The organism is Collimonas sp. (assembly GCF_039923675.1).
GTDB lineage: Bacteria > Pseudomonadota > Gammaproteobacteria > Burkholderiales > Burkholderiaceae_D > Collimonas.
This window is the reverse complement of the sequence record NZ_JBDTCG010000108.1, coordinates 1-40,725: the sequence shown is the minus strand read 5'-3', so window position 1 is coordinate 40,725 and position 40,725 is coordinate 1. Positions and strand designations below refer to the sequence as shown.

The following is a 40,725-nucleotide window of genomic DNA, read 5'->3' as shown; positions in this document are numbered from 1 at the left end:
CGCCACCCAGCGGCGCAGCGGTTTCACGCATCTTGGCCTTGACCAGCGAATGGCCGGTTTTCCACATCAACGGTTTGCCGCCATGTTCTGCGATCCACGGCGCCAGATGACGCGTGCATTTGACGTCGTACAGGATCTCTTTGCCCGGATTGCGCGTCAACACATCTGCTGCAAACAGCATCAATTGACGATCCGGATAGATGATTTGGCCATCCTTGGTGACGACGCCCAGACGATCGCCGTCACCATCGAACGCCAATCCGATTTCAGCATCGGAATGCTGCAAGGCGCGAATCACATCTTGCAGATTTTCGGGATGTGCGGGATCGGGGTGATGGTTAGGGAAAGTGCCATCCACTTCGCAAAACAGCTCCTCCACTTCACAACCGAGCGCACGATACAGTTCACCCGCAAATGCACCGGCAACACCGTTGCCGCAGTCGACCACGATCTTCATCGGCCGCGCCAGCTTGGTGTCACTGACGATACGCTGCAAGTAGGCTTCCTGGATGTCGTGCTGGCGATAACTACCGCTTGACGCTGCCACGATAGCCTTGGTACTGCCATTGGCAATTGCTTGATAAAGTTGCTGGATGGTCTCGCCATAAATCGCCTCCCCGGCCAGAACCATCTTGAAACCGTTATAGTCAGGCGGATTGTGGCTGCCAGTGACCATGATTCCGGATTGTGCGTCGAGTACGTGAGTCGCAAAATACACCATGGGTGTCACCACTACACCAAGATCAATTACCTCTACGCCGGCATTTTGCAAACCGATTGCCAAAGCTGCGGACAGTTCAGATCCGGAAAGTCTCCCGTCGCGGCCAATAATTACGGTGTTTTCGCCTTTGGTACGAACAGCAACGCCAAACGCTTGGCCAATTTTCCGAGCAATACCAGCGTCTAGGGTGACGCCCACTACACCGCGGATGTCATAGGCCTTGAAAATGGAACTTGAAAGTGGGAGCATAATTTAGGAGAGAAAATAACGCGACTTGCGGCGGCAAGTTGTAACAGAGAAGATGCACATACTACATTGGCATACATTAATGAGGCATGTTATGGCAAGAGATATATACCCAAATTTGAGCATATATCTCCAGCTACCCATGTCAATTCTTTAGCCAGATAAAGTCTGCACAAACAATCAAGAGCAATAAAGTTTTCGCTTATACATGTATTGCATCCAAGGATTGGCCTGACGCAACCCACTCTTGAACCCACTTCGGTTGGCGACCACGACCAGTCCATTGCAATGCAGTATCTATCGGGTGCCGATAACGGACAGCAACTTTCGTCTTGGTCGCTGAATTTTTGTCACGAATTTGTGCGCCAAGCAAATCCTGCAGTGAAATGCCTGCACTTTGAGCGATAGCCAGGATTTGCTCGCGTGCTTTGACTTGCTCTTGTTGCTCGCGATCTTTTAACATCTGCGTAATTTGATCTTTCAATATGCGCAATTCGCTTATTGACAATTCAGATAAATTCATACCACCTCCGATAAGTAAAAATTCAACAATAATTTTTCGATAGTAATAATCATCACATATGAGTCAGATAAAAAATATCTGTGAAAATATAAATTTTTCGATTTACGCCATTTATATAAAATCCACGCATAAAACGGTAGCGTCGCATACAATCATATCCATATAGCCAATTATTATTTTAATACGTAATATCAATGAACATTAACTGAATATATAGAATATAAAAATATCTATCAATAAAAAGAAAATTATTTCTTTTTTCGTAAAATCATCCAACGAGGCACATTAAAACGAACAATTTGGACATATAGCCAAATATAAGTTATGATAAATATTAAACAAAAAGTGACCAAAATCCATTTATGCCCCCAGAACAATGTTGCTGGGATTACAGCCAAAAGCGATAATAGCCATAAATAAGGTGAGGTCATTGAATTTCGCCGCGTTAATGCTTTTGCATCTCGCCGCCCTATTGTCCGACGCACCAAACGTTTAAATACTAGCATATGTAAATGAATTCCATCCGGTAAGCCTGGTGAAACACCACGTACAAATTTTCTACGGTAAATTGAAAAGACCGTCTCAAATACAGGATAAATCAATAATAAAGCTGCATACCAGGCTGAAACGTGGGGGTTTCTAGCTATAAGCAATACAGTTAGTTCCCCTAACATAAATCCGATAAAATAAGCTCCACCGTCTCCTAAAAATATCAGACCATGAGGATAATTCCAAAGAAAGAAACCTGCAATTGCACCTATCATAATGAGGGCTGCTGTCATCACATAAACGTCACCAACTTGAAATGCAACATAAGCGAGAGAAAGAAGCATAAATATGGACACAACGCTTGCCAAACCATTAAAACCATCAATAATATTAATCGCGTTCACAATACCAGCGACAGCCAAGACAGTTACCGGCAAAGATATCCAGACATATTTCAGCCAGTTATCAAATAGATGAAAATCAACTCGTATTATTCCGGCATCCAATAGAAAATAACCAATGATAGCCGAAATCATCGTCAAGATCAGACGGCGTAATGGACTAACTCGTTTAGTAATATCCTCAACAATACCGCACCCAAAAGCTACGGATGCGGATATTATCAGTGTAAATACCCATGTACCCACTACAGGCACACGCCAATATACTATAGTGGCCCCTACTATAGCCGCAAAAAATATTGCCAATCCACCTATACGTGGCACTGGATGAGCATGTATCTTCTGCACGCCGCACAAATCGTAGTCCATCATTTTTTCATTATGATTGGAAAATTTTATAACAAGCAGTGTTGCGATTAATGCCGCGATAAAACTAACTATTATAGATAACATTGGCGGCCAATCAAAATCAGAGAGATATCGTTACGCAGGTGTAAATACATATCCAATGCTATTCCATTTTAAAATAACATTTAACATTAAATATATTGTCGAATTATATATTAAGAAAAAATTTCGGCTAACCATTCACGAAGGCTATACTTCTTATAAATTTCTTCATCAATGGAATGAAAAGGAGAAAATATGAAATCTTCAGGAATAATTGGCGAAAATCTATCAATTATAAGAATATTTTCCCTATGATAGAAATCATATACAGCGACATCAGAATTTGTTGTTATTAATTTCTTCTTCGCACCAAGGCATTCTATGGTTCGCATTGTCAATCCCGTTTGGCCAGGATGATGTATATCGACTATTGCCTTACTACGAGCGATCAGTTTCAGAGTGTCTTTTATACACAGGGAATCCCATTTAATATCGTGCCAAGGAATTTCTCTAAACTGTTTATTGAAAATTTTTTGTACTAGAAAAACCCATTTGCTCTGATAAAAAAAATGTGCATAGAGCCGAATATTGGCAATTTTAGCCATGACCGATATCCAGATTCTTTTCACTACTGCATATCGATCTGAATGTATTGATCCTAAAAATAGCAGATCAATATCAGTCATTTCTCTCAACTCGTCAGGCTTTACAAGGACCTCATATGCTCGAGAATAGAATAATGGTAAATGCCTGATATTTTTATTATTAATGCAGTCAAATCTGTCAAAACTATATATTTTATCGAAATATTGTAATTTTTCATGGCTGTTTTTAAAATTCTGCAAAGAGTCCCAAGTGTAATATAAAAATCTGGCATTTGGTAACACCTTCGTCAAGGCAATAATTTTTATACTTGGGAATGCCTCTCCCTTGATAACAAAAACAGTGTCGTATTTCACTATTTTTGCCTGCTCGACAATGCTATCAAAATAATCATTGATTATTCTCGTCACCAACTCAGGGCGAAAGCGGATCATTGCCTTCATCAACGCACTGGAAGACGGTCTATCGTCATACCAGGTTACCTTGCAACCGGCAGTTTCCAACTCGTACTGAATCTCTTTTTCATAACCAAAAAAACGGGGTGCTATGAACAGCACGCGCTGATCTGTTTGTATCATCTGCTTAAACCTGTTTGACTATGCGCGCCGGAATACCGACCACGGTGACCCCAGGAGGAACATCCTCGACAACAACGGCATTTGCTCCCACGCGGGCATTGTTTCCAATCGTCACGGCGCCGAGGACTTTTGCTCCCGCTCCCACAATTACATTGTCGCCAATATTAGGACGCGACAAGGCCGAATAATCGAGATCGATCTCACGCGCACCAAAAGTCACATTATGATAAATCGTCGCATTTTCTCCGATTTTATTCGCGCCGATGACTGTACCTTGCGTATGCGGAAAATACAGGCCTGGGCCGATTTCACAGCGGGCAGCGATCTCCAGGCCAAACAAAATGAAATTCGTGAGGGCGAATATCTTGGCTATTGGTGAAAGCTTATGCTGCAAGAGCCAATGGGAGAGACGGAACAAGACTACCGGCATGAATCTCGGCGAAAAGGAAGTTTTCAGCAAGCCAAACATGGTCAGCGGCTTGTCTACCTGGCCTGCCACATTATATTGACGCCGCAAGTCGGCAAACAAAAGTGCTTTCAAATTCATGACATCATCTTACGTTTCTTGAGTTCCGCATTGGCTTTGTCCAGTCCATCTTCCGGCAATGGTTGAGACAATACCCAGCTAGCGAATTCTTCCATTCCGCTCGTCAGGGAGATTTTCGGCTCGAATTTCAGTTTCGCCTTAATCTGAGTCAAATCCGCATAGCAATGGCGAATATCACCTAGACGATACTGCCCGGTAACCTCAGGCCGCACTTTCCCGTCGAAGGCATCAACCAGCATATTGGCGATTTCCAGTACGGAAGTGGGCTCGCCGGCACCAACGTTAAAGGTCCCGCCGTTAGCCTCCTCCATCAATAACGCCAATTCAATTGCCTGGACAATGTCTTTGACATGCACAAAGTCGCGGCTCTCCAAGCCATCTTCGAAAATCGGCAACGACATGCCCCGACGTATGCGCGTGGAAAAGATCGAAAGTATCCCGGTATATGGATTATTAAGGGATTGCCCTGCTCCGTATACATTCTGGAAACGCAAGATGGCCGTGCCGATACCCAGCGAATCCCCAGCTATGCGAATCAAGTCCTCTTGCGCATATTTGGTTGCTGCATAAATGGAAGCCGGGCTCGGCCGCGCCAGTTCTGGAGTAGGCACCGTAGAAATCGCATTCCCGCAATGCGGACAGACGGGGTTCCATTGATGGCTTTTCAGCTGGGTCGCGCTACGAGCACCTGGATAGACAAGCCCATGCGCTTTGCAATTATATGCCCCTTCCCCATAGATGGACCTGGACGATGCCAGAACGATTTTTTTAATCGAATGGAGAGTGTTCGCCAATATATCAAGCAGCTGGGCAGTGGCCTGGCTATTGATATTATTATAATGAGCAATCTGATACATGGACTGAGCAGTGCCGGTTTCAGCCGCAAGATGGACGACTGCATCCATGCCGTCCAATGCTGCTGTCAAGCCATTGCGATCACTAACGTCGCCACGGACGATTTCGACATTTCCCATATCCATCATACGATGATCGATGACGGGAATGACCCCATGGATCTGGGGACTTAAATTGTCAAATATGCGGATTTTATGCTGCTTCCCATTATTGAGTGAAAGCGCCAGATTGGTTCCAATAAATCCTAATCCGCCGGTGATAAGTATGTTCATATTAAGGCAATCAATTTAAAATCTCAACTACGACAGAAATGGCTTGTTTTCATATCCGGGCTATTTTTTTGATTTAAAAATATCCGTTTGATTTCTCAGCGAAGATACATGCGCAAGATATCTCATCAGGTTGAAATATCTTTCCGGTCCAATCACATAAAGCACAAAGCGCAACATTTTGAAAATAATCTTGATCTGCAACCCATAAAATTTCACATCATGAAAATTGTGTCTTTTTGCTGGAATATTACTGTTAACTAATAACCCATTCCTTTTTGCAAAATCTTTGACCGGTCCATTTTTTTCAAATGGATTCACAACGTCAGAAAACCGTTCCTGTCGTAATGCTGCATAAAACCGCCTTAATGCTGGGGTGATATAGGTACCATCATCGAAATAATCAAAACCATATTTTTGCTTGCTATACTTGTCCGATTCAGCTGCAATAAGTTTAGCAGCATATGCTTTGGCTACAAGCTCAAAGTCAGGACGGCTTCCCGCTGCAAACCGGTTTTGTTTTTGCGCAATGGTTTCGGGCTTCGATGTATTGAATGAGCTGAAATGAATAAAGCACAGCGGTACCTTGCCATTTACCAGCCATTGACTGTCTTCCAGGGAAAGATATCTTTCATGCAAATTCCAAAATGCAAGATTTAAACCTTCGTGATGCAATATTTTCAGATTCGGGAAATACGATGGTGCCAGGCTAACCCATTTCTGGTCTACTGCCAGGCCTGCCTGTGGTTCGTAAAATCCGTGTTCAAGGCAACGAGCTGACCACCAATCAAGAAATGCAAAAGCCTCATCGCATTTTGAAACCGCAGCGAAGCCCAGATTGAATGTACCAAATTTGAGGAACTCCAGATCATCCGGCTTGCACCCGTCCAGAATTGGCGTATTTGAATGCGGCGTCAAGACAATTGATGCATTTTTCAATCCATCAAATACGGGAGTCAATGGCGCAAATACCTCGATGTCTGGATCCAGGTAGATCACCGAATCATACTTCTCGAGCAGTACCTTCATAGCAGTGGGTTTAACGTTTGTATTGAATTCAATAACATCAAACGAAAAAGCTGCCTGGTGAAAATTCAATATTGGCAAATCCTCTGCCCAGATCATCTTCATTTCCGGGCGGCCTATGACGAAGTCGTCATTTTTCCTGTCGACAATAACAACATAGAATGCATGGTCTGGATGATGGCGTGAAAATGATTCATGCAGCACAAGTGCTTTTGCAAGATAATTAATCGAGCATATAGTTACAACGGCATTTTTTTGCATTGTTCAATCTCTTAAATTACATATCAGATCAAATAAGAACGATATCTTATAGACATGTTAAAAGGTGGTTTATTTACTAGAAAATTCACCGCAGAAATTATTATCATACTGCGAAAAATTCTCACATATCACATCTTTTCGCACATCAACATTATCCAAATGCATATCAAATATTAAACTGACAAATACATTTTGATAATTCAAAACCCAGATCTGATGCTCTGGATTCAAAGCTATTCTAATAAAGAATGTCGCGGAAAATAAAATTGTTATTAATGTTCTTTGTGCTATTTGTTTCACATTTTGGTCAGCTGAACTGGAATACACGCAAACAGCAAACGGGATGAATATTATCAAATAGTGCTCAAACCTGGTGAAAATTGCGAATATACGGAGCCATGGACCCAGAAAACACCAAAGAATTGCCATCGACCAAGCAAAAGAAAGCCATGCAACCCTTTGTCTTAAAACCGTTTTCCGATACCAGAGAAGAATACAGAACCCTAGCAAATAGGCAATCATTCCAACATTAATCAGCGATGAGCCGGACAATTGATCTGTTTCATAATATTCAAATTTCTCCTGCAGCCTAGATAATCCTATTAGGTTGAGAACCCCCAATTTCATCGCTACAACGACAATTCCGACCGAGCTTACAATTGCCAGCGATGTTAGAATAATTTCGTGCAATGACAGCGGTGCATTTTTCCTGCGCAAAACACGATTTATCACATAAAAAAACAACAGAGAAAAAAAAGCCGAGCTATGAAAGCCTGTAGAAAACACAATCAGGAAATAGGCCAGCCGCTTTCGATTATTTAGAAAATGAACCGCGGCCACCAAGCATATGCTAAGCGCGATAGCTTGCCGCAATTGTTCATGATACAACGTCCAGCCTTCAATCAGAAACAGGGTTATTAAGCATAAGCCGATCGATTCAATGCGTACTTTTTTTATCACCCACAGAAGACATAATATATTCACCAAGGCAATGGAAGCTACGAATCCTTCATATGGAATCCCGGCTCTAGAGAAAATCCACATCCAAATGGAAAATAACCATTCAAATCGCCCTAGGTAAATTACATTCAAGATACTGTTTTCGTCATTAAATCCACGGTAGACATTAATATAATTTATCCAGTCAGCACCGTTAAAGCGATTACCTCCCCAAATAACGAGCAATATCAAAAAGAAAAAAATATATCGATATTTTTTTAGTTTTTCTGAAAAATCAGAAAGACCAAGCAGCAATATCGAAATTACATAAAATATACCGGCGTTAATCATCAGTCACTATCAATCAAATCACATTTGCATTTTTATCAGATATTATTTCATCGACTTCAGCTACAATATATCAATCAAAATCTTCTTATTCTATGTCAAATTCTCGTATTTTCTCCATATTTTCCAGCCCGCCCAATTAATCCGTCCTTAATTCCAAACATCATCCATTTAAGATGTTCAAACTTGTTTTCAGAGAAAATTATATACGATAAAAATCTCTTAAAGAACTTAATACCGTCGGCAATTTTCCAACCTAATGGAATATAATTTGCTCGGTACATTAATATCGAATTTCGCATAATATAATAGTGCCGCAGTGGACTATGCAAAGACAATGTTTTTTTTCCAATTTTCACATAGCTATCACCAAAATTATGATTCATATGTGCATTGAAAACACCAAAGCTTTTATAGCCTTTCGCTCCCGCTCTCAGTCCCCATTCAATATCAACAAAATCAATGAAAAGATCCTCTCGCATCGCGCCAACTTTGTGGATGACAGCACACCGAATTAGTTGACCTGACGAAATCAGGCAAAGGGCTTCAGTATAGTTTTCAAAGTCGGGAGAAAATTTGTTCCTGATATGCCAACCTTCGAGCGATGTAAACGGGCTGATTTCTCCTGATTTGACATCAATATAACTGGGGCCAACCGCTGCAACTTCGTGGCCCAATTCAATCAAACGCGATTCCGCAAGCAGCAATTTCTCCAGCATGTCGTGTTCTGGTTCGCTATCTTGGTCAAATATGAGCACATGGGTCGCATCGTTTTTTATTGCCCATTCAATTCCGCGATTTTGCCCGCCTGCTATCCCTTCATTTTTCGGACTTGGAAGATAAAGCACATCTGCATCTTCAACGATATCGGCGACCGAGTTATTGCTTGCGTTATCTATAACGACTATCCATTTAACCTGTCGTTTGATTGCTGCAATTAGACGATTCAAAGCATCTTTTTCCGGATTATATGTAACTATTACCGCGCATACAGACTGGCCAGAATCAAATTTCTCGGGTCTCATCATAATTGGTTTTTACAAATCACTTGTATCTAGAAGGGAAAATCTGGAATGAAAAATATGCCAAGCATCGGAATGCCAACATGGCATTTAATCCGCCCATTTATTGTTATTGACAAATATGAACAATGCCAATGCATCCGATGCCGAGCGCAAACACCAAGCAATAGCTGCACCATTGATTCCGTACAACTTAATCAATATGAAGAGCAACGGCAAGTAAACGATCAATTCAGCTACATGAAACTTTGCAGTGATGTCTGATCTTCCCGCACCCTGTATAAACGCGAATGGAATGGCAGCAAGCCCATTTGCCAGTACTCCGACTGCCAATATTTGAAATACCCCAGTGCTTTCACTTGAAAATTTTTCTCCTAGCCACAAATGGAGTATCCAGCCCGCAAAAAGAATAACGAAAATTACTACTGGCAATATTGTATAAAGCACGTATTTGCAACTTTTCCAATACAGCACCATCGCGTCTTTGACATTTTTCTGCGCATTCAATGTTGCAAATTGCGGAAAACATACTCCGGCAATGGCAGCGGGCACTACTAATAGTTTAGTCACCATTTCATATGGCGTGGCATAATAAGCTACCGCAGCCATTGACAACATCATCCCGATAACGAAACGGTCCATCTGCACCATGATAGGACTGACAATATTACTGACTGTCATCCAGCCGCCGAATCGTAATAATTCAGGTATCACTTTTTTCGATAAGGTGAATTGTGTAAAGTTACCCAAGGAGCGATAACACAGGAGCAAAAATGCAACCACGGTAAAGGCGCGCACCAGCAGCAGAGAAAAGAAAATCGTGACAAGACTATTGGAAAACGGCAATACACAAAGGGGCGCAATAAACATCATCACGCCTAGCGGAATGCGGACCAGGTTTACCGACTTGAATTCGTGCTTGGCCTCCAGTACCCCGCGCAAGCCGGTTGCTATTAAAACCAAAGGGATCGATGGCGCCAGCATACTTAGGCTGCGCTGCGCTTCCGCCTGCAAATATACGGGTATCTTGAGGCCTGAATAGATTATCCAGTCGCTCAAGCCGACTATTAGCAAGCTCGCAATCATTCCGAGCACGAACATGACCGTCAAGCCAGTCCACATCAATGGCGGAACATCCTTCTCATTATTCGTCGCCAGCTTTTCGGAAATGATTTGCGTCAGCGCCCGTCCGATGCCTAGGTCAAAAAGGCTGAAATACCCGATCAGCATCCATGCAATCGTCAATATTCCGAAACGGTCGACTCCCAATCCCTTGATCAATAATGGGATAGATACAAGCGCTGCAATCAAAGGTGCAACCTGCCCTACCAAATTCCATCCAATATTATGAATAAATGTTCGATAAGATTTTATGTTGGATTTAGAATCTATTAGAACCAAGTTATCACCTTATTTTTTTCCTGAAATTGCATTATGTTTCTTCGGGGGGATTTTTATACACAATATCTACCCAGACCAGCAAGACACGATGGCCGACGCAATACCATCGGCCAATATCACGTCATTCCTGGCAGAGTCTCAAACCAGCTTCCCAAGATGGTAAGCCGCAAAAAGCTTCGATCAGCTTCTCACACGAGATAACTGAATACCCTGGCCGCTTTGCCGGTAATGGATATTCCTGAGTAGTTATCGCAGTGACGATGGGCTTCTTCGGCATGGTAGCGTTTGCCAATATCGCTTCAGTAAAACCAGCCCAGGTGGTCTGACCTTGCGCCGTCAGATGATATAAACCGCTCTTCTCCTGCCACCAGGCATTCTGATCCTGAGCGCTAAATGCTTGAGCCACAATATGTGCCGTGGTGTCGGCAATAGTCCGGCACCAGGTTGGCGCTCCGTGCTGGTCACCGACGATGCGCAATTCGCTACGGTCTTGCGCTAGCCGCAGCACCGTAAGCAAAAAATTCTTCCCGCGCGCGCCGTAGACCCAGCTGGTCCGCAAAATCAGATGCGGAATGCCTGCCACCTGGATTGCCTGCTCTCCCGCGAGCTTGCTTGCACCATATACATTGATCGGGCAGGTAGAATCACTCTCCGTGTAGGGAGTATTTTTGCTGCCGTCGAAGACATAGTCCGTGGAGTAATGGATCATCGCGGCACCCAGCTTGCGCGCTTCTTCCGCCATGACACCCGGCGCCTCGCCATTGACACGCATGGCCAGCTCGGAGTCCGTTTCGGCTTTGTCCACCGCCGTATAGGCAGCCGGATTGACGATCAGATTGGGCTTGATCGCGCGAATGACGTCCCTGACCTGGACCAGATCCGACAAATCCATCTGATTGCGATCCACAGCAATGACCTCGCCCAAGCCTTGCAAGCTGCGCTCCAATTCATAACCGACCTGGCCGGTTTTACCGGTGACGAGGATTTTCACCCGAAGACCTCTGCATCCGCCAGTAACTTCCCAACCTGGTCTTTCCCGGACAACAACGGTGTTCCAGCAATTGGCCAATCGATGCCAATGGCGGGATCGTTCCAGAGAATACTGCGTTCAAATTCGGGGGCCCAATAATCCGTGGTCTTGTACAAAAACTCTGCCGATTCGCTGGTGACCACAAAACCGTGGGCGAATCCCTCAGGAATCCATAATTGGCGCTTGTTTTCGGCCGAAAGCGTTACCCCGACCCATTGACCGAAAGTAGGTGAGCTTTTGCGTACATCGACAGCTACGTCAAACACTTCACCAGCCACTACACGTACGAGCTTGCCTTGAGGCTGGCGAATTTGATAATGCAATCCACGCAGCACGTTTTTGGCGGATTTTGAATGATTGTCTTGAACGAAACTCACGTTAAGGCCAGTTAACTCATTGAAACTGCGCTCGTTGAAACTCTCGTAAAAAAAACCACGATCATCGCCAAAAACCTTAGGTTCAAAAATCAACACTTCAGGAATATTTGTAGTTTGTACTTGCATGCTTAAAATACCTTATCTTTTAGTAAGCCCAGCAGATATTGGCCATACCCATTTTTCTTCAACGGTTGCGCCAGCAGTTCCAGTTGCACAGCGTCGATGTAGCCTTTGCGATAGGCAATCTCTTCCGGACAGGCGACTTTAAGACCTTGACGATTTTCAATAGTGGCAATGAATTGCCCGGCTTCCAGCAACGATTCGTGGGTGCCGGTATCCAGCCACGCCATACCGCGTCCCATCAATTCGACATTCAACCGATGGCGTTCGAGGTAGACACGGTTGACATCGGTAATCTCAAGCTCGCCGCGAGGAGATGGCTTGATATCGGCCGCGATATCACACACTTCGCTGTCATAAAAATACAACCCGGTTACCGCATAATGGGATTTCGGTTGCAAAGGCTTTTCCTCGATACTTATCGCGCGCCGCTGGTCATCAAATTCGACGACGCCGTAGCGTTCTGGATCATGAACGTGATAAGCAAATACGGTGGAACCCGCCGTGCGCGCCGAAGCTGCGCGTAGTTGATTTTCAAAATCGTGACCATAGTAGATGTTATCGCCCAAAATTAAAGCGGAGGGTGCATCACCGATAAATTCACGACCGATAATAAATGCTTGCGCCAGACCGTCCGGGGTTGGCTGCACGGCGTAGCTCAGTTCTATCCCCCATTGCCGTCCATCGCCCAGCAATTCTTTAAAACGCGGTGTGTCCTGCGGCGTCGAAATAATCAATATCTCGCGTATCCCTGCCAGCATCAATGTGGTCAGCGGATAATAGATCATCGGCTTGTCATATACCGGCAACAGCTGTTTGGAGACCGCCATCGTGACCGGATACAAACGGGTGCCGGAGCCCCCGGCAAGAATAATTCCTTTACGGTTTTGGGAGGGTGAGGCGCTCATTAAACACCTCCTGCTGCGTTCTCACGCAGCTCATAATTTTGCTCCACCCATTTTAGATAATCGCCCGACTGAACATTTTTTACCCAATCCTGATTATCCAGATACCACCTCACGGTCTTGCGAATCCCGGTATCAAAGGTTTCAACCGGCTTCCAGCCTAATTCACGTTCGATCTTGCGTGCATCAATGGCATAGCGGCGATCATGGCCCGGGCGGTCCGTGACGTAAGTAATCTGATCGCGGTAGCTGCCCGCTACTTTCGGATCCAATTCGTCGAGAATGTCGCACAACGTATGCACAACGTCGAGATTGGCCTTCTCATTCCAGCCGCCAACGTTATAAACTTCGCCCAATTTACCGGCTTCCAATACACGACGAATTGCCGCGCAATGATCGTTCACGTAAAGCCAGTCGCGCACTTGCTGTCCATCGCCATAAATTGGCAACGGCTTGCCGGCGCGGGCATTGGTGATAATCAATGGAATCAATTTTTCCGGGAAATGATAGGAGCCGTAATTGTTGGAGCAATTAGTAGTCAGCGTCGGCAATCCGTAGGTATGATGATATGAACGGACCAGATGATCCGATGCCGCCTTCGATGCCGAATAAGGGCTGTTGGGTGCGTATTGAGTTGTTTCAGTAAATGGCGCATCGTCCGGGCCGAGGGTGCCGTACACTTCATCGGTTGAAACGTGAAGAAAACGAAATGCTGCTTTCTCAACGTCAGGCAAAGCATTCCAGTAAGCGCGAGTTGCCTCAAGAAGGCCGAAGGTACCGTTGACATTTGTTTCCACAAAAGCGGCGGGTCCGTGAATCGAACGATCGACGTGACTTTCCGCTGCAAAATGAATAATTGCACGCGGCTTATGCTGGGCTAGCAAAGCGGCAACCTGAGCGGTATCGCCGATATCGCCTTGCACGAAAATATGGCGCGGATCCTGGCGAACGCTCGACAGATTATTTATGTTTCCCGCATAAGTCAGCTTATCGAAATTAATCACCGGCTCGTCATTCTGCGCCAGCCAGTCCAGTACGAAATTGGAACCGATAAAACCGGCCCCGCCAGTAACAAAGATCATGAGATTATCCTAAATACAATACAAAAAATTAAAAGCCACATTCTATATTAATTGCATTTTTGCAATACACAAAACTTCAAGCAAGTTGAGATTATCCCCCATTATTTGGCGAAATCAGACCTCCATGGCACATTTCGGACCAGTCCCTATGGAAACTTGGTAAAAATACCCATGTATTCATACGAACAATTCTCGTCAAGCAACAGCAAATGAATGCGATGGCTAAATAGGACCATCATCACGATAAAAAGTGCCAAAAATCAACTTTTAATTCATGCGTTGCCATTAATAATTCACGCGCTTCTATTGGCCTATAACTTGCAACGCCGGAATCCGTGTCCCCGCTACAATAGCAAACGTCGCCACCGCCAATCCATACTTACATCCATGCCAATCGATAGTTCAGCAACATATGCCATCGGCGACCTCCAGGGCTGCTATCAAAGTCTGGTAACGCTGATAGACAAGATCGAAGCCATAACACCCGACGCCCGGTTTATTTTCGTCGGCGACCTGGTCAATCGCGGGCCGCAATCCCTGCAGACATTGCGCCTGATACGTTCTCTAGGCGAGCGCGCCCAGGTAGTACTAGGCAACCACGACTTGCATTTACTGGCCGCTGCCCACGGCATCCGCAAACTCCATCGCAGCGATACCTTGGATGAAATTCTGAATGCGCCGGACCGTGAAGAGTTGCTGGATTGGCTCAGACACCGGCCTCTGGCACTGCTCCTGCAAGATCATCTGTTCTTGCACGCCGGCGTGCTGCCTCAGTGGTCTGCAACAAAAACCATGGCGTTAGCGCAAGAGGTAACGGACATGCTGCAAGGCCCCCGCTGGGTCGATTTTTTGCGCGAAATGTACGGCAACCAGCCACTACGCTGGGACGACGCGCTCAAAGGCAACGAGCGCTTGCGCTGTATCGTCAATGCCCTGACGCGCCTGCGCTTTTGCAACAAGGATGGCACGATGGAGCTGGCGGCAAAGGAAAGCGCGGGCATTTCCCTGCCCGGCTACTTGCCCTGGTTCGATGCGCCGCAGCGGCAAACGGCGGATGTCACCGTGGTGTTCGGGCATTGGTCCACGCTGGGGCTGGTGCTGCGGCCCAATCTGATCGGGCTGGATACCGGCTGCGTCTGGGGTGGAAAACTGACGGCAGTGCGCCTGGCTGACCGGGCGCTGCTGCAGGTCAGCTGTCCGCAAGCGCAGCGCCCCGGCTAGGCAAGGCGCAACACGAGATCACGCCGCGGCGTCGATCTTCTCGGCTTGAGGCAGCGCTAATGCTTCTGCTATCAAGGCCTGCGCTGTCGCCGCCAGTTCGCGCCGGTGTCGTCCGCTGGTGTCGATCGGCGCCAACTGGATCAACTCGGCTTTCATCGGCACCCCTTGCAAGATCGAGATCATGCTTTGTGCAAAAGTCATGTCGCCGATAAAATCCGCCGCCGGATGCAGTGCGCCTTGTGCATCCAGGTAGCGCAAGGCATAGGGTTGCACCGGTACCTGCGCGTCCAGCGCTGCCTCGAACAGGTTGGCATGGAACGGCAGCAATGTGCCTTGCGCAGCGGTGGTCCCTTCGGGGAAGAAGGCAACCCGCTCGCCGGCCTGGATGCTGGTCACCAGCCCCTGGAATATGCGCCGCACGTCGCGCTGCTTGCCACGCGCGATGAAGATGGTGCCGCCCTTTTCGCATAGCCAGCCGAGCAGCGGCCAGTCGCGGATATCCGATTTGCCGACGAAACTGCAGGTCTGGAATGAATTGATGACGAAGATATCCAGCCACGATACATGGTTGGCGACGATGAGCGCGCGCGTTGGGGCGACGTTGTTGTCGGGATTGTGCAAGCTGACTTGCACCTGGCAAATCGCCAGCAGCTCGGTCGACCATTGACGGATACGCCAGCGCCGGCCGGTGGCGTCGGCGAACGGGAACACGACCGCGCAAGTCCACAGGCCGATAACCAAGTGCAGTAGCACACGCGCCAGACGCAGCGCAAACCACAGCCGGCTCATGCGCGTTCGAAGGTAATATGCCCGGCCACAATCGTGGTCTTGACGCGGCCACTGAGTTCGTAGCCGAGGAATGGCGTGTGCTTGCCCTGGCTGGCCAGCTCTTTGGCGGCGACGGTCCAGCGCACTGCTGGATCGAACAGGCAGATATCGGCGGCGCTGCCGACTGCCAACTGACCGGCTGGCAAGCCGGCCACGCGCGCGGCATCGGTGGTGATCTTGGCCAAGGCGCGGCTCAGGCGTTGCGGCACAAGGTCGACAGATTCCTCAGCCCATTTCAAGGCCAGCGACAACAGCAACTCCAAGCCTGTGGCGCCTGGCGTCGCTTCGCCGAACGGCAGCAGTTTTTCATCGTCGTCGACCGGCGTGTGATCGGAACAGATGGCATCAATCGTGCCGTCCAGCAGCGCCTGACGGATCGCATCGCGGTCGCGTTGCGAGCGGAACGGTGGCGTCATTCTGGCATTGGAGTCGAAGAAGCCGATGTCAACGTCAGTCATGTGGATGTGATGGGCGCCGACGTCGCAGCTGATCGGCAAGCCTTCTTTCTTGGCGTTGCGTATCAGCTCAAGGCCTTCTGCGGAGGAAATCCGGCACAGATGCACGCGCGCGCCGGTGGCGCGCACCAGCTCGAAAATGGTGTGCAGCCGTATGGTTTCCGCCATCGTCGGCACGCCGGACAGACCGAGCCGTGAAGCGATCGGGCCGCTGTGAGCAATGCCGCCGTGGCCCAGGTAGGGATCTTGCGGACGCAGCCAGACGGTGTAGGAGAAAGTGCGCGCGTATTGCAGGGCGCGCAGCAACACCGTGGTATCCAGTATCGGCTCTTCGGCCTGGGCGAAACCGATACAGCCGGCGTCGGTCAGTTCAGCCATCTCGGTCAGTTCCTTACCCTTGAGTCCGACCGTCAATGCGCCGAGCGGGTAGACATGGGCCTGATTCAAGTTCTTGGCGCGATGCTTCAGCATTTCCACCAGGCCGGGTTCGTCCAGCACCGGATCGGTATCGGGCGGACACACCAGGCTGGTGACGCCGCCCTGCATGGCGGCTTGCATTTCGGATTCCAGCGTCGCCTTGTATTCATACCCCGGTTCGCGCAAGCGCGCACTGAGATCGACCAGGCCCGGCGCTACTACCAGGCCGGCGGCGTCTATGGTTTTATTGGCGGAGAAATCGGCGGGCGGCGTGCCGACGCCGACGATCTTGCCGGCGGCAATAAACAGATCCTGCTGGGCATCGATGTTGTTTGCGGGGTCGATCAGACGGCCGTTTTTGATGTGAAGTTTCATCTGTAAAGTTATTTGGCGATTCTATAAATAATTACTGTCAGCCCGAAAACGAGATTCAAGTTGCTGCGTAAAATGGATTCCCGCGTTCGCGCGAATGACTCGGTCGGAAATGACCCGGTCAGGAATGACGCAACCAGCTTTGTTTAATTCCCGGCCAGAATGCTCATGACAGCCATCCGTACCGCGATGCCGAAAGTCACCTGCGGCAGAATCACCGCCTGCGCGCCATCGGCCACCGCCGAGTCGATTTCCACGCCGCGGTTCATCGGCCCCGGGTGCATCACGATCGCATCCGGCTTGGCCAGCGCCAGGCGCTCAGGCGTCAGGCCGTAGCTCTTGAAAAATTCCTGCGCCGACGGCAGCAGCGCGCCGCTCATGCGTTCATTCTGTAGACGCAGCATGATGATGACGTCGACGCCCTTCAAGCCTTCGTTCATGTCGGTGAATACGCGCACACCCATTTGCTCAAGGCCGCTCGGCAGCAAGGTGCGCGGACCGATCGCGCGCACTTCCGGCACGCCCAGCGTGGTCAAACCGTGGATATCCGAACGGGCCACACGGCTGTGCAAAATGTCGCCGACGATCGCTACCGCCAGGTTACTGAAATCCTTTTTGTAGTGCCGGATGGTGTACATGTCCAGCAGGCCCTGGGTCGGGTGCGCGTGGCGGCCATCGCCGGCATTCACGACATGGACATGATGCTGTCTGGTGTCGGTCAGGTGTTTGGCGATCAAATAAGGTGCGCCGGATTGGGCGTGGCGCACTACGAACATGTCGGCATGCATCGCCGACAGGTTGTCGATGGTATCCAGCAGCGATTCGCCCTTGCTGGCGCTGGATGCGGAAATATTCAGGTTGATGACGTCGGCCGACAAACGTTTGGAGGCAATCTCAAACGTGGTGCGGGTGCGGGTCGAATTTTCGAAGAACAGGTTGAATACGCTTTTGCCGCGCATCAGCGGGACTTTCTTGACGTCGCGGTCGCTGACGCCGACAAACGAAGACGCCGTATCCAGGATGTGCGTGACGACCGATGTCGGCAGTCCTTCGATGGTCAACAGATGCTGCAGTTCGCCGTTTTTATTGAGTTGAGGATTAAGCATTGGATTCGATGATTAATTGGATTCTATGACCAAGGTAAAGCTGCCGTCGTCGGCGCGTTGAAGTTGTAGGGATTGGCCGGGCTGCAAGCTCACTGCATCGGCGACAAAATCCGCCGCCACCGGCAAATCGCGCTCGCCGCGGTCGATCAGCGCCGCCAGCATGATTTTCGCAGGGCGGCCGTAGTCGAACAGTTCGTTGATGGCCGCGCGCGTGGTGCGGCCGGTGTAGAGCACGTCATCCACCAGCAGGATGGTGGCGCCGTTGACGTCGAACGGGATCTGGGTCGGCTTGATGTCGGTGCGCAAACCCTTCTCGGAAAAATCGTCGCGATAGAACGAGACATCGATGAAGCCGAGCCGCTGTGCGGGGTCGAGCTGCAAGGCCGCCACCAGGCGCTCGGCGATCCAGGCGCCGCCAGAGTAGATACCGATGACGGCGACATTGTCGCTGTGCGCCAGTGCGCCTTTCACTTTGGCCTCAAGCACCTGGTACAGCGCTTCGGCATCGAATTGGGGAGTGATTGTAGTCATTGCATCTTCATCGAAAATCAAACGGAATCGAACAGGATCATTCAGCCAAGTTATCAACCAAGTCGTCAAAATACTGCTGCAAAATAATCGCAGCGGCGCGGTCGTCAATCACTTCTCCGCGCTGCTGCTTGATCACCGCAGACGAGTAACGCTCATCCACCAGCGCCGTGGCGACGCCGTAGCGGCCATGCAGCTGATTCGCGAAACGCTGGCAACGCACGCTCATTTCATGCTCCGCGCCATCCGGATGCAACGGCAAGCCAACCACGCACAGCACCGGCTGCCACTCTTTGATCAGTAGCGCGACTTCAGCAAATTTGCCGTCATTGGTCGCGGCGCTGATGACTTTCAGCGGCTGCGCCTGCTTCAGCAAAGTATTGCCAACCGCAACCCCGATGCGCTTCAAGCCAAAATCAAAACCCAGCACAGTGCCGGCCGGACCACTCATGCCCAGCCCCGGCACTGATCACTATACGATTCACGCACGGCCAGACTCCGCAGTCAGCATATACGGCGAAATACCCAGCAAATTGACGGCGGCCGCGAAGCGTTCGGCAATCGGCAAATCAAAAATGATCGCCGGATCGGCTGCCACCGTCAGCCAGCCGTTATGCACAATCTCGCTTTCCAGCTGGCCGGCGCTCCAGCCTGAACAGCCCAGGCTGACCAGGATACGCTGCGGACCGCTGCCCTGCGCGACTTCTTCCAGCACATCCTTGGAGGTGGTCATGGCGACCTGCTCCGTCACTTTCAATGTCGATGAATAGCTCTTGCCCGGGGTGTGCAATACAAAACCGCGCTCAACCTGGACCGGGCCGCCAAACATCACCGGCCGCTCGCCGATCGGATCGTCAAATCCCAGTTCCGGATTGATTTCCAGCGTCAGGTCGATGCGGTCGAAGAGCAGCTGCATGGTCATGTCGGTCGGCTTATTGATCACCACGCCGAGTGCACCGTTGGCATTATGCTCACATAAGTACACCACGGTGCCGCCAAAAACCGGATCCAGCATGGAAGGCATTGCAATAAGGAAATGATTTGTCAGATTCAAAGAAGGAGAATCCGGGTCGCTGGACGCCTTCGCGGCGCTCTTGCGCGCGGGAGAATCGTCCGGAGTTGTATCTAACTTAGCCATGGGCCGCATTTTATCAGTTTTAAATAGGCTGAAGCCGCTTTGAATAGTGTTGCTTCTCGGGTAAAGTCGCTCGCAAGGCCGCCTCGGCATTAGTTCATGACAGTCTATTCCTTTATGCTGAACACCCTTTATGCCGCGATTTGAGACATCCCTGGTCTGGTTCCGCCGCGATTTGCGTGTGTACGATCACGCCGCCCTGCACCATGCGTTAAAGAATAGTAGCGCCGTATTCTGCGTATTCGTCTTTGATATCGAGATTCTGCAGCCCTTGCTGGATGCGGGCCTGAGCGCAGACCGGCGTGTCGAATTCATCCACGACAGCATCGTCGAGCTGGAACTGGAGCTGCGCAAACTGGGGGGCGGCCTGATCGTCCGTCATGGCGCTGCTGCCGATGTGATCCCTGCGCTGGCCCAACAGCTTGGCGCAACTGCCGTGTTCAGCAACCACGATTACGAACCGCAAGCACGCCGGCGCGACGACAATGTGGCAAAGACGCTGGCAACGGCGGGATGCGCCTGGCACAGCTTCAAGGACCAGGTGATTTTTGAGCGTGATGAAATCTTGACCATGGCCGGCCAGCCGTTTTCGGTGTTTACGCCCTACAAGAATGCCTGGATGAAAAGACTGGCTGCGGCGGATGGGCCGCTCTTCCTGAAGCCCTACCCGATCGAGAAGTACGCGGCAAACCTGGCGCCCCGGCCCGCATCCGCAGCGGACAATATCCCCAGCCTGACGCAACTCGGTTTTGAGAAAACCAATTTGCGCGCCTTGAAAATCCCGCCAGGCATGAGCGGCGCGGCCAGCCTGCTGGAAGATTTCTTGCCGCGCATCGGTCACTACGAAACAACCCGGGATTTTCCAGCGGTCAAGGGACCCTCGTATCTGTCGGTGCACCTGCGCTTTGGCACCGTATCGATCCGCACCCTGGCGCGCACGGCATATCAAATGCTGCAACAGGGAACTGCTGCCGGCGGCGCTGCGGTATGGCTGTCGGAACTTGTCTGGCGCGATTTTTACTTCATGATTTTGTATCACCATCCGCATGTAGCACAACGCGCTTTCAAGCCGGACTACGACGCGATCCTTTGGGAAAGCGGCGAGCACGCGCAGATACTTTTTCAGGCATGGTGTGACGGCCGCACCGGCTATCCGCTGGTGGATGCGGCAATGCTGCAACTCAAGCAGAGCGGCTATATGCACAACCGCTTGCGCATGGTGGTCGCCTCGTTCTTGATAAAGGACCTGGGCATCGACTGGCGCTGGGGCGAAGGTTATTTCGCCGAGCAGCTGAATGATTTCGACCTGGCCGCGAATAACGGCGGCTGGCAATGGGCGGCATCTTCCGGCTGCGACGCGCAACCGTATTTCCGCATCTTCAATCCGGTCACGCAGTCGGAAAAATTCGACGCGGATGGTAAGTTCATTCGCCGCTATCTACCGCAACTTACCGGCCTCGGCAACAAGCATATCCACGCGCCATGGCTAGCGCCTGCACAGGATTTGCAGAATGCCGGAATCAGATTGGGAGAGAATTATCCGCTGCCGTTGGTACAGCATGACGAAGCGCGGAAAGTGACCTTGCAGCGTTACGCGGTGGTCAGGAAAGTCACTGAAGAATGAGGAGGAGTTGTGAGGCGGATGGGAATATTTTCTCCATCCGCCCACACAATGTTATTGCAGGGTGCTTGCTTCTTTGTTGATGAATGACTTGATGGTGCTGATCAATTCATCTTCCTGATACGGCTTGCCCAGATACTCGTTGACACCCAGTTCCATCGCATAGGTACGATGCTTGGAAGCGGTGCGCGAAGTAATCATGATGATCGGAATATGGCGGGTCCGTTCGTCATTGCGGATATTGCGGCTCAAGTCGAAGCCGTCCATGCGCGGCATTTCGATATCCACCAACATGACGTCAGGCGTGATTGCCTGCAACTGCTCCAGCGCGTCGACGCCATCTTTTGCCAACACCACTTGGTAACCTTCACGCGACAGCAAACGCTGGGTAACCCGGCGCACGGTCAGCGAATCGTCGACCACCATCACCACGCTCTGGCTGCGCAAACCTTGCACCGCCTGCGCCACCGGCGGCGAAACCGACTCTGCGCTGACGCTCATTTCCGCCACAGCGCCCATTACATCGTGGGTAGCCAGATGCGATTGGCGCGGCGCGCGATGTTCGTGCGCCGAACGTTGCAACTGCAGTTGCATCAGCGGCACCGGGTTCAAGATCAGCACGATATTGCCCGAACCCAGCACCGTGGCGCCGGCAATCCCGATCATCCGCGACAGTTGCGGGCCGATATTCTTGACCACGACTTCTCGGTTACCGATGATTTCGTCGACATGCAAGGCGACCCGGTCATTACCGCTGCGCAGGATGATGATCGGCGAATATTGCTGCGCCACCGGCACCATTTCCGCATCGCCCAGCAAGGTCGACAGATATTGCAAAGGCACTTTGTGTCCTTGCCATATCAGCATGCCATCGTTATAAGCGGCGGCCAAGGCCTTTGCCTTCAGTTGCTGCACCTGTTCCACCAGCGCCGACGGCACCGCATAGGTATTGCCGCCGGTCGTCAGCAGCACCACCTGGGTGACCGCAAGGGTCAACGGCAAGTGAATCGTGAAATGCGTACCTTGGCCGGGATCGCTGGTGACCGCAACGCGGCCGCCCAGTGACGCCGCTTCCGAGCGCACCACATCCATGCCGACGCCACGTCCGGCCAGCTCGGTGATATCGGTCGCGGTGGAAAATCCGGGACGGAAAATCAAGTCGGTGGTTTCCAGATCGGACAATTGCTGATCGCTTTCCAGCAGGCCGACGGTACGTGCCTTGTCGCGTATCCGTTGCAGGTCCAAGCCATGGCCGTCATCCGACATCTGGATCAAGATTTCATTACCGTCCTGGCGGATTTCAATCTTCAGTTCGCCGGTTTCGCTCTTGCCTGCAGCGCGCCGCGCTTCCCGCGATTCAATCCCGTGCACGATCGCATTACGCAACAGATGTTCGAACGGCGCGATCATCTTTTCCAGCACGCTACGGTCGATTTCCACATGGCTGCCGCGGATATCCAGGTTGACGCGCTTATCCAGTTCTTTCGCCACTTGGCGCGTCAGACGGTACAAGCGCTCGCCGATACTGGCAAACTGCACCATCCGCACATGCATCAGGTCCTGTTGCAAATCGCGGGTCAAACGGCGTTGCGTCAACAAGTCGACGTTGGCGCCTTCGACCGTGTTGGTCAAGTTCTTTTGCAGCGAGGCGACGTCGTTGACGCTCTCGGCCATCATCCGCGTCAGTTCTTGCAGCCGGGTAAAGCGATCGAATTCGAGCGGATCGAATTCGCGCTCGCCAGCCAGCGTCATGCGCGAGCTGATTTGCGCCTCGGCCTGGATTTCAATTTCACGCAGCTGGCCGCGCAGGCGGTCAACGTTTTCCGTCAATTCCGACAGCGACAATTGCAAGGTGCCGATGCCGGACTCAAGCCGCGAACGGGTGATCGACACTTCACCGGCCTGGTTCACCAGGCGGTCAAGAATCTCGGCGTTGACGCGCACCTGCGACACCAGGCCGCTACCGGCTTTGGCGCCAGTGCCGACCAGCGCAGGCGCCACCACGCCAGCCGCCAGAGAAGGCATCACGCTAGGGAGATTGACCGGCGCCGGTGATTCTTGCACCACGTCTTCGGCAATGGGCGCTGCCGGCGCAACCGGCTGTGCCGCTTGCGGGTTGCGCAGATTGTCAAACATCTGTACGCCGCGGTCATAGTGCGCCAGCAATTCGTCGACTGTCTGACGCGACGAAGTACCTGACTGCAGGATCACCTCGATGTGGCTTTCCATCTCATGCATATGCTGGCCGAGCACCATCGCGCCAGCCATGCGGGCGCTGCCCTTGATGGTATGCAGATGACGCAGGATGGCTTGCGGCACAGGATGCGCGCTGTTGGTTCCCACCGGATTTTCCTGCCAGCTGCGTAGGGCGCTGCCGATTTGCGGCAGCATGTCGCTACCCTCTTCCAGGAACACCGGCAACAGGTCGGCATCCAGTTCGTCGCGTACGATCAGCGCAGGATCGATGTCGTCTTTTGGCGAATCGAACAGATGCGGCGCTTCTGCTGCAGGCAAAGGCTGGTGATGTGGCGCCACCGCTGCATTCGAGATCGGCTGCACATTCAATGCATCATTCCAGTGGCCAGCCGGTTCGGTCACGACAGTAACCGAACCGGCCGCACTCGCCACCGGCTGCGGCGCGGCTTCAGCAACGACCGGCTCGACAGCGGCAGCAATAACCAGCGCAGCAGCTTCTTGCGGCGTTTCCAATGCGGCTTCGCTAGCCAGTTGCTCCGGCGATTCTTCCGACTCTTCCGCTTCTTGCGAACGCAACTCTTGCCGTTGCCACAAGCTGTCCAGGCTGCTCACCAGTGCCGGCTCGTAATACGGCATATCGCCTTGCGTGAATTGCTGCAGCATCCATTTGACGCGTTCAACGCTCAGTTGCAAGGTGTCGTAATCCGCACCGTGCAAACTGCCGGGTTGCAGCGCCATGCGCTGCAAGGCCATTTCCAGCGCATGCGCGACTTCTTGCAAAGGTTTGAAACCGACGGTGGCCGAGCTGCCAGCCAGCGAATGGGCGGCATGCACCGACTGCGTCATGACCGGCCGCTCCGGCTCGTGGCGCCATTCGGCAAAATCATGCGCCAGGTGACGCACCAGCTGGTCGGTCTCGGCCAGATAGATGTTGTACAGCGGCAGGCTGATGGTCAGGTCGCCGATTTGCTTGGTGCTGTCGTCGTGACGGATTTCCTGCATTCCGGGAAAGGCGATGACCTCGGCGCTGACAGGAATTGCTGGCGGCTGGGTAAATGCAACCGGCGCAACTTCAGCAGGCAATTGTGGCTCAAGTTCAATTTCCGGCAATGGCGTTTCTTCAGAATCGAATGCCTGCGAAACGTTACCAACATGCCCGATCGCGTCCACATGCTCAGTGTGTGTCACGCCGAACAAGGCAAGGTCGTCGTCGCTCAGTTGGATTTCCTCTGCCTGTGCCGGCAGCTCCGGCAAGTCGCTGAACTCCAGTGCCTCGCCAGGCGTATCGGTCAGTGCCGGTGTTACGGCCGCAGGGCCGACGAAAGCACCGCCTTCGCGTACGGTCTCGGCAATTTCAGCCAACGCATAAGGAGTCTGCTCTGATTGGCCATACAACTGGATTTCCTTGACCCAGCCATCGAGCTGCGTCACGGCGTGATCCAGCAAAGCGCTCAGATCGGCGCTTACCGTGCGCGATTCCGACAGCCACAGATTCAATACCTGTTCGATGCTCCAGGCAGCTTCGCCGAAAGCATTCAAGCCGATCATGCGGCCGCTGCCTTTGAGCGTATGAAACGCCCGGCGCAATACCGTCAGCGGTTCCTGTTTATGGGGCGCATCATCCAATTGCAGAAGAGCTTGTCTGGCGTTAGTCAGGACCTCTTCTGCTTCGGACAAAAAAATCTCACGCAATTCGGCATCGGCCTCCTCGTCGGTCACCGCAGCTACCGCCGCCAAAGGCGCGACAGTGTCGGCCGCATGCAGCGGCACAATGGTAGTTACGATATTTGCCAGGGATTGCTGCGAAGCCGAAAAGTCCGGATGGTCGAGAATATCGATCGCAGCCTGGGCCCGGTCGGTCGCTTCAGGATTGTCGCTCAAAGCCGCGTCAACCCGCATCTGCACCAATGATTCTTTCAGTCTTTCCTGCAGCTCAGGATCGTGCGGCTGCGCGGTCAGCGACAGCGCCAGCTCGGCCGATTGCTGCTGATGCTGCAACAGCTCATCTTCTACGGTTGCCAGCTCAGGCAAGGATGGCAGGCTGTCGCCGGCGAGCGCCGTTGCCGCCGATGCGGGAAGATTGCTGATTGTCGACGACACCACCGGATCGGGTTGCGGAGCCGCCACCACAGCACGTCGCTCCAGCAGGTTGATGCGGAATACGCCAGCCTCTTCATCGAAAGTGAAATGGTTGTTTTGCGTATCGGACTGATGCTGCAAGGTTTCAATGAAAAAGCTCAGCGCGCCGATATTTTGGGCGATCCGTTCGAACTCTTTCTGTTCCGGCACAACTTCAGCGCCTTCAGCGGCAAAGCGTTGCAGCGTGCTGCGGGTATGCTCGACCACGCGGATAGCGTCGCTCTGGTCCTGGATCGCGAGCGCGCCCTGGATCTGGTACAGCACTTGTCCGATTTGGGTCAGTACTTCGCGCCGGTCCGGATCTTTGAAGAATTCGTCCAGCATCTTTTCGACCTGGCGCAAGCTGGACAGCATTTCCGAAGCCAGCATCTTGACGGTCTGGCGTTGTTGCGCTTCACGATAGATATCGTCGATCCATTGCGCCGGTTTGCCGAGGGTTTCACCGGACACCACCGCCAACAGACGCGCAGTCATGGCATCGGCGCGTTCGGAGAAATTCTGCGGCAGACGGCTGATGTGATTCAGCGTGTTTTCGATAAACAACAGGCTGGTAGCGATTTCCATGCAAATCGCATCGCCCGGACGCGAATGCGCAGCGTGGCGCGCAATGCCGTTCAATTCACGCAACAGCTTCGACAACGATGGCGCGTTGAGCTGGCTGCCGGCTTCGCTGAGGCCATGCATTTCTTTTTCAAACGCAGCAGCCGGAGCGGCATCGCCGCTGGCCAGCCGGTCCCACATGTTCTTGGCTTGTCCCAGGCGCTCTTTGGCGGTACCCAGGGCGTCCAGGCTGATCTGGCCGTAATGGCGCGTGCTGTAATCGTTCGGTACCAGGCCGTTGAGGCGGTACGCAGCGCGAATCTGGGTGGTCAGCTTGGAAGGCTGCGCAACCCCGGCGATAAAAAACAACGCATCGCGCAACAGCCGTTCCGAGATACTGGAAGAACCCTGGCTCAAGCGGCGCAGTTGCAGATTGATGCGGGCGAACAGTTGTTTGACATACAGCTCATTGGATATCTGCGCGGTCGCCACGCCTTCCGAGAAGCCATGCATGACCCACCAGAATGCCCGCGCCTGCTGGTTACGCTGGGTCTGTTCCACTTCGCCCACAACCACCTGCATAGACCCGGCGTTTTCCAGTTCAACCGCCTTGTCGGCACTTTTCAGGAAAGGCAACAGCGCGCGCTCAAAGCGTTTGCGCAAGGATAGATAGAAATCGGTTTCAACCGCTGCGGCTTGCTCTGCGGCCGGGAAGTGTGGACGGATCGTCAGGTCGGGAAAAAACAAATCGGCTGGATGGATTCTTTCAGCGCCGCGGATTTCCAACAACGCTTGATAATAAGGAAACAGACGCACCGGCTGATGGCTGCCGCCTGCCAATACTTCGTCCAGATACTCGATCAAGGCCTGATAGGCATTGCCGATGGTTTGCACATGTTGCGCAGTCAGCTCGGCCTGGCCGGATTCGGCGCGCTCCAGCAAATCTTCAACTGTTTCGGTAATGATGATGACGCCGTCGATGTCGACCATTTGCAACGCGCCGTGCGCCTGGTGCAGATAGGTTTTGGCATGACGGATAGCGGTCGAGTGATCGTCGCTGGCCTGCTGTTTGTCGTGAATTTGCGACAAGGCGGTGCCGGACTGATTCAGGGCCTCGCGAATTTCGCTCATCACCCATGACAATGGTCCGGTATCGAGATGCGTCCGCGTAGAGTCAGCGGTACTGGAAAAATCGGTGGTCATGACTGCCTCATGGGTTCAGGGAGTGGCCAAGTGATTGACCACGATGCATATCGGCCAACGCATCACCCAAGCTTGCAACAGTGCGCAAACCCGGGCAAGCCTTGGCCGATAACCGCGTTCGCCGGCCCGATAAAAGGACAGCGAGCGCGGAACTACACATTAATTGGTCACGCGGAAGCGCGATACCGAACTCTTCAAATCTTCTGCCAATTTCGACAATTCGCGAATCGACAACGCCGTCTGACGCGTACCTTCCCGTGTCTTTTCGGTCACCGACAAAATGTTTTGAATGTTGGTAGCCACGCCATTTGCCGAGTTGGCCTGCTGCTCGGTAGTTGACGAAATGCTTTGAATCAGTTCCGCCAGACGGTTCGAAACCCGCCGGATGTCCGACAACGCCGCACCGGCCGCATCTGACAGCTTGGCTCCTTCGACCACCCCTTGCGTCGAACGCTCCATCGCCACCACCGCATCGTGGGTATCGGTCTGAATCGTACGGACCAGCGCGCCAATCTGCTTGGTCGCCGCGCCGGAACGTTCCGCCAGACGCTGAACTTCTTCCGCAACCACCGAGAATCCGCGGCCTGCTTCGCCTGCCGATGCCGCCTGGATCGCCGCATTCAGCGCCAGCACGTTGGTCTGTTCGGTAATGTCTGAAATCAGTTCGGTGATTTCACCAATTTCCTGTGACGACTCACCCAGCCGCTTGATGCGCTTGGAAGTTTCCTGGATGTGTTCGCGAATTTCGTTCATGCCTGAAATCGCATTTTCCACCGCCTTGGAACCTTCTTCCGCCGCACTCACCGACTGCCGCGCCACTTCGGCTGATTCACTAGCCGATTTGGAAACGTCGGTAATCTGGGTCGCCATGTCGAGAACCGCTTGCGTGGTTTCCTGAATATCGCGCGACTGTCTTTGCGACGCCGCCAGCAGTTCGATCGAAATGCTTTGCGCCTGGTCCGACGCCACGGTAACTTGCTGCGCCGTTGCGGTAACCCGTCCGACCAGTCCACGCAATTCTTCCACGGTGTAGTTAACCGAGTCGGCGATCGCGCCGGTAATGTCTTCCGACACCGTCGCCTGCACCGTCAAGTCACCGTCCGCCACTTCTTGCAATTCATTCATCAGACGCAAAATCGCAGCCTGGTTCTGGTCATTGGCGTTACTGGCGTCTTCTTCCTGCTTGATCGCTTGCAGACGCTGTTCTTCCGCTTCCATCCGGCGTACATCAGCTTCGTGGGTACGGTGACGGCCATCCTGCACCTGGACCCAGGCGATAGCGGCGGCCGCCAGCAGCGTTGCCAGGGCCGATGCCAGCATCAGCCAGAACCAGATACTTTGCGTATCTTGCGAGGTACGATAGGTATCTTGCAAGGCGCTCAGGCGTTGCTTCAGATTTTCGTTCTCGGTAAAGATCAACTGCTCGGATTGCTTGGCGGAGACGAAGTTCTGCATGTTACCCAGAATCGATGCAACCGATTCCTGGTATTCGGCAAAGCTCTTTTCCAGTTCGGTCAGCTTGCTGCGCTCTTCTTCGCTCTTGCTGGCCGGCAGACGCAATACATCGCTGCCGTTCAGGAAGCCGCTGACGATGTCGCGGAATGTATTCGTATCTTTACCCAGCAAGAACGCAGTTTCCGGGTTCACACCTTCCGAGGTCAGGAATTCATTCGCGGAACGGCCGAGACGCTGGGTCAGCATGACCAGCTGCGACGATGCCGCGATTTCGCGCGGGGTGGCGCCGGTCTGGGTCTTCAGGGTCGCGATCTGTTCCGACAGGTCCAGCAGGTTAGGCGAAATACCGTTCAGTTTTTGCAACGTCACACCGAAGCTGGTCAATTCCTTTTGCAGCTTGAGGATGGTATCCGCAGCCTTGTCGGTATTCGACCACACTTTATTGACGTCAGTCAGCTTGGAATCCATGGTAGCGCTAGGAGCGCCGATATCATGGCCCTTGTAATCGCCGCCCTTGAGCAAAATGCCCAGATCCTGGTTGAATTCCTTGCGGCTGTCTGCCAACTGTTTGAACGCTTCAGGATTACCCTGAATCGCATTCGGCGTCGCCTTACCGATACGCTGCGAGTGCATCAGCGCGTCGCCGGCGATCTGGGTCTGGGTCGAGCTCATCGCTGAACTCTTGGCGCTCAGCCACAGGAACAGGATGGTCAGCAACAAACCCGCGCCGAGCACGATCAGCAACAGACGAATCTGTTTTTGCTGCGGCATTTTGCCGATCAATGGCAACGGACGCGCATCCGGGCTGGCGATTTCAGCGGCAGCGCCAGTGAAAGCGGCAGTAGTTTGCGGCGCTGCTGCTTGCGGAGTAGGGACAAACGCCGGCGCGGATGATGCAGCCGGGGCGGAAGCCGGAAGCGGTGCAATGGTTGGCGCAGCCAACGGTGCAGGTGCGACATACGGCGCCGCGATTGGCGTCGGAGGCTCGGGAATAAAACGTTCTTCCATGACAGTCTGTTCAGGATCGTGCATCAGCGCGTCCTGCATGAAACGATCGCCAGCTTCGCCCTGCTCTTCCTTGGCCGCCTTGGATAAAGACGGTAGTTTGAATGCCATTACAGAATCTCCTAATTGCTCGATGAAATCACCATGTACACGACGGGATCACCGTGTAGCCGGCGAAAATCGCCGTGTGCCAATTCGCTGCCACCGAGTGCCATCGCTGTTGCAACGGCACCTGGAACTCATAAACCTACTTGTAAAAAACGAGGGTCGTGCAAGATTTGGGCCATGCTCAGCTCGGTCCATACCTGTGCATCGCTATCGAGATAGCGCTTCGCGTCAGCCTGATCCAATGACTCAGGGGCTTGCAAGGTCATTTTGGCGACGTTGCGCAACCCCAGAACGCGCGAAACCAGCAAGCCGCTGTTGAACGAAAATGTCGGCGCGAACGCAACAATCCGACATTCCTTGTCAATTTGCGTCAAAGCGTGTCCCTGATAACGTGCAAAATCGATCACGCTGATCAGCGTCCCGCGCACGTTGCTCAAACCCAGATACCAGTCGTGGGTCAACGGCACCCGCGAAATCTGGTCGACCGCGACAATTTCGCCGGCCTCTTGCAAATTCAACAACCACCGACTCTGCCCGATCAACAAACCCAACTGGCTTTCCTGTGTCTCGCTGCCGCTACGGGCAGCCTGCATCCGCTCCAGCAAGTGCGACTGGAATTCGCGCAGCCGGCTGCGGCGCGAGTCGGCGTCAAGCGCGACCTTGCGGGCCTTGTCTATGGGCTGCAGCGGCGATGAAGGCGGCAATTCCGCCGTCAGAGGCGAGGTTGATTGGGTCATTTTGATTGGATGCCGATGTAGCGTAGTCAAACGTGAAATTCAAACTTCAAATTCAGCACTCGATTAACCAAGCGCAGCGATTTTAGCCAGCAGTTCCTTAGGATCGATAGGTTTTACCAGGTAATCGCGCGCGCCTTGGCGCAGGCCCCAGATACGGTCGGTTTCCAGGCCCTTGCTGCTGCAGATGATGATAGGAATGTCCTTGGTGTCGTCATCGCGCGTAATCGAGCGCGTCACCTGGAAGCCGTTCTGGCCAGGCATCACCACATCCATCAGGATCAATTGCGGCTTGTCGGCTTTGATCTTGTCCAGGATGCCTTCGCCATTTTCGGAGGTCGACACAGAATAGCCGGCCTTCGCCAGGATATCGGTCAGGAAATAACGCTCGGTTGGAGAGTCGTCGACAATAAGAATTTTTTGTATGGCCATTTTCAACCTTTAATGCTTCAGTTACGTCAAATTGTGTAGTTCAGCGAGATATCGCCAGCTTCAATATAAATTGACAATCATTTAACAGTTACGCCGTTACCGCCACCACGCCAGGCGTCGCACTGCCCGCAGCCTGTGTATGTTCGCGCACCGCCTTCAGCAGACTGTCTTTGGTGAACGGCTTGGTGAGATATTCGTCGGAGCCCACCATGGCGCCGCGTGCGCGGTCGAACAGGCCGTCCTTGGACGACAGCATGACCACCGGCGTAGCGTGGAATTTAGCGCTCTTTTTAATCAGGGCGCAGGTCTGATAGCCGTCCAGACGAGGCATCAGGATGTCGCAAAAAATCAGCGCAGGCTTGTGATCATTGACCTTCGCCAATGCATCGAAGCCATCTTCGGCAAGTACCACCTGATAGCCGGCCTGGCTCAGGAAAATCTCCGCAGAACGACGAATCGTGCTGCTATCGTCAATCACCATTACCTTCAGGTTGACGCCGCCAAGTGATGTTGTCATGAAATCGTCTCATTCAATCCAAATAAATCTACGGCGTCACTGTAACAAAGAAAGACATTCCTTAGGACAATGTTTAGTTGGGGTAGACGATAAAGTTCAATTTTTTTTGTAACTTGGAGCGATAAATTACTTTTCCTGCAATAAAAAATGGTAGAAATGAATTAAATGGCAACCATTTCAAAATCTTCCTTGCGCGCGCCGCATTCCGGACAAGTCCAGTTCATCGGCACGTCATCCCACAAAGTGCCCGGGGCGATGCCTTCTTCCGGCAAACCGGCCTCTTCGTCGTAGACCCAGCCGCAAATCAGACACATCCAGGTTTTGTATTCCGGCTTCGATGTTGCGTTGCTTTCATTATTGCTCACGGCAGTGACCCTTCAATCAAGTAAAATGCAAAGTCGGATATCTTAATCTACCCGCCGTGCAAAACCAAACTTCTCCTCTTATATTGACCTTCGGCGTTGCCGACCCAGTCGGCGCCGCCGGTATCCAGGCAGACCTGGCCACCTTTTCAGCAATGGGCTGTCATGGCCTGTCTGTCATCACGTCTATCCTCATCGGCGATACCGCTCGCATCGAAGATACGCAACAAATCGATGCCGACTGGGTCGCCGACCAGGCCCGCGTGCTGCTCGAAGACATGCCGGTTGCGGCCTTCAAGGTGGGCGCCGTCGGCAGCATCGAGAGTGTCTCCGTGATTGCCGAGATTGTCTCGGACTATCCGGAAATCCCGCTGATTCTAGACCCTTTTTTATCGGCCATGCCGGATCAAGGACAAGATAGCGAAGACTTGTTGACCGCTATCCGTGAATTGCTGATCCCGCAATCCACCGTCATGCTGCTGTCGGCGGTGGAACTGGCGCGGCTGGCGGAAACCTGGCGCGAACCGTCTTCCGAAGACATGATGAGCATCGATGCGATGCGCATCATCGAACTCGGCTGCGAATATTTGTTTGTGACCGGCACGCCTACTCCGGCTGCCGAAATCGGCAACACCTTGTTCAACGAAAGCGGCGTGGTGCGGCAAGATACCTGGCCGCGCGTTTCCGGCTCGTTCGTCGGCGCCGGCACCACCTTGTCGGCGGCGATTGCGGCGATGCTGGCCAACGGCCTGGATGTGCCCGAAGCTGTGTCCGAGGCGCAGGAATTCACCCTGGCGGCAGTCACTGCGGCGCAACGACTGGGAATGGGCAAGCTGATACCGGACCGTTATTTCTGGGCGCGCGAAGATGGCTTACGGCCTGATGACGAGGATTCCGGAACGTCTTTTTGATATTGCGAATCTTGATCCTCGGCTCGGTGCCGGCACCGGATGACGCCCCGCTTTTCCGACCTACGGTGTTGACCGGGTCGGATTGTTTATTTGAATTTATTTTGATATCAGGCTTATGACTTCCAACAACGATATTTTGTTCGCCCGCGCCCAGCTGACCACGCCCGGCGGCGTCAATTCGCCGGTACGCGCCTTCCGTTCGGTGGGCGGCACGCCACGCTTTATCACGCGCGCCGAAGGCCCTTATTTCTGGGATGCCGACGATCGCCGCTATATCGACTACATCGGCTCCTGGGGCCCGGCGATTGTCGGCCACGCCCATCCGGTCGTGATCAAGGCGGTGCAAGACGCCGCGGCGCGCGGCCTCAGCTTTGGTGCGCCGACCCGGGGCGAAGTCGAAATCGCCGAAGAAATCTGCAAGCTGGTGCCATCGATCGAGCAAGTACGCCTGGTCTCCAGCGGCACCGAGGCCACCATGAGCGCGTTGCGCCTGGCGCGCGGCGCCACCGGCCGCGACAAGATTCTCAAATTCGAAGGCTGTTATCACGGCCACGCCGATTCACTGCTGGTCAAGGCCGGCAGCGGCTTGCTGACCTTCGGCAATCCGACTTCGGCCGGCGTGCCGGAAGATTTCGTCAAGCACACGCTGGTCCTCGATTACAACAATTGCGAGCAGCTGGAACAGACTTTCAAGGACATCGGCGACCAGATCGCCTGCGTCATCGTCGAACCGGTGGCCGGCAACATGAACCTGGTGCGGGCGACGCCGGAATTCCTGCAAACCATGCGCCGCCTGTGCACCCAACATGGCACCGTGCTGATTTTCGATGAAGTCATGTGCGGCTTCCGCGTGGCGCTGGGTGGTGCGCAAGCGCTGTACAACATCAAGCCGGACATCACCGCGCTGGGCAAGGTCATCGGCGGCGGCTTGCCGGTGGCGGCTTTCGGCGGCCGCGCCGACCTGATGAAGCATATGGCGCCGCTGGGCTCGGTGTACCAGGCCGGCACGCTGTCAGGCAATCCGGTGGCGGTAGCCGCAGGCATGAGTACTCTCAAGCTGATCCAGGAACCGGATTTTTACACCAGGCTCTCAGCGCAGACCGGCAAGCTGGTGCAAGGCTTGAGCAGCGCCGCCAAAGATGCCGGCGTCACCTTTAGCGGCGATGCCATCGGCGGTATGTTCGGCCTGTATTTTGCGGCAGAGGTGCCGGGTACTTATACGGCGGTGATGGCGTCCGACAAGGCATTGTTCAACAAGTTCTTCCACGCCATGCTGGATGCCGGCGTCTATCTGGCGCCATCGGCATTCGAGGCCGGTTTCGTTTCGGCGCAGCATGACGATGCCGTGATTGACGCCACCATCGCAGCGGCGCGCGGCGCGTTTGCGCAGCTGAATTAACAATGCCGCTCACGTCATTCCCGCGTTCGCGGGAATGACCCGGTCAGGTTGACCCGGTCGGAAATGACGGCGGTCAGTTCAACCAGCCACGCCGGCGGAAGTACCAGAACGGCGTGATCGCCGAACACACCATCAGCACCAGCGCCAGCGGATAACCGAGATGCCAGTTGAACTCCGGCATGAAGCGGAAATTCATGCCGTAGATGCTGGCGATCAGCGTTGGCGGCAAAAATGCCACGGAAGCGACCGAGAAAATCTTGATGATCTTGTTTTGATTGATGTTGATGAAGCCTACCGTCGCATCCATCAGGAAGTTGATCTTGTCGAACAGGAAAGCGGTATGGCCATCAAGCGATTCGATATCGCGCAAAATCTGTCGCGCGTCTTCAAACTGATCCACGCTTAACAAGCGCCCGCGCATCAGGAAACTCACCGCACGGCGGGTATCCATCATGTTGCGCCGGATCCGGCCGTTCAAGTCTTCCTCGTGCGCCATCGCACTCAGCGCTTCGGCCGCGGCCTGGTCGGTGAGTTTCTTTTGCAGGACACGCGTACTAACCTCATCCAACTTCTTGTAGACGCCCTCCAGGGCGTCGGCGGAGTATTCGGCGTCTGTCTGGTACAGGTCGAGCAAAACGTCCTTGTAATCGCCGATAGAGCCCGGCCGCGAGCGTGCCCGCATGCGTACCAATCGGAATACCGGCAAATCTTCGCCGTGCACCGAAAACAAGATGTTGCGGGCCAGGATGAAAGCCACCGTGACGGTCGACGACGGGCCGTCGTCTTCTTCAAACAGGAAATCGGTACGCAGATGGAGATCGCCGTTTTCGGCTTCGTAGTAGCGCGCCGAGGCTTCGATATCCTTGACTTCGTCTTCGCCGGGCAAGGTGACGCCGTAGATACTCTTGACCCAGGCGCGTTCCTGGTCGTTCGGCTCGGTCAGGTCGACCCATACCGGCTGGACTTTTTCCAGGTCGCCGTGACTCTCGATGTTGACCTGGTTAAGTCGGCCGTTTTGCAATACGAATACATTGATCATGCTTACCCCAAAGACTGATTTTGCAGAGAAATTGTTATGATTTTTTTGCCGTCGGAAAATAAAATCCTGCTGCAATTTAAACAACTTCCATCAAGTCCGTATAGTAAGGCAATTACGGCAATTCGGCCGATCCCATGCGCCGCAAAATCAATCCGGTACGTTGCGAGAGATACGCGGAACCGCGATTCTTGTCATAGAAACGCGGCCGCGGCAGCATCACGGCAAGACGCGCAGCCTGGCTGGCGCCGAGGTTGGTGGCCGAGGTTTTATAATAATGCTGTGATGCGGCCTCGGCGCCGAACACGCCGTTGCCCCACTCCACTACGTTCAGGTAGATTTCAAATATGCGTTCCTTGTCCATCAGGAATTCAAGCATGTAAGTGATGATCAGTTCCTGTCCTTTGCGCAGATAGCTGCGCTCGCCGGACAAGAACAGGTTCTTCGCCAGCTGCTGGGTGATGGTGGAACCGCCGCGCACCACCTTGCCTTTTTTTTCGTTTTTTTCGTAGGCCTTCTGCAGCGCGTCCCAGTCGACGCCGTCATGTTCGGAAAAATTGGCGTCTTCGGAAGCAATGATGGCGCGCTTCAGATTGGTCGAGATGCGCGCGTACGGCACCCATTTGAATTGCAACTGCGCATCCGGCATGGTTTCGTGCAACTCGGCCAGGCGATGGCGCATGAAGCTGGTGGAGCTCGGGTTATGATCGACCCACCACCAGATCTGCACGAAGAAATAGACTTGCAGCAGCAGGATTGCGGCGATCACCAGCAAACATAAACGCAAAAAAATCTTGCCGACTTTCATACCGGTTCCCTGCAAATAATTAATCCAAGCGCCATGCCTTATCCGAGCGTGGCTTTACAGCGCAGCCCGCAAGGCGGCAAATACGGCATCGGTATGCGGACGCACGCAGCGCCAGACAAAAAACGCTTCGGCCGCCTGCTCTACCAGCATGCCCAAACCATCGCGCACCTGCGCGCCGTGCGCTGCGGCGAACTGCATGAATACAGTCGGCTGGCTGCCATACATCATGTCATAAGCCAACGTCGCCGGGCTGAATATACTGCCGGCAAGCGGCGGCAGCTCGGCCTGCAAGCTGGCCGAAGTCGCATTGATCACCAGATCGAACTGCTGCGAGACGTCGGCAAAACCGCAAGCGCCGAGAATGCAAGGCTGGCCAGGCTGCTCACAGTAGGGCTGGAATTGCTGTACCAGCTCTTCTGCCTTGGCCACCGTGCGGTTGGCAATCACCAGTTGCGCCGGCTTGCCTTCCAGCAGCGGCAGGATAACGCCGCGCGCAGCGCCGCCAGCGCCCAGCAGCAGGATTTTCTTGTGCGCCAGATCAAAGCCGGCGTTGCGTACGATATCGCTCACCAGGCCGATGCCATCGGTGTTGTCGCCCAGGATCCGACCATCTTCAAACGTCAGGGTATTTACCGCGCCGGCGGCCTTGGCGCGGCTTGTCAGCTGGCTGGCCAGCGCATAGGCTTCCAGCTTGAATGGCACGGTGACGTTAGCCCCGCGGCCACCCTGCGCCACGAATTCCCGCACCGTTGCGGCGAAACCGTCGAGCGGCGCCAACAGGTGTGCATAGTGCATGTCCTGCGCGGTATCCGCAGCGAAGCGGGCGTGAATCGCGGGTGACTTGCTATGGGCGATCGGATTGCCAATCACCACATAGGCTGCAAATCCGGCTCCGGCCGCACTCATCATTGGTTGACCCCGCCCATCAATTGCGCTTCCAGTTGCCCTTCACGGGTAAATTCAAAGGTAGAGATCACTTCCCATACATCGTCTTTGCCACTGCTGCGCATATTTTCCGGGAAGCGTCCGAACGGCGCCGACCGTTCGATGATTTTCAAGGTCGCGGCATCGAGGTCGCGGTTGCCAGAGCTGCGTTCAATCCTGGCGCCGCCCTCTTTGACATAGAGCGAACCATCCTGGTAAATAGGAATATAGACCACCAGTTTTCCATACAGATTACGGCCATTTTTTCTCGGGAAATTCAGCGTACCCAATTTTTCGACGCGGTCCTGGAACGCCTTGTAATACGCCGCATAGCCAACTGCACGGGTGCTCGGCGTAATCTGGGTTTTCTTCGGCCGCTTGTTGTAATCGTCAATATTCTTCGCGATTTCCGCTTCCTTGCGGGCAATCGCCTTGGCGCTCTCGACCAGGTCCTTGCCGTTAGGCTGCGGCGTGTTATCGCTGGCCTTGTCCTGCTCGTCCAAAACCGGCATCTTCAACGGCGTTTGCTTGTTCATCTGCGCCAGCATTTGCTGTTGCTGCTGTTCCAGCTGCTCGATGCGGCGCTTGGTGGACTGGACGTTGTCGCCATCTTCCGATTTGCGCATGTCCGGCAGCGGCGATTTGGCGCGGCCGGCATCTGCGTTGCCGCCGCCATCCAGGTTCGCTTGCGCCAACGCCTCCGGCTTGACCGGCTTGGTGTTGTGCTTGGCATTGACCAGGATCACTTCCAGCGCCGGATCGGTAGGCTTCAGCTTGAAGGCTTCAGGCGCGGCGAAACGCACCGCCAGCAACGCCGCATGCGCCACTACCGATGCCACGATGGCGCCGACCAGGATTCGATTTTGAAAAAAGGATTTCACGCGTGTGCCAAAGGTCGCTGTTAAGAGAGAAATTAGGAGAGGAATTCTATAAACGAAGAATTCTACAAGGGAAGCATTCTACGACAGAGAGATGCCCACAGGAAATTTACTGTGGATCCGGCTGCCTGAGTCCATCACTCCGTTGCAGGTTTGCTCTCCCGTGTTGCACTCTCGTCATCGGGCGCTGCATTGACCTGCTCATCCGCCAACTCATCTGCCAGCGGGATGACTGCTTCGCCATCGACCGCAATCTCGGCGGTTTCGTGTGGCATATCCATGGCAGCATCCAGTTCCTCCGCCATTTCGGCGTCGTCCTCTTCAGGCTGCCGGCCATCGGCTGCAGGCGGCGCCGAGACTTCCAGCAAGCGCGCCTCGACAGTCAGGTCGATCTCGTCCCAGCGGATGATGTCCAGCTTGACCTGCGTGCCGCGCGCCAGTTGTTGCATGCCCGGCAATTTGATAATCAGGGGAATCTCGGCCAGCCGCAGGATTTCATCTTTCAGCACTGCGGCCTCGACCTGGCGCGCCTGTTCCTGGCCCAGCCAGCGCAAGCACCAGTAGCGCTCCATGTTGGACTGGAAATCGCCGTAGCCGGAATACGCCGCATCAAAGCCGGACACAATCGCAAACAGATCGGCATCGCGCGGCTTGAACGGCGCCACCAGCGGCGCAGCGACGCCGCCTTCAACGCAGGCCAGGATCTGCCACTGGTTGACCAGATCGGTATAGCGACGCAAAGGCGATGTGCTCCATGCGTATTGGTCAACGCCCAAACCTTGATGGGGCGCGGCGTGCGTCACCATCCTCACTTGCATCTTGGCAGCCCAGCCGCCGCTGCCACCGCCCTGCGCGCGATAGATGCCGGGCACGCCGTGATCCGACATCAGCTTGCCCCAGCTGCTATTGGCGAAGATCATCAGTTCGGCGACGATCTTGTCGAGCGGCGCGCCACGCTTGCGGCGTGCGATGGTGACCACGTCGTCTTCGACATAGAAGTTGAAATCGACGCGGTTGTTTTGCTCGGGCCGCAAGCCGAAGCTTTCGCGCTTGGCCATGCGGCCTTGCTCCAGTACCTGTATCCATTTCCACAACAAGGCGATATCGGCCTTGTGCGGATAGTCGCCGGCGTCGTTGGCGAGATTTTCTTCAGTCACCAGCTCATCGAGCGTGTTGTGACGCAAGTTGGCGGAAATCGACACCAACTCGGCCTTGGTTTCGGTACTGATCACGCTCCAGTCTTCCGGATTCAAGGTCGCATACAGCGACAACGCCGGGCAGCTCTTGCCTTCCGCCAGGGTGAAGGCTTCTACCAGCTCATCCGGCAGCATGGTGATTTTGTCGCCCGGCATATAAACGGTCGACATGCGCGCCCGTGCCATCGTATCCAGCGCGTCGCCGCGCTTGATGCCCAGGCCCGGCGCGGCGATATGGATGCCGACCCGGACCGTGCCGTCGGCCAGCGTCTGCACCGACAGGGCATCGTCGATTTCAGTGGTGGTAACGTCATCGATGGAGAAAGCCTGCACCGGCGCCAAAGGCAATGCCGCCACGCTCGGAATCTCGATCTTCGGAAAGCCGGAACCCTTGGGGAAGAATTCCAGCAGGAATTTGGACAAGTGCAGCTGCTTCGGCGAGGCGATGCCGCCCACCGACAGCATCAAGCGCTGCGGCGATGTTTGCAACTCGTTGCAAGCCGCTTCCAGCGCCTTGTATTCGATACTGTTCTTGTCCGGCTTGAACAATAACTGCAGCGCCAGCGGCTTCATCACGTCGGGTAGTTGGCCAGCCTTGAGCTGATCGACATAGCCGGCCTGGACCTGGGCTTGCTGTTTTTTCTTTTCGATGCCAGCCTGCGCCGCTTTCAGCGAAGCTTCCGGCGCGGCCTTGTAACGGCCCTTGCCCTTCTTGTAAAAATAAATCGGCGCGGTGTGCAAGCTCAGCAGCAAGCCGGCGGCTTCCGCCGGCAATGGCGCGTGACCGAAATACTCGGCGCCCAGTTCGGCAAAGCCGAACTCCTCTTGGCCCGCGACTTCCCACAAGAAATCGAGTTCGATGTCTTGCGCGATCTGCCTGGCTTCATCCAGCAGATCCTGGGGCGTCGGCGATGTGAATTGCAGCAGCACATCCTTGGCTTTGACCTTGCTGCGTTTGCCCGTTGGCAGCTCGACCTGATAGGCCTCGCCTTGCTGCGACAGTACGACACCTGCTTTAAAGTCGCCGGACTCTTCAAAAAATAGATTCATTGCATGCTTTACGTGT

The 40,725-nt window shown here is 53.3% G+C and carries 35 protein-coding genes; 4 read left to right on the top strand and 31 right to left on the bottom strand.

Features of this window, described 5'->3' with window-relative positions; genetic code table 11:
- The 14 genes from ABI171_RS24135 to rfbB form a co-directional block, all read right to left on the bottom strand.
- The coding region (locus ABI171_RS24135; protein WP_348095091.1) for a phosphomannomutase/phosphoglucomutase at nt 1-970 on the bottom strand (970 nt) is incomplete at its 3' end.
- Nucleotides 971-1,169: 199 nt separating this feature from the next.
- Nucleotides 1,170-1,490, bottom strand: a complete 321-nt coding sequence (locus ABI171_RS24130; RefSeq protein WP_348095090.1) for an H-NS histone family protein — start codon at nt 1,488-1,490, stop codon at nt 1,170-1,172.
- Between the two features lie 248 nt (nt 1,491-1,738).
- Nucleotides 1,739-2,833 (bottom strand): glycosyltransferase, encoded by a 1,095-nt coding sequence (locus ABI171_RS24125; RefSeq protein ID WP_348095089.1) that lies wholly within the window; start codon nt 2,831-2,833, stop codon nt 1,739-1,741.
- A gap of 110 nt (nt 2,834-2,943) precedes the next feature.
- Nucleotides 2,944-3,951: a hypothetical protein gene (locus tag ABI171_RS24120; RefSeq protein WP_348095088.1), complete on the bottom strand. Its 1,008-nt coding sequence runs from the start codon at nt 3,949-3,951 to the stop codon at nt 2,944-2,946.
- A gap of 4 nt (nt 3,952-3,955) precedes the next feature.
- On the bottom strand, nt 3,956-4,498 hold the full coding sequence (locus tag ABI171_RS24115; protein ID WP_348095087.1) for a serine O-acetyltransferase: 543 nt from the start codon (nt 4,496-4,498) through the stop codon (nt 3,956-3,958).
- Nucleotides 4,495-5,625: an NAD-dependent epimerase/dehydratase family protein gene (locus tag ABI171_RS24110; protein ID WP_348095086.1), complete on the bottom strand. Its 1,131-nt coding sequence runs from the start codon at nt 5,623-5,625 to the stop codon at nt 4,495-4,497. The genes ABI171_RS24115 and ABI171_RS24110 overlap by 4 nt, the downstream gene beginning before the upstream one ends.
- Nucleotides 5,626-5,685: 60 nt before the next feature.
- Entirely contained in the window at nt 5,686-6,909 is a 1,224-nt protein-coding gene (locus tag ABI171_RS24105) for a glycosyl transferase (protein WP_348095085.1), read from the bottom strand.
- A 69-nt stretch (nt 6,910-6,978) separates the two neighbouring features.
- Entirely contained in the window at nt 6,979-8,199 is a 1,221-nt protein-coding gene (locus ABI171_RS24100; RefSeq protein WP_348095084.1) for an EpsG family protein, read from the bottom strand.
- Between the two features lie 95 nt (nt 8,200-8,294).
- A complete protein-coding gene (locus ABI171_RS24095; RefSeq protein ID WP_348095083.1) occupies nt 8,295-9,224 on the bottom strand; it encodes a glycosyltransferase family 2 protein in 930 nt (309 codons plus the stop codon).
- Between the two features lie 84 nt (nt 9,225-9,308).
- A complete protein-coding gene (locus ABI171_RS24090; RefSeq protein WP_348095082.1) occupies nt 9,309-10,619 on the bottom strand; it encodes a flippase in 1,311 nt (436 codons plus the stop codon).
- 121 nt (nt 10,620-10,740) lie between these two features.
- Nucleotides 10,741-11,610 (bottom strand): dTDP-4-dehydrorhamnose reductase, encoded by an 870-nt coding sequence (gene rfbD, locus ABI171_RS24085; protein WP_348095081.1) that lies wholly within the window; start codon nt 11,608-11,610, stop codon nt 10,741-10,743.
- Entirely contained in the window at nt 11,607-12,152 is a 546-nt protein-coding gene (rfbC, locus tag ABI171_RS24080) for a dTDP-4-dehydrorhamnose 3,5-epimerase (RefSeq protein WP_348095080.1), read from the bottom strand. Before rfbC ends, rfbD begins: the two co-directional genes overlap by 4 nt.
- A 2-nt stretch (nt 12,153-12,154) precedes the next feature.
- Nucleotides 12,155-13,054 carry a glucose-1-phosphate thymidylyltransferase RfbA gene (gene rfbA, locus ABI171_RS24075; protein WP_348095079.1) on the bottom strand — a complete coding sequence of 300 codons (900 nt, stop codon included), beginning with the start codon at nt 13,052-13,054 and terminating at the stop codon, nt 12,155-12,157.
- Entirely contained in the window at nt 13,054-14,133 is a 1,080-nt protein-coding gene (gene rfbB / locus ABI171_RS24070; RefSeq protein WP_348095078.1) for a dTDP-glucose 4,6-dehydratase, read from the bottom strand. The genes rfbA and rfbB overlap by 1 nt, the downstream gene beginning before the upstream one ends.
- A gap of 387 nt (nt 14,134-14,520) precedes the next feature.
- Between rfbB and ABI171_RS24065 the strand changes: the two genes are divergently transcribed.
- On the top strand, nt 14,521-15,354 hold the full coding sequence (locus ABI171_RS24065) for a symmetrical bis(5'-nucleosyl)-tetraphosphatase (RefSeq protein WP_348095077.1): 834 nt from the start codon (nt 14,521-14,523) through the stop codon (nt 15,352-15,354).
- Nucleotides 15,355-15,372: 18 nt separating this feature from the next.
- Here the strand turns inward: ABI171_RS24065 and ABI171_RS24060 are convergent, their stop codons facing one another.
- The 6 genes from ABI171_RS24060 to ABI171_RS24035 all read right to left on the bottom strand — a co-directional run bounded on the left by ABI171_RS24060 (nt 15,373) and on the right by ABI171_RS24035 (nt 20,207).
- Nucleotides 15,373-16,143, bottom strand: a complete 771-nt coding sequence (locus tag ABI171_RS24060) for a lysophospholipid acyltransferase family protein (protein WP_348095076.1) — start codon at nt 16,141-16,143, stop codon at nt 15,373-15,375.
- Complete coding sequence (locus tag ABI171_RS24055) at nt 16,140-17,429, bottom strand: dihydroorotase (protein WP_348095075.1); 1,290 nt, start codon at nt 17,427-17,429, stop codon at nt 16,140-16,142. The genes ABI171_RS24060 and ABI171_RS24055 overlap by 4 nt, the downstream gene beginning before the upstream one ends.
- Before the next feature lie 143 nt (nt 17,430-17,572).
- Nucleotides 17,573-18,532, bottom strand: a complete 960-nt coding sequence (locus ABI171_RS24050; RefSeq protein ID WP_348095074.1) for an aspartate carbamoyltransferase catalytic subunit — start codon at nt 18,530-18,532, stop codon at nt 17,573-17,575.
- Nucleotides 18,533-18,544: 12 nt separating this feature from the next.
- Entirely contained in the window at nt 18,545-19,063 is a 519-nt protein-coding gene (gene pyrR, locus ABI171_RS24045; RefSeq protein ID WP_348095073.1) for a bifunctional pyr operon transcriptional regulator/uracil phosphoribosyltransferase PyrR, read from the bottom strand.
- 37 nt (nt 19,064-19,100) lie between these two features.
- Complete coding sequence (gene ruvX / locus ABI171_RS24040) at nt 19,101-19,511, bottom strand: Holliday junction resolvase RuvX (RefSeq protein WP_348095072.1); 411 nt, start codon at nt 19,509-19,511, stop codon at nt 19,101-19,103.
- A gap of 30 nt (nt 19,512-19,541) precedes the next feature.
- Complete coding sequence (locus ABI171_RS24035) at nt 19,542-20,207, bottom strand: YqgE/AlgH family protein (protein ID WP_348095071.1); 666 nt, start codon at nt 20,205-20,207, stop codon at nt 19,542-19,544.
- Nucleotides 20,208-20,328: 121 nt separating this feature from the next.
- Here ABI171_RS24035 and ABI171_RS24030 point away from each other — a divergent pair, with 121 nt between their 5' ends.
- The gene (locus tag ABI171_RS24030; protein ID WP_348095070.1) at nt 20,329-21,819 is read left to right on the top strand and encodes a deoxyribodipyrimidine photo-lyase; all 1,491 of its coding nucleotides are present in this window, start codon (nt 20,329-20,331) and stop codon (nt 21,817-21,819) included.
- Nucleotides 21,820-21,870: 51 nt separating this feature from the next.
- Here the strand turns inward: ABI171_RS24030 and ABI171_RS24025 are convergent, their stop codons facing one another.
- From ABI171_RS24025 to ABI171_RS24000, 6 genes are all read right to left on the bottom strand, one after another.
- A complete protein-coding gene (locus ABI171_RS24025) occupies nt 21,871-27,894 on the bottom strand; it encodes an Hpt domain-containing protein (RefSeq protein ID WP_348095069.1) in 6,024 nt (2,007 codons plus the stop codon).
- A gap of 159 nt (nt 27,895-28,053) precedes the next feature.
- A complete protein-coding gene (locus tag ABI171_RS24020) occupies nt 28,054-30,465 on the bottom strand; it encodes a methyl-accepting chemotaxis protein (RefSeq protein WP_348095068.1) in 2,412 nt (803 codons plus the stop codon).
- A gap of 128 nt (nt 30,466-30,593) precedes the next feature.
- Nucleotides 30,594-31,199: a chemotaxis protein CheW gene (locus ABI171_RS24015; RefSeq protein WP_348095067.1), complete on the bottom strand. Its 606-nt coding sequence runs from the start codon at nt 31,197-31,199 to the stop codon at nt 30,594-30,596.
- 63 nt (nt 31,200-31,262) lie between these two features.
- Nucleotides 31,263-31,628: a response regulator gene (locus ABI171_RS24010; protein WP_038485766.1), complete on the bottom strand. Its 366-nt coding sequence runs from the start codon at nt 31,626-31,628 to the stop codon at nt 31,263-31,265.
- 88 nt (nt 31,629-31,716) lie between these two features.
- Nucleotides 31,717-32,145, bottom strand: coding sequence for a response regulator (locus tag ABI171_RS24005; RefSeq protein WP_348095066.1), 429 nt, complete (start codon nt 32,143-32,145; stop codon nt 31,717-31,719).
- Nucleotides 32,146-32,306: 161 nt separating this feature from the next.
- Complete coding sequence (locus ABI171_RS24000; protein ID WP_038495022.1) at nt 32,307-32,459, bottom strand: rubredoxin; 153 nt, start codon at nt 32,457-32,459, stop codon at nt 32,307-32,309.
- Between the two features lie 107 nt (nt 32,460-32,566).
- On the opposite strand from ABI171_RS24000, the gene ABI171_RS23995 reads away from it, so the two are divergent.
- Together ABI171_RS23995 and hemL are read left to right on the top strand one after the other, a co-directional pair.
- Nucleotides 32,567-33,418 carry a hydroxymethylpyrimidine/phosphomethylpyrimidine kinase gene (locus ABI171_RS23995; RefSeq protein ID WP_348095065.1) on the top strand — a complete coding sequence of 284 codons (852 nt, stop codon included), beginning with the start codon at nt 32,567-32,569 and terminating at the stop codon, nt 33,416-33,418.
- Nucleotides 33,419-33,533: 115 nt separating this feature from the next.
- Entirely contained in the window at nt 33,534-34,817 is a 1,284-nt protein-coding gene (hemL, locus tag ABI171_RS23990) for a glutamate-1-semialdehyde 2,1-aminomutase (RefSeq protein WP_348095064.1), read from the top strand.
- Nucleotides 34,818-34,890: 73 nt separating this feature from the next.
- On the opposite strand, the gene corA is transcribed toward hemL, so the two are convergent.
- The 5 genes from corA to ABI171_RS23965 form a co-directional block, all read right to left on the bottom strand.
- Nucleotides 34,891-35,856: a magnesium/cobalt transporter CorA gene (gene corA / locus ABI171_RS23985; RefSeq protein WP_348095063.1), complete on the bottom strand. Its 966-nt coding sequence runs from the start codon at nt 35,854-35,856 to the stop codon at nt 34,891-34,893.
- Nucleotides 35,857-35,968: 112 nt separating this feature from the next.
- Nucleotides 35,969-36,661 carry a monofunctional biosynthetic peptidoglycan transglycosylase gene (mtgA, locus tag ABI171_RS23980; RefSeq protein WP_348095062.1) on the bottom strand — a complete coding sequence of 231 codons (693 nt, stop codon included), beginning with the start codon at nt 36,659-36,661 and terminating at the stop codon, nt 35,969-35,971.
- Nucleotides 36,662-36,715: 54 nt separating this feature from the next.
- Entirely contained in the window at nt 36,716-37,567 is an 852-nt protein-coding gene (gene aroE, locus ABI171_RS23975) for a shikimate dehydrogenase (RefSeq protein WP_348095093.1), read from the bottom strand.
- Complete coding sequence (locus ABI171_RS23970) at nt 37,567-38,466, bottom strand: TonB C-terminal domain-containing protein (RefSeq protein ID WP_348095061.1); 900 nt, start codon at nt 38,464-38,466, stop codon at nt 37,567-37,569. Before ABI171_RS23970 ends, aroE begins: the two co-directional genes overlap by 1 nt.
- A 134-nt stretch (nt 38,467-38,600) precedes the next feature.
- Entirely contained in the window at nt 38,601-40,709 is a 2,109-nt protein-coding gene (locus ABI171_RS23965) for an RNB domain-containing ribonuclease (protein WP_348095092.1), read from the bottom strand.
- Nucleotides 40,710-40,725 lie beyond the last annotated feature (16 nt).

Excerpts from the sequence above, each read along its gene's own strand:
- ABI171_RS24105 (WP_348095085.1), bottom strand. The coding sequence starts at position 6,909 with ATGCAAAAAAATGCCGTTGTAACTATATGCTCGATTAATTATCTTGCA.
- ruvX (WP_348095072.1), bottom strand. The coding sequence starts at position 19,511 with ATGAGTGGTCCGGCCGGCACTGTGCTGGGTTTTGATTTTGGCTTGAAG.
- ABI171_RS24100 (WP_348095084.1), bottom strand. The coding sequence starts at position 8,199 with ATGATTAACGCCGGTATATTTTATGTAATTTCGATATTGCTGCTTGGT.
- ABI171_RS24015 (WP_348095067.1), bottom strand. The coding sequence starts at position 31,199 with ATGACCCAATCAACCTCGCCTCTGACGGCGGAATTGCCGCCTTCATCG.
- ABI171_RS24010 (WP_038485766.1), bottom strand. The coding sequence starts at position 31,628 with ATGGCCATACAAAAAATTCTTATTGTCGACGACTCTCCAACCGAGCGT.
- corA (WP_348095063.1), bottom strand. The coding sequence starts at position 35,856 with ATGATCAATGTATTCGTATTGCAAAACGGCCGACTTAACCAGGTCAAC.
- rfbA (WP_348095079.1), bottom strand. The coding sequence starts at position 13,054 with ATGAGCGCCTCACCCTCCCAAAACCGTAAAGGAATTATTCTTGCCGGG.
- ABI171_RS24055 (WP_348095075.1), bottom strand. The coding sequence starts at position 17,429 with ATGAAACTTCACATCAAAAACGGCCGTCTGATCGACCCCGCAAACAAC.
- ABI171_RS24110 (WP_348095086.1), bottom strand. The coding sequence starts at position 5,625 with ATGAACATACTTATCACCGGCGGATTAGGATTTATTGGAACCAATCTG.
- rfbB (WP_348095078.1), bottom strand. The coding sequence starts at position 14,133 with ATGATCTTTGTTACTGGCGGGGCCGGTTTTATCGGTTCCAATTTCGTA.
- aroE (WP_348095093.1), bottom strand. The coding sequence starts at position 37,567 with ATGAGTGCGGCCGGAGCCGGATTTGCAGCCTATGTGGTGATTGGCAAT.
- hemL (WP_348095064.1), top strand. The coding sequence starts at position 33,534 with ATGACTTCCAACAACGATATTTTGTTCGCCCGCGCCCAGCTGACCACG.
- ABI171_RS24095 (WP_348095083.1), bottom strand. The coding sequence starts at position 9,224 with ATGATGAGACCCGAGAAATTTGATTCTGGCCAGTCTGTATGCGCGGTA.
- ABI171_RS24025 (WP_348095069.1), bottom strand. The coding sequence starts at position 27,894 with ATGACCACCGATTTTTCCAGTACCGCTGACTCTACGCGGACGCATCTC.
- ABI171_RS24115 (WP_348095087.1), bottom strand. The coding sequence starts at position 4,498 with ATGAATTTGAAAGCACTTTTGTTTGCCGACTTGCGGCGTCAATATAAT.
- ABI171_RS24125 (WP_348095089.1), bottom strand. The coding sequence starts at position 2,833 with ATGTTATCTATAATAGTTAGTTTTATCGCGGCATTAATCGCAACACTG.
- ABI171_RS24060 (WP_348095076.1), bottom strand. The coding sequence starts at position 16,143 with ATGAGCCGGCTGTGGTTTGCGCTGCGTCTGGCGCGTGTGCTACTGCAC.
- ABI171_RS24050 (WP_348095074.1), bottom strand. The coding sequence starts at position 18,532 with ATGCTTAATCCTCAACTCAATAAAAACGGCGAACTGCAGCATCTGTTG.
- ABI171_RS24035 (WP_348095071.1), bottom strand. The coding sequence starts at position 20,207 with ATGCGGCCCATGGCTAAGTTAGATACAACTCCGGACGATTCTCCCGCG.
- ABI171_RS24130 (WP_348095090.1), bottom strand. The coding sequence starts at position 1,490 with ATGAATTTATCTGAATTGTCAATAAGCGAATTGCGCATATTGAAAGAT.
- pyrR (WP_348095073.1), bottom strand. The coding sequence starts at position 19,063 with ATGACTACAATCACTCCCCAATTCGATGCCGAAGCGCTGTACCAGGTG.
- mtgA (WP_348095062.1), bottom strand. The coding sequence starts at position 36,661 with ATGAAAGTCGGCAAGATTTTTTTGCGTTTATGTTTGCTGGTGATCGCC.
- rfbC (WP_348095080.1), bottom strand. The coding sequence starts at position 12,152 with ATGCAAGTACAAACTACAAATATTCCTGAAGTGTTGATTTTTGAACCT.
- ABI171_RS24020 (WP_348095068.1), bottom strand. The coding sequence starts at position 30,465 with ATGGCATTCAAACTACCGTCTTTATCCAAGGCGGCCAAGGAAGAGCAG.
- ABI171_RS24065 (WP_348095077.1), top strand. The coding sequence starts at position 14,521 with ATGCCAATCGATAGTTCAGCAACATATGCCATCGGCGACCTCCAGGGC.
- ABI171_RS24120 (WP_348095088.1), bottom strand. The coding sequence starts at position 3,951 with ATGATACAAACAGATCAGCGCGTGCTGTTCATAGCACCCCGTTTTTTT.
- ABI171_RS24000 (WP_038495022.1), bottom strand. The coding sequence starts at position 32,459 with ATGTGTCTGATTTGCGGCTGGGTCTACGACGAAGAGGCCGGTTTGCCG.
- ABI171_RS23965 (WP_348095092.1), bottom strand. The coding sequence starts at position 40,709 with ATGAATCTATTTTTTGAAGAGTCCGGCGACTTTAAAGCAGGTGTCGTA.
- ABI171_RS24005 (WP_348095066.1), bottom strand. The coding sequence starts at position 32,145 with ATGACAACATCACTTGGCGGCGTCAACCTGAAGGTAATGGTGATTGAC.
- ABI171_RS24030 (WP_348095070.1), top strand. The coding sequence starts at position 20,329 with ATGCCGCGATTTGAGACATCCCTGGTCTGGTTCCGCCGCGATTTGCGT.